Source organism: Pseudomonas sp. NPDC087626, assembly GCF_044743405.1.
Classification (GTDB): domain Bacteria; phylum Pseudomonadota; class Gammaproteobacteria; order Pseudomonadales; family Pseudomonadaceae; genus Aquipseudomonas.
In genome coordinates this window covers 4,085-60,340 of record NZ_JBIUWJ010000024.1, presented here as the reverse complement: position 1 = coordinate 60,340, position 56,256 = coordinate 4,085, and the positions used below count along the sequence as shown (strand labels likewise).

50 protein-coding genes and 2 tRNA genes are annotated in these 56,256 nt (G+C 62.2%); 26 read left to right on the top strand and 26 right to left on the bottom strand.

What is annotated here, in order from left to right; genetic code table 11:
• Positions 1-65 precede the first annotated feature (65 nt).
• The 9 genes from ACIOVD_RS19530 to ACIOVD_RS19490 all read left to right on the top strand — a co-directional run bounded on the left by ACIOVD_RS19530 (position 66) and on the right by ACIOVD_RS19490 (position 9,508).
• Complete coding sequence (locus ACIOVD_RS19530; RefSeq protein WP_095169614.1) at positions 66-683, top strand: NUDIX domain-containing protein; 618 nt, start codon at positions 66-68, stop codon at positions 681-683.
• A complete protein-coding gene (locus tag ACIOVD_RS19525) occupies positions 674-1,126 on the top strand; it encodes a DUF1249 domain-containing protein (RefSeq protein WP_159993402.1) in 453 nt (150 codons plus the stop codon). The genes ACIOVD_RS19530 and ACIOVD_RS19525 overlap by 10 nt, the downstream gene beginning before the upstream one ends.
• A gap of 106 nt (positions 1,127-1,232) precedes the next feature.
• Positions 1,233-2,048, top strand: a complete 816-nt coding sequence (gene cpdA, locus ACIOVD_RS19520; RefSeq protein WP_401129686.1) for a 3',5'-cyclic-AMP phosphodiesterase — start codon at positions 1,233-1,235, stop codon at positions 2,046-2,048.
• Positions 2,049-2,286: 238 nt separating this feature from the next.
• Positions 2,287-2,895, top strand: a complete 609-nt coding sequence (locus ACIOVD_RS19515; RefSeq protein WP_095169611.1) for a YqiA/YcfP family alpha/beta fold hydrolase — start codon at positions 2,287-2,289, stop codon at positions 2,893-2,895.
• 42 nt (positions 2,896-2,937) lie between these two features.
• Positions 2,938-4,842 (top strand): DNA topoisomerase IV subunit B, encoded by a 1,905-nt coding sequence (parE, locus tag ACIOVD_RS19510; RefSeq protein WP_095169610.1) that lies wholly within the window; start codon positions 2,938-2,940, stop codon positions 4,840-4,842.
• The gene (locus ACIOVD_RS19505) at positions 4,842-5,825 is read left to right on the top strand and encodes an esterase-like activity of phytase family protein (RefSeq protein WP_401129683.1); all 984 of its coding nucleotides are present in this window, start codon (positions 4,842-4,844) and stop codon (positions 5,823-5,825) included. The genes parE and ACIOVD_RS19505 overlap by 1 nt, the downstream gene beginning before the upstream one ends.
• The gene (locus ACIOVD_RS19500; RefSeq protein ID WP_401129681.1) at positions 5,822-6,343 is read left to right on the top strand and encodes a TIGR02281 family clan AA aspartic protease; all 522 of its coding nucleotides are present in this window, start codon (positions 5,822-5,824) and stop codon (positions 6,341-6,343) included. Before ACIOVD_RS19505 ends, ACIOVD_RS19500 begins: the two co-directional genes overlap by 4 nt.
• Before the next feature lie 10 nt (positions 6,344-6,353).
• Positions 6,354-8,618 (top strand): DNA topoisomerase IV subunit A, encoded by a 2,265-nt coding sequence (parC, locus tag ACIOVD_RS19495; RefSeq protein WP_401129679.1) that lies wholly within the window; start codon positions 6,354-6,356, stop codon positions 8,616-8,618.
• A 176-nt stretch (positions 8,619-8,794) separates the two neighbouring features.
• Positions 8,795-9,508 (top strand): membrane integrity-associated transporter subunit PqiC, encoded by a 714-nt coding sequence (locus tag ACIOVD_RS19490; RefSeq protein ID WP_095169606.1) that lies wholly within the window; start codon positions 8,795-8,797, stop codon positions 9,506-9,508.
• 269 nt (positions 9,509-9,777) lie between these two features.
• Here the strand turns inward: ACIOVD_RS19490 and ACIOVD_RS19485 are convergent, their stop codons facing one another.
• On the bottom strand, positions 9,778-11,313 hold the full coding sequence (locus ACIOVD_RS19485; protein ID WP_401129677.1) for an AhpA/YtjB family protein: 1,536 nt from the start codon (positions 11,311-11,313) through the stop codon (positions 9,778-9,780).
• A gap of 134 nt (positions 11,314-11,447) precedes the next feature.
• Here ACIOVD_RS19485 and serB point away from each other — a divergent pair, with 134 nt between their 5' ends.
• Positions 11,448-12,662 (top strand): phosphoserine phosphatase SerB, encoded by a 1,215-nt coding sequence (serB, locus tag ACIOVD_RS19480; protein ID WP_095169604.1) that lies wholly within the window; start codon positions 11,448-11,450, stop codon positions 12,660-12,662.
• Positions 12,663-12,783: 121 nt separating this feature from the next.
• Here serB and asd read toward each other — a convergent pair whose 3' ends face one another.
• The 16 genes from asd to ACIOVD_RS19400 form a co-directional block, all read right to left on the bottom strand.
• Positions 12,784-13,644 carry an archaetidylserine decarboxylase gene (gene asd, locus ACIOVD_RS19475; protein WP_320333500.1) on the bottom strand — a complete coding sequence of 287 codons (861 nt, stop codon included), beginning with the start codon at positions 13,642-13,644 and terminating at the stop codon, positions 12,784-12,786.
• Positions 13,645-13,662: 18 nt separating this feature from the next.
• The gene (gene rhdA / locus ACIOVD_RS19470) at positions 13,663-14,478 is read right to left on the bottom strand and encodes a thiosulfate sulfurtransferase (RefSeq protein ID WP_095169602.1); all 816 of its coding nucleotides are present in this window, start codon (positions 14,476-14,478) and stop codon (positions 13,663-13,665) included.
• A gap of 103 nt (positions 14,479-14,581) precedes the next feature.
• Positions 14,582-16,099, bottom strand: coding sequence for a GNVR domain-containing protein (locus ACIOVD_RS19465; RefSeq protein WP_159987314.1), 1,518 nt, complete (start codon positions 16,097-16,099; stop codon positions 14,582-14,584).
• 12 nt (positions 16,100-16,111) lie between these two features.
• Positions 16,112-17,254: a hypothetical protein gene (locus ACIOVD_RS19460; protein WP_159993414.1), complete on the bottom strand. Its 1,143-nt coding sequence runs from the start codon at positions 17,252-17,254 to the stop codon at positions 16,112-16,114.
• Positions 17,241-17,915: a polysaccharide biosynthesis/export family protein gene (locus tag ACIOVD_RS19455; RefSeq protein WP_159993416.1), complete on the bottom strand. Its 675-nt coding sequence runs from the start codon at positions 17,913-17,915 to the stop codon at positions 17,241-17,243. Before ACIOVD_RS19455 ends, ACIOVD_RS19460 begins: the two co-directional genes overlap by 14 nt.
• 148 nt (positions 17,916-18,063) lie before the next feature.
• On the bottom strand, positions 18,064-18,684 hold the full coding sequence (locus ACIOVD_RS19450; RefSeq protein ID WP_143501236.1) for a CpsD/CapB family tyrosine-protein kinase: 621 nt from the start codon (positions 18,682-18,684) through the stop codon (positions 18,064-18,066).
• Positions 18,685-18,705: 21 nt separating this feature from the next.
• A complete protein-coding gene (locus ACIOVD_RS19445; protein WP_159993420.1) occupies positions 18,706-19,827 on the bottom strand; it encodes an acyltransferase in 1,122 nt (373 codons plus the stop codon).
• Positions 19,824-21,059, bottom strand: coding sequence for a glycosyltransferase family 4 protein (locus tag ACIOVD_RS19440; RefSeq protein ID WP_401129673.1), 1,236 nt, complete (start codon positions 21,057-21,059; stop codon positions 19,824-19,826). Before ACIOVD_RS19440 ends, ACIOVD_RS19445 begins: the two co-directional genes overlap by 4 nt.
• On the bottom strand, positions 21,056-22,531 hold the full coding sequence (locus tag ACIOVD_RS19435) for an O-antigen ligase family protein (protein ID WP_401129671.1): 1,476 nt from the start codon (positions 22,529-22,531) through the stop codon (positions 21,056-21,058). Before ACIOVD_RS19435 ends, ACIOVD_RS19440 begins: the two co-directional genes overlap by 4 nt.
• Positions 22,521-23,480, bottom strand: a complete 960-nt coding sequence (locus ACIOVD_RS19430; protein WP_401129669.1) for a glycosyltransferase family 2 protein — start codon at positions 23,478-23,480, stop codon at positions 22,521-22,523. Before ACIOVD_RS19430 ends, ACIOVD_RS19435 begins: the two co-directional genes overlap by 11 nt.
• The gene (locus tag ACIOVD_RS19425; RefSeq protein ID WP_401129667.1) at positions 23,480-24,316 is read right to left on the bottom strand and encodes an NAD-dependent epimerase/dehydratase family protein; all 837 of its coding nucleotides are present in this window, start codon (positions 24,314-24,316) and stop codon (positions 23,480-23,482) included. The genes ACIOVD_RS19430 and ACIOVD_RS19425 overlap by 1 nt, the downstream gene beginning before the upstream one ends.
• Positions 24,313-25,284 (bottom strand): glycosyltransferase family 2 protein, encoded by a 972-nt coding sequence (locus tag ACIOVD_RS19420; RefSeq protein WP_401129665.1) that lies wholly within the window; start codon positions 25,282-25,284, stop codon positions 24,313-24,315. The genes ACIOVD_RS19425 and ACIOVD_RS19420 overlap by 4 nt, the downstream gene beginning before the upstream one ends.
• On the bottom strand, positions 25,274-26,737 hold the full coding sequence (locus ACIOVD_RS19415) for an exopolysaccharide biosynthesis polyprenyl glycosylphosphotransferase (protein ID WP_095169591.1): 1,464 nt from the start codon (positions 26,735-26,737) through the stop codon (positions 25,274-25,276). Before ACIOVD_RS19415 ends, ACIOVD_RS19420 begins: the two co-directional genes overlap by 11 nt.
• 43 nt (positions 26,738-26,780) lie before the next feature.
• Positions 26,781-27,836, bottom strand: coding sequence for a GDP-mannose 4,6-dehydratase (locus ACIOVD_RS19410; RefSeq protein ID WP_095169590.1), 1,056 nt, complete (start codon positions 27,834-27,836; stop codon positions 26,781-26,783).
• A gap of 171 nt (positions 27,837-28,007) precedes the next feature.
• The gene (locus ACIOVD_RS19405; RefSeq protein WP_320333507.1) at positions 28,008-29,294 is read right to left on the bottom strand and encodes a hypothetical protein; all 1,287 of its coding nucleotides are present in this window, start codon (positions 29,292-29,294) and stop codon (positions 28,008-28,010) included.
• Positions 29,295-29,445: 151 nt separating this feature from the next.
• A complete protein-coding gene (locus ACIOVD_RS19400; protein ID WP_401129662.1) occupies positions 29,446-30,975 on the bottom strand; it encodes an HDOD domain-containing protein in 1,530 nt (509 codons plus the stop codon).
• A 166-nt stretch (positions 30,976-31,141) separates the two neighbouring features.
• On the opposite strand from ACIOVD_RS19400, the gene motA reads away from it, so the two are divergent.
• Positions 31,142-31,993, top strand: coding sequence for a flagellar motor stator protein MotA (motA, locus tag ACIOVD_RS19395; protein ID WP_095169587.1), 852 nt, complete (start codon positions 31,142-31,144; stop codon positions 31,991-31,993).
• Between the two features lie 3 nt (positions 31,994-31,996).
• A complete protein-coding gene (motB, locus tag ACIOVD_RS19390; protein WP_401129660.1) occupies positions 31,997-33,025 on the top strand; it encodes a flagellar motor protein MotB in 1,029 nt (342 codons plus the stop codon).
• 51 nt (positions 33,026-33,076) lie between these two features.
• On the opposite strand, the gene ACIOVD_RS19385 is transcribed toward motB, so the two are convergent.
• From ACIOVD_RS19385 to rsgA, 4 genes are all read right to left on the bottom strand, one after another.
• Positions 33,077-33,568 carry a toll/interleukin-1 receptor domain-containing protein gene (locus tag ACIOVD_RS19385; protein WP_095169585.1) on the bottom strand — a complete coding sequence of 164 codons (492 nt, stop codon included), beginning with the start codon at positions 33,566-33,568 and terminating at the stop codon, positions 33,077-33,079.
• The gene (locus ACIOVD_RS19380; protein ID WP_095169584.1) at positions 33,568-34,527 is read right to left on the bottom strand and encodes a caspase family protein; all 960 of its coding nucleotides are present in this window, start codon (positions 34,525-34,527) and stop codon (positions 33,568-33,570) included. The genes ACIOVD_RS19385 and ACIOVD_RS19380 overlap by 1 nt, the downstream gene beginning before the upstream one ends.
• A gap of 2 nt (positions 34,528-34,529) precedes the next feature.
• Positions 34,530-34,937 (bottom strand): TIR domain-containing protein, encoded by a 408-nt coding sequence (locus ACIOVD_RS19375; protein ID WP_095169583.1) that lies wholly within the window; start codon positions 34,935-34,937, stop codon positions 34,530-34,532.
• Positions 34,938-35,148: 211 nt separating this feature from the next.
• A complete protein-coding gene (rsgA, locus tag ACIOVD_RS19370) occupies positions 35,149-36,180 on the bottom strand; it encodes a small ribosomal subunit biogenesis GTPase RsgA (protein WP_401129657.1) in 1,032 nt (343 codons plus the stop codon).
• Between the two features lie 107 nt (positions 36,181-36,287).
• On the opposite strand from rsgA, the gene orn reads away from it, so the two are divergent.
• Entirely contained in the window at positions 36,288-36,830 is a 543-nt protein-coding gene (gene orn, locus ACIOVD_RS19365) for an oligoribonuclease (RefSeq protein WP_095169581.1), read from the top strand.
• A gap of 89 nt (positions 36,831-36,919) precedes the next feature.
• Entirely contained in the window at positions 36,920-37,531 is a 612-nt protein-coding gene (locus tag ACIOVD_RS19360; protein WP_095169580.1) for a trimeric intracellular cation channel family protein, read from the top strand.
• Here the strand turns inward: ACIOVD_RS19360 and queG are convergent.
• Positions 37,513-38,583 carry a tRNA epoxyqueuosine(34) reductase QueG gene (gene queG / locus ACIOVD_RS19355; RefSeq protein ID WP_095169579.1) on the bottom strand — a complete coding sequence of 357 codons (1,071 nt, stop codon included), beginning with the start codon at positions 38,581-38,583 and terminating at the stop codon, positions 37,513-37,515. The genes ACIOVD_RS19360 and queG overlap by 19 nt on opposite strands.
• Positions 38,584-38,646: 63 nt before the next feature.
• Between queG and ACIOVD_RS19350 the strand changes: the two genes are divergently transcribed.
• From ACIOVD_RS19350 to ACIOVD_RS19295, 12 genes are all read left to right on the top strand, one after another.
• Positions 38,647-39,507 (top strand): NAD(P)H-hydrate dehydratase, encoded by an 861-nt coding sequence (locus ACIOVD_RS19350; protein ID WP_159993445.1) that lies wholly within the window; start codon positions 38,647-38,649, stop codon positions 39,505-39,507.
• On the top strand, positions 39,495-39,965 hold the full coding sequence (gene tsaE, locus ACIOVD_RS19345; protein ID WP_095169577.1) for a tRNA (adenosine(37)-N6)-threonylcarbamoyltransferase complex ATPase subunit type 1 TsaE: 471 nt from the start codon (positions 39,495-39,497) through the stop codon (positions 39,963-39,965). Before ACIOVD_RS19350 ends, tsaE begins: the two co-directional genes overlap by 13 nt.
• Before the next feature lie 3 nt (positions 39,966-39,968).
• Complete coding sequence (locus tag ACIOVD_RS19340; protein ID WP_202982087.1) at positions 39,969-41,405, top strand: N-acetylmuramoyl-L-alanine amidase; 1,437 nt, start codon at positions 39,969-39,971, stop codon at positions 41,403-41,405.
• On the top strand, positions 41,402-43,324 hold the full coding sequence (gene mutL / locus ACIOVD_RS19335) for a DNA mismatch repair endonuclease MutL (protein WP_159993449.1): 1,923 nt from the start codon (positions 41,402-41,404) through the stop codon (positions 43,322-43,324). Before ACIOVD_RS19340 ends, mutL begins: the two co-directional genes overlap by 4 nt.
• A complete protein-coding gene (gene miaA, locus ACIOVD_RS19330; protein WP_401129653.1) occupies positions 43,324-44,295 on the top strand; it encodes a tRNA (adenosine(37)-N6)-dimethylallyltransferase MiaA in 972 nt (323 codons plus the stop codon). The genes mutL and miaA overlap by 1 nt, the downstream gene beginning before the upstream one ends.
• Positions 44,296-44,391: 96 nt before the next feature.
• Positions 44,392-44,652, top strand: a complete 261-nt coding sequence (gene hfq, locus ACIOVD_RS19325) for an RNA chaperone Hfq (protein ID WP_010221594.1) — start codon at positions 44,392-44,394, stop codon at positions 44,650-44,652.
• A gap of 12 nt (positions 44,653-44,664) precedes the next feature.
• Entirely contained in the window at positions 44,665-45,966 is a 1,302-nt protein-coding gene (hflX, locus tag ACIOVD_RS19320) for a ribosome rescue GTPase HflX (protein ID WP_095169573.1), read from the top strand.
• A 96-nt stretch (positions 45,967-46,062) separates the two neighbouring features.
• A complete protein-coding gene (gene hflK, locus ACIOVD_RS19315) occupies positions 46,063-47,229 on the top strand; it encodes an FtsH protease activity modulator HflK (RefSeq protein ID WP_095169572.1) in 1,167 nt (388 codons plus the stop codon).
• The gene (gene hflC / locus ACIOVD_RS19310) at positions 47,229-48,098 is read left to right on the top strand and encodes a protease modulator HflC (RefSeq protein ID WP_095169571.1); all 870 of its coding nucleotides are present in this window, start codon (positions 47,229-47,231) and stop codon (positions 48,096-48,098) included. Before hflK ends, hflC begins: the two co-directional genes overlap by 1 nt.
• 306 nt (positions 48,099-48,404) lie before the next feature.
• The gene (locus tag ACIOVD_RS19305) at positions 48,405-49,592 is read left to right on the top strand and encodes an ATP phosphoribosyltransferase regulatory subunit (RefSeq protein ID WP_095169570.1); all 1,188 of its coding nucleotides are present in this window, start codon (positions 48,405-48,407) and stop codon (positions 49,590-49,592) included.
• Between the two features lie 54 nt (positions 49,593-49,646).
• Positions 49,647-50,936, top strand: a complete 1,290-nt coding sequence (locus ACIOVD_RS19300; protein WP_095169569.1) for an adenylosuccinate synthase — start codon at positions 49,647-49,649, stop codon at positions 50,934-50,936.
• A 138-nt stretch (positions 50,937-51,074) separates the two neighbouring features.
• Positions 51,075-53,009: a methyl-accepting chemotaxis protein gene (locus tag ACIOVD_RS19295; protein WP_095169568.1), complete on the top strand. Its 1,935-nt coding sequence runs from the start codon at positions 51,075-51,077 to the stop codon at positions 53,007-53,009.
• Positions 53,010-53,057: 48 nt separating this feature from the next.
• Here ACIOVD_RS19295 and ACIOVD_RS19290 read toward each other — a convergent pair whose 3' ends face one another.
• The 4 genes from ACIOVD_RS19290 to ACIOVD_RS19275 all read right to left on the bottom strand — a co-directional run bounded on the left by ACIOVD_RS19290 (position 53,058) and on the right by ACIOVD_RS19275 (position 56,248).
• The gene (locus ACIOVD_RS19290; RefSeq protein WP_401129648.1) at positions 53,058-54,623 is read right to left on the bottom strand and encodes an ABC transporter permease; all 1,566 of its coding nucleotides are present in this window, start codon (positions 54,621-54,623) and stop codon (positions 53,058-53,060) included.
• The gene (locus ACIOVD_RS19285; RefSeq protein WP_095169566.1) at positions 54,623-55,633 is read right to left on the bottom strand and encodes an extracellular solute-binding protein; all 1,011 of its coding nucleotides are present in this window, start codon (positions 55,631-55,633) and stop codon (positions 54,623-54,625) included. The genes ACIOVD_RS19290 and ACIOVD_RS19285 overlap by 1 nt, the downstream gene beginning before the upstream one ends.
• Positions 55,634-55,909: 276 nt before the next feature.
• Positions 55,910-55,996 (bottom strand) — tRNA-Leu (locus ACIOVD_RS19280).
• A 165-nt stretch (positions 55,997-56,161) separates the two neighbouring features.
• A tRNA-Leu gene (locus ACIOVD_RS19275) sits at positions 56,162-56,248 on the bottom strand.
• Positions 56,249-56,256 lie beyond the last annotated feature (8 nt).

Sequence of the window (56,256 nt, the reverse complement as noted above, 5' to 3'; positions counted from 1 at the left end):
GCGTTAGGATGGCGCGAAGTCGAGGTTGGAGCCTCGTAGCGGATCTGCAGTAGACGAGGATTGTGATGACTGACTTTACCAATGCCACCCCGACTGTCGTCGACGTCGTGCGCACCGAGAACTGCCACAAGGGCTTCTACCAGCTCGACCGGGTACACCTGCGCCATGAGCTGTTTGCCGGTGGCATGAGCCGGGAAATCAATCGCGAACTGTTCGTGCGCCACGATGCAGTCTGCGTCCTGCCCTACGATCCGCAGCACGACCGGGTGGTGTTGATCGAACAATTTCGCGTGGGGGCCCTGGGCAAGACCGACAACCCGTGGTTGATCGAGCTGGTCGCCGGTCTGATCGACAAGGACGAACAACCGGAAGAAGTTGCTCACCGTGAAGCGCAGGAGGAAGCTGGGCTTGAGTTCACGGCGTTGTGGCCGATGCTCAACTATTTTCCGTCGCCTGGCGGTAGCACTGAATACGTGCACCTGTACCTGGGGCGGTGTGACAGTACGGGGGCTGGCGGCCTGCATGGGTTGCTGGAGGAAGCAGAAGATATTCGCGTCACGGTCTGGGACTTTGAAGATGCCCTGCAGGCCGTGCGTGATGGGCGGATTTCCAACGCGGCGAGCATTATTGCCTTGCAATGGCTGGCTTTGAACCGCGTTGAAGTGAGGGGGCTATGGTCGTAAACAAACAGCGCGACCGCTATCGGGTCGACCTGGTGGGGCTGCAAAGCGCCTGCGAGGCCAACTATGCCCGCTTGCTGCGGCTGCTGCCGGACATGCGCAATACGCCGGCGGCGCGGCGCATCGCCATGACCCAGGGCGACCAGATGCTCGGGGTGCTGACCCTCGAGGTCCTGCTGACCTGTCCCTACACCACCACCCTGCGTGTGCGCCAGGAACACAGCCTGCCCTGGCTGCCGGTGCCGCAGCTGGAGGTGCAGGTCTATCACGATGCGCGCATGGCCGAAGTGGTCAGCGCCGAACATGCGCGGCGCTTTCGCGGCATCTATCCTTACCCCAATGCCTTCATGCACCAGCCTGACGAAAAGTCCCAGCTTAACGTCTTCCTCGGCGAATGGCTGAGCCATTGCCTGGCGTGCGGGCACGAATACGAAGTGGTGCGTTAAGCGGCAGATGTGAACTGTGTCCGGTTCACGGCTTTCCTCTTTTACCCATGCCCCAGCATAATTGCGCCACTTATCCACCTGCGTGATCGCGCCTTGGGAGAACACCTTGCCGAGCGTATCGACTCTGACCGCCAACGACCCGGTCCTGCTGGTGCAGCTTTCCGACAGCCATCTGTTCGCCGAGGCTGACCGCACGCTGCTGGGCATGAACACCCGCGACAGCCTGTCGACGGTGATCGAACTGGTGCGGTTGCAACAGCCCCGGGTGGACCTGGTGATTGCCACGGGCGACCTGTCCCAGGACGGCACCTTGGCCTCCTATCAGCTGTTTCGCCGCTTGAGCGAGCAGATCGACGCGCCTGCCCGCTGGATTCCGGGCAACCACGACGAGCCGCAGGTCATGGCCCAGGCGGCCGTGCAGAGTTCGCTGCTGGAACCGTTGCTGGACATCGGCAACTGGCGGATCACCTTGCTCGACTCCGCCGTGCCGGGTTCGGTGCCGGGCTACCTGCAGGACGATCAACTGCAATTGCTCGCCCGCGCCCTGAGCGAAGCGCCCGAACGTCATCACCTGGTGTGTTTCCATCATCACCCGGTGCCCATTGGCTGTCCGTGGATGGAGCCGATCGGCTTGCGTAACCCTGAAGCGCTGTTTGCCGTGCTCGACCGCTTTCCCCAGGTGCGCGCCGTGTTATGGGGACATGTGCATCAGGAAATCGACCAACTGCGCAACGGCGTGCGGTTGTTGGCGTCGCCTTCGACCTGTATCCAGTTCGAGCCCGGCAGCGAAGATTTCCGGGTCGATACCCTGGCGCCAGGCTACCGCTGGCTGCGCCTGTTGCCCGATGGGCGGCTGGAAACCGGAGTGGAGCGGGTCATCGGATTCGATTTCACGGTCGATTACGGTTCTGACGGTTACTGAGCAGAAACACCGCTTCACGGCGATCGCGAGCAGGGATTACACCGACCCTTGTAGGAGCGAGCTTGCTCGCGATGGTCGTCAACGTTGACGCGTGCATGCAGGATAAACGCGGTGTTCTCCAGTTTATCGCGAGCAGGCTCGCTCCCACACAGGAAACAAATGTGGCAGCGAGCCTGCTCGCGATATGCCCGACTCCCTGTAAACTGCGCTTTCTTTTGCCGACCGCCAGGGAGCTCAAATGTCCGGTTCGATCCTCTACATCCACGGCTTCAACAGCGCGCCTGCGTCGAAAAAGGCCAGCCAGCTGATCGGAGTGATGGAGCGTCTGGGGCTGGCTGACCAATTGCGCGTTCCGGCCCTGCATCATCACCCGCGTGAGGCCATCGGTCAGTTACAGCAGGCGATTGCCGAGCTGGGACGGCCACTGCTGGTCGGCAGCTCACTCGGCGGCTACTATGCCACTCACTTGGCCGAGCTCCATGGCCTCAAGGCCCTGCTGGTCAACCCTGCCGTCAGTCCGCACCGGATGTTCGACGGCTACCTGGGGACGCAGCAAAACCTGTATACCGAACAGACCTGGGAATTGACCCACGACCACATCACGGCCCTGGCCGAGCTGGAAGTGCCGGCGCCCCAGGACCCGCGGCGCTACCAGGTGTGGCTGCAGACCGGCGACGAAACGCTGGACTATCGCCTCGCCCAACAGTATTACCGAGCCTGTGCGTTGCGCATCCAGGCCGGCGGCGACCATAGTTTCCAGGGATTTGCCGGACAGATGCCGGCCCTGTTGAGTTTTGCCGGCATTGGCGCAGATGTGTACCAGGCGATCGATTTCACAGCACTGTGAACCCTTGCCCCTATTTTCATGAACGACTGACGACGAGACCCCATGGCCACTCCCAGCGCTAGCTCTTATAACGCAGACGCCATCGAAGTCCTCTCGGGCCTCGACCCGGTGCGTAAACGCCCCGGCATGTACACCGACACCAGTCGGCCGAACCACCTTGCCCAGGAAGTCATCGACAACAGTGTCGACGAAGCCTTGGCCGGGCACGCCAAATCGGTCCAGGTCATCCTCCACGCCGACCACTCGCTGGAAGTCAGCGATGATGGCCGCGGCATGCCGGTGGATATCCACCCGGAAGAGGGCGTCTCGGGCGTCGAGCTGATCCTCACCAAACTGCACGCCGGCGGTAAGTTCTCCAACAAGAACTACCAGTTCTCCGGTGGTTTGCACGGGGTCGGCATTTCGGTGGTCAACGCCCTGTCGACCGAGGTCCGGGTGCGGGTCAAGCGTGACGGCAACGAATACCAGATGACTTTCGCCGACGGTTACAAAAAAACCGAGCTGGAAGTGGTCGGCAGTGTCGGCAAGCGCAACACCGGTACCAGCGTGTTCTTTGCCCCGGATCCGAAGTATTTCGATTCGCCGAAATTCTCCATCAGCCGCCTCAAGCACGTGCTCAAGGCCAAAGCCGTGTTGTGCCCGGGGCTGTTGGTCAGTTTTGAAGACAAGGCCACCGGCGAAAAAGTCGAGTGGCACTACGAAGACGGCCTGCGTTCCTACCTGGTGGACGCGGTCAGTGAGTTCGAGCGCCTGCCGGACGAGCCGTTCTGCGGCAGCCTGGCTGGTAATAAGGAAGCGGTCGACTGGGCGCTGCTGTGGTTGCCCGAAGGCGGCGACAGCGTGCAGGAAAGCTACGTCAACCTGATCCCCACGGCGCAGGGCGGTACCCACGTCAACGGTCTGCGTCAGGGCCTGCTCGATGCGATGCGCGAGTTCTGCGAGTTCCGCAGCCTGTTGCCGCGTGGAGTGAAGCTGGCGCCGGAAGACGTCTGGGAGCGCATCGCGTTCGTCCTGTCGATGAAAATGCAGGAACCGCAGTTCTCCGGCCAGACCAAGGAACGCCTGTCGTCCCGCGAGGCGGCGGCGTTTGTGTCCGGGGTGGTCAAGGACGCGTTCAGCCTGTGGCTCAACGCCAACCCGGAAACCGGCATGCTCCTGGCGGAGCTGGCGATCAACAACGCCGGCCGTCGCCTCAAGGCCAGCAAGAAAGTCGAGCGTAAACGCATTACCTCGGGGCCGGCCCTGCCGGGCAAGCTCGCCGACTGCGCCGGGCAGGACCCGATGCGCTCCGAGCTGTTCCTGGTGGAAGGTGATTCCGCCGGCGGCTCGGCCAAGCAGGCGCGGGACAAAGAGTTCCAGGCGATCCTGCCGCTGCGCGGCAAGATCCTCAATACCTGGGAAGTGGACGGCAGCGAAGTGCTGGCCAGCCAGGAAGTGCACAACATCGCCGTCGCCATTGGTGTCGATCCGGGCGCGGCGGACATGAGCCAACTGCGCTACGGCAAGATCTGCATCCTCGCCGACGCCGACTCCGACGGTCTGCACATCGCCACCTTGCTCTGCGCCTTGTTCGTCCAGCATTTCCGCCCGCTGGTGGATGCCGGTCACGTCTACGTGGCGATGCCGCCGTTGTACCGGATCGACCTGGGCAAGGAAATCTACTACGCCCTCGACGAAGCCGAGCGCGATGGCATCCTCGACCGCCTGGTGGCCGAGAAGAAACGCGGCAAGCCCCAGGTCACCCGATTTAAAGGCCTGGGTGAAATGAACCCGCCGCAACTGCGCGAAACCACCATGGACCCGAACACCCGGCGCCTGGTGCAATTGACCCTGGATGATTTTGCCGCCACCTCGGAAATGATGGACATGCTGCTGGCGAAAAAACGTGCAGGTGATCGCAAGTCCTGGCTGGAGTCCAAGGGCAACCTGGCCGAGGTTCTGGCCTGATGCGGAGCGGTTTTGCCCTCCCGTGGTTGTTGCTGGCAGGGGCTGCGTTCGCGCAGCCGGCGCCTGAGCTGACGATGCTGTCCGAGCATGCCGTGCAAGGCATGCACGGCGGCAATCTGTCGGGCCTGGCGCAATGCGGCAATGAACTGTGGACGGTTTCCGATCGCGACGATGGGCAGATCTACCGTCTCGCCACCGGCGAGGGTGTCTGGCAGGCCGAAGCGGTGCCCGTCGACGTGCCGCCGGTGCCTGACAGCGGCTTGCCCTGGGGGCTGAAGTCGCGCACCTGGGCGTCGTCGATCGTGCGCGGTGGTAACTTCGATTTCGAGGGCATCAGCTGCGACAAGGCCGGCAATCGCTACATCGTCAGCGAGGCCCATGCGGCGGTGTTGCAGGTGCCGCCGACGGGCGCCGCGCAATGGCTGAAGATTTCCCCGATGCTGGTGCGCGAAGCGCGGGCCAGTGGCATGTTGCTGCACTTCAATGCGCTGTTTGAAGGCCTGGCTGTCGACCCTGAGGGCAACCTGCTGTGGCTGGCGGCCGAGCGTGAGCGACGTGGGCTGTTGCGGCTCAAGCGGCAACAAACCGTGTGGGACTGCGACGGTGCCTGCGTGCTGCTCAGCGAAGCCGGCACACAGATGCAACCGGCGCAGTTTCCCCATGCCCGGCCGGTGTCCCGGGACTTCGCCGACCTGGCGTGGTTCGACGGCAAGCTCTTTACCCTGGAGCGCAACGCCTATGAAATCTGCCGCCGTGACGCGGTGACGGCCAAGGTCGAGCGTTGCTGGTCGTATGCCGCCGATGCCTTGCAGGCGCCGCGGCGTTATCCACAAGCCTACGGCTTGGCCGAGGCGCTGGTGATCGACGCCTCAGGTGCCTGGATCGGCATCGACAACAACAACGGCGCCCGGGTTGACGGCGAAGTCCGTCCGATCGTCTGGCGCTTCGCTGCGCCGCAGGGTGGCTGGAGCGCCAAGTCATGAGTCAGCAGGCGCCGGGAAAACGCGCCGGTCGGGTGTTGCTAGTGCTCGCCTGGTGTGCCGGGCTGTTCCTGGCAACGCAGTTTTTCGGCGCCTGGGAACAGCGTCAGGAAAACCCCAACACCCAGGTCAGTTCGCAGCAGGGTGAGGGGTTTATCGAGGTGAAGCTGGTGGGTAATGGCCAGGGACACTTCGTTGCCGATGGCCAGATCAACGGTCAGCCGGTGAACTTCATGCTCGATACTGGGGCCACCGATGTGTCGATCCCGGCGGGCCTGGCCCAACGGCTGAGCCTGGAAAAAGGTGCCGCGGTCACCCTGAGCACGGCCAATGGCCGCAGCCAGGGCTACCGGACCCGACTGCAACAATTGAAACTGGGCGACATTGTCTTGCATGACGTGCGCGCCCTGGTGGCGCCAGGCTTGAGCGGCGATCAAGTGCTGCTGGGCATGAGTGCCCTGAAACAACTCGAATTTACCCAGCGCGGCGGCACCTTGCTGCTGCGCCAGACCACGAAATGATGAGGCCCGCATGAGCGACTCCCTGGATCTCAGCCTGGACGGCGTAGAACGCCGCTCACTGGCCGACTTCACCGAAAATGCCTACCTCAACTACTCCATGTACGTGATCATGGACCGGGCCCTGCCGCATATCGGCGACGGCCTGAAGCCGGTGCAGCGACGTATTGTCTACGCCATGAGCGAGTTGGGGCTGGACGCTGACTCCAAGCACAAGAAATCCGCGCGTACCGTCGGTGATGTGCTCGGCAAGTTCCACCCGCACGGCGATTCTGCCTGCTACGAAGCCATGGTGCTGATGGCCCAGCCGTTCAGCTACCGCTACACGCTGGTGGATGGCCAGGGTAACTGGGGTGCGCCGGATGATCCGAAATCCTTCGCCGCCATGCGTTACACGGAAGCGCGGCTGTCGCGTTACTCCGAAGTGCTGCTCAGCGAGCTGGGGCAGGGCACGGCCGACTGGGGGCCGAACTTCGACGGCACCCTCGATGAGCCGCTGGTGTTGCCGGCGCGCTTGCCGAACATCCTGCTCAACGGCACCACCGGCATCGCCGTGGGCATGGCCACCGACGTCCCGCCGCACAACCTGCGCGAAGTCGCCACGGCGTGCGTGCGCTTGCTCGATGAGCCCAAGGCTACGGTCGAGCAGCTGTGTGAGCACATCCAGGGCCCGGACTACCCGACCGAGGCGGAAATCATCACGCCGCGCGCCGACCTGCTGAAAATGTACGAGACCGGCAAGGGCTCGTTGCGCATGCGCGCCGTGTACCACGTCGAAGACGGCGACATCATCGTCACCGCGCTGCCGCACCAGGTTTCCGGGGCCAAGGTGCTGGAGCAGATTGCCGCGATGATGCAGGCCAAGCCGTCCAAGGCTCCGCAGATCGCCGACCTGCGTGATGAGTCCGACCATGAGAACCCGTGTCGGATCGTGATCATTCCGGTCAACACCCGGGTCGATCATGAAGCCCTGATGCAGCACCTGTTCGCCAGTACGGAGCTGGAGTCCACCTACCGCGTCAACATCAACATCATTGGCCTGGACGGCAAGCCGCAGCTGAAGAACCTTCGTGCGTTGCTGGTCGAGTGGCTGGAGTTCCGGGTGCGCACGGTGCGTCGCCGCCTGCAGTTCCGCCTGGACAAGGTCGAGCGTCGCCTGCACCTGTTGGACGGCTTGTTGATTGCCTACCTCAACCTGGATGAAGTGATCCACATCATCCGCACCGAGGAGCACCCCAAGGCCAAGCTGATCGAACGTTTTGCCCTGAGCGAAATCCAGGCCGACTACATCCTCGACACGCGCCTGCGTCAGTTGGCGCGCCTGGAAGAGATGAAGCTGCGCGACGAGCAGGACGAACTGCTCAAGGAACAGGCCAAGCTGCAAGCCCTGCTGGGCAGCGAAGCCAAGCTCAAGAAGCTGGTACGCACCGAGCTGCTCAAGGATGCCGAGACGTATGGCGACGACCGTCGCTCGCCGATTGTCGAGCGCACCGAAGCCAAGGCGCTGACCGAGCATGATCTGCTGCCGAACGAGAAAGTTACGGTGGTGCTGTCGGAAAAAGGCTGGGTACGCTCGGCCAAGGGCCACGATATCGATGCAACCGGCCTTTCCTACAAGGCCGGGGACGGTTTCAAGACTGCTGCTGCCGGTCGTTCCAACCAGTTTGCGGTGTTCATCGACTCCACCGGACGCAGTTACTCGGTGCCGGCCCACACCCTGCCGTCGGCCCGTGGCCAGGGCGAGCCGTTGACCGGCCGTCTGACTCCGCCACCGGGTGCGACCTTCGAGTGTGTCCTGATGCCAGAGGATGATGGCCTGTACGTGATCGCCTCCGACGCGGGTTACGGCTTCGTGGTCAAGGGCGAGGACCTGCAAGCCAAGAACAAGGCGGGCAAGGCGCTGTTGAGCCTGCCGAACAACGCCAAGGTGATCCTGCCGCGTCCGGTCGCAGACCGTGACGAGAACTGGCTGGCTTCGGTGACGACCGAAGGTCGCCTGCTGATCTTCAAAATCAGCGACCTGCCGCAGCTGGGCAAGGGTAAAGGCAACAAAATCATCGGTATCCCCGGCGAACGTGTAGCTAACCGCGAGGAATATGTCACGGATATCGCGGTGCTGCCGGAAGGCGCGACGCTGGTATTGCAGGCCGGTAAGCGCACACTGTCACTCAAGGCCGATGACCTGGAGCACTACAAGGGTGAGCGTGGACGCCGGGGCAATAAACTGCCGCGAGGCTTCCAGCGGGTCGATGCACTATTGGTAGAAACTCTCAATTAAGCGGTCTAGAGCGCTCGATCTACGATTTAACGCGTAGATCGATGCTTTCGCGCTGGAGTCGCAAGGCATATTCACGGATGATATGGCCTTTCAAGCGCCGGCGTGGTCGAGCGTTCTTCATATTTTTTGAGTATTTTCACAGTGGCTGGCCTTGTGGCCGTCACCTGGATGGGATGATGACTGTTCTGCGCTTTCCTCTAATTTTGTTGCTCGCTGGCGTTCTTGGCCTGGCGGGTTGCAGCGTTCACCAGCCGGTGTCGCTGTATCAGCTGGACAGCGGCACCCCGGCACAGCCTGCGCAAAGCTCAGGCATGGCGGTGTTGCTGGGTCCGGTGTTGATTGCCGATTACCTGCAGCGTGAAACCCTGTTGCAGCGTCAACCGGACGGCAGCCTGCAAGCGTCGACCGATGGTCGTTGGGCGGGCAGCCTGTCTTCGGACATCAATCAGTTGCTGCTGCGTCAGGTCGCGGGTCAGTTGGACAGCCAACGCGTGGTCCTGGCACCGGCGACCCTGGGGTTCACCCCTGATGTGCAGGTATTGCTGTCGATTACCCGCCTGGACTCCGGCGAATCGCAACCGGCGGTGCTCGACGCCCAGTGGCGCTTGATCGATCGTCGCGGCCAGGTCCGCGATAACCGCATCATTCACCTGCAGGAGCAACATGCCGGCGGCACCGCTGCACAGGTCCAAGCCCAGGGCGTGCTGTTGCAGCGCCTGGCCGAGCAGTTGTCGGTGGCCCTGAAGCCGCTGGCCAACCAGCCACCTGTTGCCGAAGCTCCACGCAAGCCTGCTGCGGCAAAACCCACGGCCCCTGCCGAACGTGAGAAACAGCCGAAGATTCCGATGGCCGCGCCTATTCGCACGGACATGGAAGTGTTCCGCTTCTAAGCTGCACGTCGCCCCCACAAAACCCGCCCCGTGCGGGTTTTGTTGTTTCTGCCGACCCCGAAACTGCTGCTTGTAGGAGCGAGCTTGCTCGCGATGGACGTTAACGATGACGTGCATTGTCTGAATCAGCGCGTTGTTCTTGGGTTCTTCGCGAGCAAGCTCGCTCCTACCTGGTCCAATGGAGCTGCCCCCCCTTGGCAACTGCGGGACGCAATAAAAAGCCCGCAGGCGATTACTCGGCTGCGGGCTTGGGTGGGGCGCGATCGGGCCTAGGCGCGGGTCTCGTGCATGCGCGCCAGTTGTCGTTCCAGCATCGAAGGGTAGGGCTCCATCAGGCGCTCGACGCAGCAGGCGCCTTCAGGGCTGGCGATCGGACGGATGCGGGCACGCTGGCGGATCAAGGCGTCGTCGCTGATCTTGCGCTCCACCAGCAGCAGGTTACGGCTGTGCTGGGAGAGGGCGAGAGCGTCCTGGGCGGTTTCAGTCAACAGCAGGTCGATCTGGCTCAGGCCGAAGAGTTCTTCGCCCAGGGTCAGGCCCAGTTGCAATTGCAGGGTGATGCCGCTGTCGGCGACTTCGATCTGCAACTGATGGCCGAGGGCGCGCAACAGCTCACCGCAGCAGATGGCGTTGGTCAGGTAGTCTTCGCCGCTGTCCTGGGTGTGGAACAGCATCAGGGTGCTGCCGTCGTTGAGCGTGTGCAGCTCGCTCTCGTACAGCGATGCAGCCTGGTCCAGGCAGTCGCGGTAGCGGTCCAGCAACTCGGTCAGGCGTGCCCGCGGCAGGCGCCGCAGTTGCTCCTGGGCGCCCAGTTGCACGGCGAGCACGGCGCTGAACTGCGGCTGGCTGGAGGCGACGACCTTGGGCTGTGGCTTGACGACTACCGCGCTGGTGGCGCTGTCGCGAACATCGGCGAACGGGTCTTCATCGTCGTTCGTTTCGTCTTCTTCGGCGCTGATCACATGCCGAGGTGCCGCTTTCAGGCTAGCCACCGGGGCGCTTTCATCGAAGCTCGGGTCCCGCAGGTTGCGCACTTCGAACGCTGGCTCGTCGTCCTCGACATCATCCAACTCATCGATTTCCGGCTCGTCAACCACCGCCGGCGCTACCGGCTCAGGGGCAAAGCTGGCGTGCAGCTGGCGTGCCAGGTCGCCGATCTCGTCCTGGCGCTGGGTGGCCGGGGTGTGTTCGTCGATGTCACGCAGCCACACCCGCAATTGCATGAGTGGCGTGGAGATGTTGCGCCCCAGGCGCAGGCTCAGGGCCAACGCCAGGGCCAGCAGGATGGCGCTGAGAATGCCCATGCTCTGCAGGCTGATGGTCATCGGCTGTTCGAACTGCTGCATGTCCAGGCTGATGCGCAATTGCCCGGCCGACACGTCCTGGAAGGTGATCTTGCTCTCGTACATGCCCTGGGTTTCGCCCAGCAGGCCCTGCTTGGGACGTTGCCCCGCCTCGGCCAGGATCCGGTTGTCCACGCTATAAATAGCGGCGTGGGCCACCAAGGGGTTCTTGGTCAGGTTGTTCAGCAGCACGTTGAGGCTGAGGATGTCGTTGGACACCAGCAGCTCGGTGGCCGAGGTTGCCGTCTGGGTGGTCAGGCTCTGACCCAGGGCATCGGCCTGTTCGTGCATTGCCTGTTTGAACTGCAGACCCATCACGCAGGCGTAGATCACCAGGGCCAATGCGACCAGGATCACGTTATGGCTGGCAATGCGCAATGCAATCGGTACACGGCGGTGGCGCAGTGCACGGAAGATCAGCAGGAAGAAGTTATCGGGTTTGACTGGCGTGGGCCGGTTCACTGAGCTCGGCTCTTTTGTCCGTGGAGTTGACGCGCAGTATAGCGATAGCCCCCAGACCGGCAAAGCGCTCGCTGTGCCCGATGGTCACTGAATGTGGGTAGAATGCGGTTTTTTTCCACTTGCGGGGGTGCGCCTTGCGCGAAATCGTCCTGATAAACATCACGGGAGTCGACCGTCCGGGTCTGACTGCGGCCATTACCGGTGTTCTGGCCCAGGGTGGTGTGAACATTCTCGACATCGGCCAGGCGGTGATCCACGACACCCTGTCGTTCGGCATCCTGGTTGAAATTCCCGACACCGAGCAAGGCAAGTCGGTGCTCAAGGACATCCTGTTCACGGCTTACAAGCTTGATCAGCAGGTGCGGTTCACTCCGGTTTCCGAAGAGGACTACCAGCAATGGGTCGGCAACCAGGGTAAAAAACGCCACATCGTGACCCTGCTGACGCGCAAAGTGACAGCCGAGCAATTGCAGAGCGTGAGCTCGATCACTGCCAAGTACGGCCTGAACATCGACCATATCGACCGCCTGTCCGGGCGCATGCCGCTGGACACTCCGGCCGACAAGGGCAAGGGCTGCATCGAGTTTTCGGTGCGCGGCGAGGCGGCTGATCCGCAAGCGCTGCGGGCCGAGTTCCTCAGCGTGGCCCAGGAGTTGAACGTCGATATCGCGTTCCAGGAAGACTCGCTGTTTCGCCGCAACCGTCGCCTGGCGGTGTTCGACATGGACTCGACGCTGATCGAGGCCGAGGTCATCGACGAACTGGCCAAGGCGGCCGGCGTCGGTGAGCAGGTGTCTGAAATCACCGAGCGGGCCATGGCTGGCGAGCTGGATTTCCGTGCCAGCTTCAAGGAGCGCCTGGCCTTGCTCAAGGGCCTGGACGTCGGCGTGCTGGATTCCATCGGCGCCTCGCTGCGCTTGACCGAAGGTGCCGAAACCCTGTTCGCCGAGCTCAAGCGCCTGGGTTACAAGACGGCGATCCTGTCTGGTGGCTTCACCTACTTTGCCAAGCAGCTGCAAGCCAAGCTGGGCATCGACTACGTGTTTGCCAACGAATTGGAAGTGGTCGACGGCAAAGTCACCGGGGTAGCGGTCGAGCCGATTGTCGACGCCCAGCGCAAGGCGGATCTGCTGCGCGAACTGGCGCACAAGGAAGGATTACGTCTGGAACAGACCATTGCAGTCGGTGACGGGGCCAACGATCTACCGATGCTGGCGATTGCCGGGTTGGGTGTGGCGTTTCGCGCCAAGCCGCTGGTCAAGCAGTCGGCCAAACAGGCGATTTCCACCCTCGGGCTGGATGGAGTCCTGTATCTGCTGGGGTTCCGCGATCGCGACGGTCAACTCTGATACACCACCTATAAATGTGGGAGCGGGCTTGCCCGCGAAGAGGCCGGTACATTCAACATCTATGTTGATTGTGCCGACGCTTTCGCGGGCAAGCCCGCTCCCACAAGGTACAGCGTGGACTTTAGGCTTTTGGTGAGCCGAGACCCTGGCCCATCACCACTGGCGAACCTGCTGCCAGTTCTTCAGCCCACTGGATCTGGTCCGGACCAAACAAGACGATAGCCGTCGAACCCAGCTTGAAGCGACCCAGCTCCGCACCTTTTTCCAGGTGAATCGGTGCGCGGGCGGCTTCGTCGTAGCGGAAGGTCTTCAGTTCGCGCTTGGGTGGCGTGACCAGCCCGGCCCAGACGGTCTCGATCGAGGCAACGATCATCGCACCCACCAGGACCACGGCCATCGGGCCACGCTCGGTGTCGAAAATACAGGCTACACGTTCGTTGCGGGCAAACAGCTCCGGTACGTTTTCGGCAGTAGTCTGGTTGACCGAGAAGATCCGCCCCGGGATGTAGACCATTTCGCGCAGGGTGCCAGCCAGCGGCATGTGCACGCGGTGGTAATCCTTGGGCGACAGGTAGATGGTGGCGAAGTCGCCGCCCATGAACGGCGCGGCATTCGCGGTGTCGCCACCCAGCAGTTCCAGCACGCTGAAGCTGTGGCCCTTGGCCTGGAACACACGGCCGTGCTCGATCGGGCCGAGTTGGCTGACCGCACCGTCGGCCGGGCTGAGGATCGCGCCCGGGGTCTGGTCCAGTGGCCGAGCACCGTCTTTCAAGGCGCGGGTGAAGAACGCGTTGAAGTGCTCGTAGGCGGTCAGGTCTTCGACCAGCGCCTGGGACATGTCTACCTGGTAGCGCTTGGCGAACCAGGCGGTGAAGGCATTCTTGAACCAGCGCACGCGGCATTCGGCAATGCAGCCGGCCAGACGCGAGAGCAGGTGGTGGGGCAGCAGGTACTGGCTGAGGATAAACAAACGCTTTTTCATTAACTGTCCTTAAAAACCTTAAATCTCAACGGGCGTATCGGGATGGTTGCCCCATTCGCCCCATGAACCGGCGTAGCCTTTGACCCGCGGATAACCGAGTGCCTTGGCCACCAGATAGGTGAAGCCAGAGCGGTGGTGGGTCTGGCAGTGGGTAATCACTTCTTTGTCAGGGGTAATGCCAAGCTGCTCGAGGATCTGCGGCATGTCGCTGCGGATGCGCAACTGACGCGCCTGATCCATGCCCGCGGTCCACTCGAAGTTGATCGCACCGGGAATATGCCCGCCCTTGGCCGCCAGGACTTTCTCCCCGGAATACTCCAGCGGGCCGCGTGCATCCCAGATCGCCAGGTCGGCGGCGCCGAGGCGGCTTTGCAGGTACTCGCGGGTGGCCGTGGGGCCCTCGTGCAAGGTCAGCCCGACTGGGCCGCCGACCGCCGCCGGAACCTCGCCAGACAGCGGCAAGTCTTCGGCCTGCCAGGCCAGCAACCCACCGTCGAGGTAGTGATAGCGGTGGTGACCGATGACATCCAGCAGCCAGATGAAGCGCCCGGCCCAACCGCCGCCTTCGTCGTCGTACACCACGTAGACCGCATCGGGGTTATGCCCCAGCTCGCCGAACAGGGCTTCGAGTGCCGCCTGTGAAGGCATCAGGCCCGGTGCTGGCGGCTGGCCCAGTTGGGTGCGCTTCGGGTCGACGAAGCGTGCGCCGGGGATATGCCCTTGCGCATAGCGGGCGCTGCTGGTCAGGTCCACCAGGATCAGTTCGCGGGCGTCGAGGCGGGCGCGCAGGTCGCCCGGCTCGATCACCAACGGCAAGCCAGAGAAGTCAGGCATGTGAGGTCTCCAGAGCACAAAGGGAGACGATTGTAGCGCAAGCACTAACAGAGGGCTTGTGATCAATGAGGGAGGGGGGGCGAGCAGGCTCGCCCCCCAGGGGTCATCCCAGGTTCGGCACCTTGGCGATCACCGGCAGGCCCAGGTAGCGGCGCACGTCCGAGTCGGACTTGAGGCTGTCGTCGAAGAACTCGATCACGAAGGCCAGGCCGATCCCGCCCAGCAAGCCACCGACCAGCACGCCAATCAACACCATCCACAGTTTCGGGCTGACCGGCTTGGTATTGACGGTTGCCCAGCTCACTACCGAGACGTTGCCGATTTGTGAGCTGGCCTGTTCGTTGAGGAAGCGGGTCTCCTCGAGTTTCTCCAGGTACAGCTTGCGGCTGTCGCGCAGTACCCCGAGTTTCTGCTCCAGTTCCTTGAACTGGGCTTCGACGTTGTTGATTTCGTTGAGCCGGGTGACATCCGCCGCCTCCTGCTCCTTGAGGGTGGCCAGGCCCTGGCGATAACCGGCCATGGCCGCCTCGCTTTTCATCAGGTCATCGCGCACGCGGGCGTTGAGCGGGTTGATCCCGCGCCGCGAGTTGGTGTCGCGCTGGCCGCGTTGTTCGGCGATCCCGCGTTCGACCACGGTGATTTGTTCACGCAGTGAGCTGACCTTCGGATCGCTCGGCGACAGCCGTGCGATGGTGTCGGCCTCCTGGCGCTTGAGGTCAGTCAGCTGCTTGTTCATCTCGCTCAGGGCGTAGCTGTTGGAGCCTTGCTGGCCGTCGAGTTCGGTCACCTGGGGCAAGCCGCTCAACTGACTGCGCAGCACACCGATCTGCTTGTCGGTCTGCTCGACCATCAATGAGGTGGTATCGATGTTCTTGCGCGCATCCTTGAGCTTTTCGATCTGCATGCTGCGTTGCAGGTCGACATCCATGATCTGCCGGTCATTGCGGAAGTGTTCCAGGGTGCCTTCGATGCCCTTGATCTGGCCGTCGAGCTCTTCCAGTTGGGTAGAGATAAAGCCGGTCTGCTCACGCTGGTAGACCCTGACCCGTTCGGTGAGGTAGTGCTTGACCAGCTCGTTGACCCCCAATGCGGCGGCCTGCGGCGATTTGCTCTTGAGCGTGACCTCGATGATGTTGGAGCTCTTGACCGGTTCTGCACTCAGGTCATTCTGCAAGCGCGAGATGGCTTTGCTGCGCAGGTCGCGGTTGCCTGATTGCGGGAAGAAGAAGCTCTCGAGACCGGCGTAGGCCTGGGTAGCCATCTGCAGCCAGCCCTTGGGCGAGTACCAGGGATGGTTAATGTCGATGCCGGGAAACAGCACTTGCGGTGTCAGCTTGTCCACCACCTGTTCGGACAGGCCTTCGCTGGTGATGATCTCGGCTTCGGAGTGCAGTTGTTCTTCGCGCACCACCGACATCATCGGCGTGCGGAACTGGCTGCTGCTCAGCACCGGCATGTAGATGTCTTCCTGGCCCAGGCGCACCAGGAGGCGGGCGGTGGCGTCGTAGGTTGCCGGGTACACCTTGAGCCCGACAAAACCACCGATCAACACCGCCAGGAAGAAGCAGATCGCGACATAACGCCGCTTGAAGAGAATATTAAGAACGTCGCGGATACTCATGTTCATCCCCTCTTATTGGGCGTATTGGCGATACACGGCGGCGGCGGGCCGCTCGGTACCGTCCGCACGAATCAGGCCGAAATTCCCCAGGCCATCGGGGGACTCGTAGTCCTCCAGTGAAAACCAGTAGACCCGCTCGACATCGGCCGGCAGGTCGCCACGCAAGCCCTTGCCGAAGCTTTTGCCGCTCAGGTGCTGGTTGATGTAGTCCAGGGTGGCCTTGGTCTTGGCGCTCTGCTGGGCTTCGGTCACGCCCAGGGGCGGCGCGGCGACCACATAGCCCAGCTCAGTGATCCAGATCGGCTTGCTCGACTGGCGCAGGTGCATGAACAGTTGCAGGTTGAAGAGTTTGCCCAGGTAGGTGTTGTCTTCCTTGCTGCCGACAAACCCCATCTTGGCCAGGCTGCTTTCGTCGGCGTCCATGTCCTGGGGGGCGTTGATGCCGCTGGCGTCCTTGTTGAACAGGTACGGGTGCACCGCCAGGATGTCGAAGTACTCGCCGTAGGAGGGGTCGATATCCCAGAGCATCCACAGGTAGGTGATGTCATTGCGCGAGATACCGGCGTGTACCAGTTTGATGCTCGGCCGTTGTTCCGCCACCGCGTGACTCACGGCTTTCATCATCTTGACGAAGTCCTTGGGCTTGGGCGACGGCCCCCAGAATTGCGGGGTGTTGGGTTCGTTCCAGATCTGCCAGTAGGTGATGCCGGCCTTGGTGGTGGGGCCGTAGCGTTCGATACAGGCTTTGATGAAGGCGGCAAAGTTGTCGTAGTAGTCGCTCGAAGGCGCCAGCTCGTAGGTGCCGCTGGATTTGAAGGCGAGCATTGGCAGGGCCCAGTTCGGCGCGTAGTGGACGATCGGCAACAGCTCGATATCCTGCTCGGCGGCGGCCTTGACCAGGTTGTCCATCGGGGTCCAGTCGTAGACGCCTTTCTGGCCTTCCACCAGGCGCCACTCCCAGTCGATACGCACCTGCTTGACGCCCAGCGAACGGGCCAGGGCAAAGCGTGCGACCAGCTCTTCGTAGCCGCCACCGCCCCACTTGGCGTTGATCCCGTATTTCATCTCGGCCTGCGCCACGGGCACCAGCAAACAGGCGAGCAACCCCAGCAGCAGGCTGCTCCAGAGCCTCACGCGTGGATTAGAAGGTGCCATCCGAACTGTCCCCGCTGTTGTAGTTGCGGTTGACCGAGAAGCCGAAGTTGATGCCTTTGAACAGCAGCAGGTCGGTGATGTATTGCGTCACCCACAGGTTGGCGTTGGCAATTGGCGAGCGCGGGACATAGATCACGTCGTAGGGTTGCAAAGCCACGGCCATGTCGTTCTTGCCCAGCTCGATGGCCTGGTCGCTCAGGTCCAGGTGGTAGCTCTTGGGCTCGCCACTTTCCTGCTTGCGGATCAGCACCACGGATTCCGGGTGCGCGGTGTAACGCAGGCCGCCGGCACGGTAGATCGCCTGCATCACCGTGATGCCACCTTCCATGGGGATGACCTGGGGCTTGGCCACTTCGCCGCCGATGTACGCGCGAAAGCCCTTGAAGGACTTGACCATCACCGACACGCTCGAATCACTGAGCTTGCCCGTGTAGGCCTTGCTGATGGCCGCGCTCAGTTCGTCGGGCGTCAACCCGGCGGCCTTGATGTCCGAGACCCGCTGCATACTGATGAAGCCATCGGGCCGCACCGGGATCGCCTCGTCGTAGTCCTTGGCGGTGTAGAACTTGATGTCCAGGTCATCGCCGGGACGGATCAGGTATTTTCCGCCGGGCACCACCCCATCCTTGCCTAGCAGCGGCAAAGTCTGCGACCCAGCCATCTGTTCGGTCTTGATCGTTGTACAACCACTCAGCAGGCCCCCCATCAGTACAGCGGTTAGCAGAAACTTCGCGCTCGCCCCACACCAGTCCATGATCGCCATGTCCGTTCTTATCCCCAGGTGAAATTCATGTTTTTCTTGGCCACGGTTACAACCAGCGATACAACCACTCCGGAATAAAGTTGAGGGTACGATTGAGCACCACGCCCAGAATGTTGCCGCCGCTGTCCTCGAGGCGGTCGCATACGTACTTGGCGGCATGGCGTCGGCTCTTGTTGGCCTGTGCGACCAGCACAATCGAATTCATGTGGCGAGCGGCAACGATCGACACGGGGGCGAACGTCGGCGACGGCATGTCCCAGAGCACCAGGTCAAAGTGCTCGCGCAGGCGCTCGGCCAGTTTCGCCGGCGATTCACCGCCGTGGCCCAGCAGCTTCAGGCAACTGTTGACCGACAGGCTGATGCGTACCACCGAATGGTTCGGCACCCGCAGGCGCTTGAGGTCGCCGGCGAGCATTTCGGTGTCGTCGACATTGGCGCTGACTTCGATCACCAGCACGCTGCCGAAGGCGGCCGCCAGGTGGCTGGCGGCCTGCTGCGCGACAAAGGTGGTGCCGACCTTGCGCGCCACACCGATGAACATCAGTTGCGTGAGTGCCTCGTCAGTGGCGTCGCGCAGGACCCTGGCCATGATTTCCTGCATCGGAAACCTCAGTCTTGCCTCGTCTACACCCGCAGAGGGCACGATGGGATGACTGATTGCATTCATGATTGATTCTTCCTTAGTTGCTTATGCAATGGCTCGGGTGATTCGTTTGCCAATCTCGATGACCGGCTTTTCCAGCAACACATGCACGGCATACCCCACCCCAATCGTAGTCAGGCCCGCCAGGATCACCACTCCGACCGCGCCGAAGGGGGTCACGCTGACCACCTTGAACAACCGGCCAAAACTGGCGAGCACGAACGGGTGTGTCAGGTAGATCGCGTAGGAGGCATCGCCGATCTGCACCATCCAGTCCCGGCGCGTGGGCACGTGGCCTTTGGTGCGGCTTTGCCATTCCAGGGTCAGCCCGGCCAACATGAAGGCGCCATAGGACAGGCCAAAGCTCAGGACTCGGATCGGTTGTTCGCGGTTGAGTTGCCCCGAGTCGGCGAAGATCGACGCCAGCAATAGCAGGACACAGCCCGCCACGAACGGCGGCCAGAAGCCCCAGGCCCGGGCCCGCTGATAGATCTTGAAGACCCCGACCCCGATGGTGAATTGGATGATGAACAGCGAAAACAGGTGGTAGTCCCAGAAGTCGATCCCGCCGTGGACCCGCAGTGCCCATTTGGCCAGGGCCAGCACCGAGAGGGTCAGCATCACCCACGGCAAGGCGTTGATCGTGCTGAAGCGCATGACCAGGAAGACGATGGTGTAGAACACTATTTCATGTTCCAGCGTCCAGCCCACGAACAGGATCGGCAGGCCGGCTTGCGGCAGCATCAGCATCGACTTCAGCGCGCTGACCCAGTCGTGGCTGCCCGAGCCCATGGTCATGCTCGGGCTGTACAGCCACATCAGCACCACCAGCCCGGTAAACAGCACGTACAGCGGCACGATGCGAAAGACCCGGCTCAGGACCCAGCGCTTGGGCTGGAACGCACTGCCTGCCGAGACGTAGGTCATGATGAAACCGCTGATCACGAAGAACAGGTCGGGGGCCGAATACCCCACGCGCATGGCGTAGGTGCTGTGAAAGTCGGCCATCACCGGCAGTTTGCGGCCGATGTCTTCGACGTGCACCACCAACACCATCAGCACCGCCAGCCCACGCAGGCGCTGGACGCTGAGCAGCTCACCCTTGGCCACGGCCCAGGGCGCGATCGCCTTGCTGTAGAACCCGGCAAACTGGCGCAATACGGTCATACCCGCGCACTCCCGTAGATCAGTCCCAGGGGTGGATGGGCCGGTAAGTTGTGGGTGCACTGCTCATACAACGCGCGCAAGGCGCGGATGTGACCGTCGCGGCTGTGGTTGGCCTTGACCCACTCACGAGCGGCCCGCCCGAGCACCGCCAGGCGTTCGGGTTCGTCCAGGGCGCGCTGCAGGCCGGCGGCCAGGCCCTTGACACTGACATCGGTGACCAGCAGGCCGGTGTGGCCATCGCGCACGTAGTCGGCAATGCCGCCGACCGCGAACGCCAGTACCGGCGTCTCGAAGGCCATCGCTTCAATCCCCACCAAGGGACCGGGGTCGTCCCACACCGAAGGCAATACGAACAAGTCGGCGCCCTGGTAGTGCCCGGCCAGTTCTTCGGAGGCCAACCAGTCGATGAAGGTAATGCGCGAGGTCAGTTGCAGTTTTTCCGCCAGCCCACGGGCCGAAGCCAGGCGCGGGCCGCTGCTGATGGCGACCAGGCGCCAGTCACCCTGGATCTCGGCCAGGGCCTTGACCAACACCTCCAGGCCCTTGCCCTTGACGGCCTGGCCGGCAAACAGCAACTGCAGGGGACGTCCTTGCAGGGCAGGTTTGCCAACGGCCTGCGGCTGCTGGGCCTGTTGGTCGAACCGGCTGAAGTAAGGCACCACATGGACCCGCTGCTCGCTGAAGCCATTGATCCGCAGTACCCGGCCCATATGCTGGCTGCCAACCACGGCCCCGCGAAAGCGCTGGTACATCCCGCGTTCGTTGAGTTTGCCCGCCAGGTCCATCAGTCGTGGCATACGGCCACCGGCTTTCGGCGGACCGATCAGGCAACCATTCAAGGCGCAGGACCAGTCCAGCGGGCGCTGGCAACGATCTCCCGGAAAACGTCGACGGCCGCGGCGCAGGCACATCGACGTGTAGTCATGGAACGAGCGCATCAGCGCCAGGCCGCTGTTGGTCAATGCCGCCAGCAGGTCGCTGTCGCTGCACAGGTGCACGTGCACCAGGTCCGGCTCCCAGGCCTGGATGCGCTCCAGGGCCTGGCCGGGCGAATCGGCATCCCCCAGGCCGAGCAATTGCACCCCGGTGCAATCCAGGTGCGCCGGGACCTGTTGCCCCTGGTGCGCCACCAGGGTCCGGTCGCCCTGGGCGTTCAGTGCCCGGGCCAGGTCCAGCACGTAGTTGGGCAGGCCACCGATGCCCAGTTCCTCGACCAGCAGCATGATCTTCATCCAGCAACCTCTTGAGTCTTGACGCCGGTCAGCCCCAGGGCGCGGGCGGTACTGTCGGTCAGCCCCAGGCTCAGCAGCAGCACCAGGGTGAAGTGCATGTTTTGCAGCAGCAGCATGTCGACCATGGCAAACACGCAGTACGCGGTCAGGGTGCCCACCGCGGCCAGGGTGAAGGTGTCGCCGGGGTCGCCAACGCTGCGCTTCCAGCGCCGGATCAATTGCCTAAAGACCATGACAATGAAGGCCAGGTAGCTGAGCAGCCCCAGGGCGCCGGTGTCGGCGAGCAGCTCCAGGTAGGTGTTGTGGGCATGCGTCGACTGGTAGCCGAGTTCGACGTTGAGGGTCACGCCGCGGGCGTAGAATTCATCGCGGAAATTGCCCAGCCCGACCCCGATCAACGGGTTGTCGAACCACACGTCACGCACCACGCCCCAGATGGTCAGGCGGTCAATCACCGCATCCGGGCGGCCCGGCACCAGGCCGCTGAGGGTGCCGTCCCAACTGGGCCACAGGCCCAGGCCGATGGGGGCGATCACGGCCACCGCGATCAACCCCAGCACCAGGAATTTCCACAGCTGCGGGCGCAGCATCAGGCAGATCGCCAACAGGCACGCCAGCCCCCCGAGCAGCCCGCCTCGGGATTGGGCGGCCATCATCCCGGCGATGCTGATGACGATCCCCAGGCCCGCCAGGACCCTCAGGCCACCGCTGCGCGAGTTCAGCAGATGCGCCAGGGAGATGCTGAGCAGCATCACCAGGTACATGGCCAGGCCCTGCGCCCCACCAAAGGAACTGCCCGCCCGGCCGGAGATATCGAAGGTGTGGTGGATCGCCGGTTCGTCACCGCTGGGGCCAGGCACCGGGATGCCCAGCATGCCGGTGAGCGTGTGGCCGTGGGTGGCATACTCCACCAGGCCATCGATGGCAAAGAAGACCGGAGTGCAGATCAGGGTGATCGCGGCGAAACGCCAGAAGTCCTGATCCGGGCGAAATACCATCAACAGCACCGGCAACAGTACGAACCATTCGACGACCCGCAATGACTGCTTGATGCTGGCGCCGGGGGCGATGGAGCCCAGTTGTGCGAGGAACACCGCGATCAGGAAGGGCGTGATGGCGATGATCAGGAACGGTACGCGCATCCGCCCCAGGTGCGGCGCTTGCGGGCGTTGCAGCATGAACAGCCAGAGCAGCGCCCAGAGCACGACAAGCGCATCGGCGGCGTTCAGTGGAATGCCACCGACGGTCTTCTGGATCGGGATGGCCAGGCTGATCACAAAACCCAGGAATAACCATTGCGGCCGGCGGGCCAGCAGCAGGACGCCGCCGAAGGCCAACGACAAGGCCATGCCCGCCAGGGGCATGTAGACCGTGGTGAACGCCACCACCAACCCCAGAACCCCGGCCAGCACCACGCCCCGGCGCTGAGTCCGGTCATCGAGGGGCTCGTAGGGTGAGGGCTCAAACGCCATGGTCAACCACCTCGATGCGCAGGGGGTTGATCGACATCACCCGGGCATTGGCCCGCAGCAATGCCCGGGCTTCCTCGCGCCGCGCCGGCTGCAGGACGGCGGCCAGCAGGGTCTTGGCACTGGCGGCCAGCATCACCAGGTCGGTCAGCAGTTTGAGCAGCAGCACTTCGGCCAGGCTGCGGTGCTTGCGGTACAGCCGATAGCGGCTGCGGCGCAGCTCATAGCGCATGCGCAGTGCGGTTTCACTCGGCGCCTGGCGACGCTGGCCAGCGGGCGCGCGTCCGGAGGAGCTGCCGCCGTGGTGCAGAATCCGCGCGTCGGGCACCAGCAGCAACTCCCAGCCGGCGTTGCGGGCCCGTACGCACCAGTCGACGTCTTCGTCGTACATGAAGAAACCTTCGTCAAACAGCCCGACGCTTTGCAGCAATTCGCCGCGGATCAGCATGCAGGCGCCATGCAGGCGCTCAAGGCTGATGGGGGCCGACTGGCCGTTGGCCGGGAACTGCGGGCCGGTCAGCATGCGCTTGACCATCTGCGTCAGGCTGGGGAAACGGCAGGGGAAATCCTGGTCGGCGCCATCGCTGGCATTGACGACTCGGCCACTGACCGCGCCCACCTGCGGTTGCAGTTCGAGGACTTCGATCAGCCGGTCGAGGGTGCCGGCCTCGACCTGGGCATCACTGTTGAGCAGCAGCACGTAGTCGCTGCGCAAGCCGCGCAGGATCAGATTATTGCCGCCGCCAAAACCCAGGTTGTTTGGCGAGGCGATCAGTTGAATGTCCGGGCACTGCTGGGCGATGACCGACACGCTGTCATCGCCCGAAGCGTTATCGACCACGGCAATGGCCAGCGTTGCCCGGCTGGGCGGGAAACGCTTGAGCGATGCCACGCACTCGACCACCAGTTGCGGTGTGCGGTAATTGACGATGGAAACCGTGAGCGTCTTCATCACGCATACCCCTGGAGCAATCGACTCTCATCATGCAGGCGGGCGCCGAGGGCTTGGCAATGCTGCCTGAGCGCCGTGGCAGTCAGGCCCGGGATGCCATAGGTGGCCCGGGCGGCGGCGATATCCAGGCGGAACCCGTCGAATTCGCGCAGGTTGGTCACCAGTAACTCACCGCTGCCAAAACCTTCGATTAACCACTGGGCAATACGCCCGGTGGGCGTGCCGATGCCTGAGCCAAGATTGAAGATGCCTGGCTGCGGGTCTTGGGCGATTCGTGCCAGCCAACTGGCGAGGACTTCCACGGGGAGGAAATCGCGTTCGACGAAGGGGCTCATGTCCAGCACGATGCGCTGCTGGCCAAGCAGGCTGCGCAAGGCGATGGCGAAGAAGTTGCGCCGGCTTTCCTCAAGTTCGTAGCCGAAGATATTGCTCATGCGCACGATGGTCAGGCGCTCGCCGAGCATCTGCGTGATCGCCCGTTCGGTGATCAGTTTGCCGATCCCGTAGGTCGCCACGGGCTGGGGTTCCTGGGATTCGTGCAAGGCCTGGTCATTGATCGCGGGGCCGTACACCAGGCGTGAACTGGCCATGATGTAGCGCACCTGCGGCAGCGGTTCGATGCGCCGGGCCAGGGCCAGCTCGAAGTCCAGGGCGTGTTCGTAGCCGTTGCGCAGGGCGGGGTTGTACGCCAGGTTCAGCACCTGGCTGGCACCGTCGAGCCAGGTGTCGCTCGCGAGGGCTTCGCGGTGGCCGATAAACCCCCAGCCAGCCGTCTGCTCGCACTGGCGCAAGGCCTGGGCGATCAGGCTGGTATCCCCGACGACGACAATGCTCATGGCTGGTTCCAGAACATTGAATGCATGCTCATCCGCCGGCGCCATGCCAGCGGTACCCGTTGGTAACGCTCACCGAGCCAGTAGCCCAGGTACTTGCCCGCCGTGCGCAGCAGGATGGAAAAAACTGCCAGGGGCTGGCCGCGCTTGAGTGCAGCCTGGATCTCGACCTTGACGAACCGCAAGCCTTCGCCGGACGTCGACAGGCGCGCCTTGCTCAGTTCGCTGTCCATGGCAATCAGGGTGCCGATGTCGAAGTAGCGCTTGAATTCCTGGCTGATGCTGTAGTCGTGGCTGTGCACGGCCTGGGCCGCGGGTTCGTAGACCCGGGCATAACCCTTGCCGAGCAGGCGGATGGCTGCGGCCATGTCTTCGCCCAGGGGCAACTGTGTGGGGAATCCGCCGACGGCCTCCAGTGCGTCGCGACGATAGGCGGCAAAGGAGTTGGAGCAGAACACCGCCTTGATTCCGATACGCGCGATGTCTGCCTGGGTCGTGCGTTCATGACGATCGGGGTAATTGAACTCGCGAGCAAAACGTTCGGTGTCGGTGGCCTCCCGGCGCGGTAGCTGCTGGCCGTAGACCAGGGCCACCTGTGGGTCGGCAAAGGGCTTGAGCAAGCGTTGCAGCCAATCATCGCCCTGGGGGCAGGCATCTTGAGTGAGGTACACCAGGAACTCGCTGCCGGCGCACAACTGCAGCGCCAGGTTGCGGGTCTTGCCGTGGCCGAACTCACTGCGCTGGATGGTCACCAGGCGATGCCCGGCGGTCTCGATCATCTGCGGCGTCAGGTCGGTGGACGAGGAGTCGATGAACACCACCTCCCGAGGCGCCTGTTTCAGGGCGACGAGGGCCGGCAGCAGGGCCTTGAGGTGCTCCTGGGCATTTAGGGTCAGCACGATGATGCTGCTGCGCATTCCCAGATTGGCTTCCTCGTTCGGGCTGGCGACGGGCATCGATTCAAAATGCATTCTTGCCTCCCAACCCACCAAAGATGGTCTTGATCACGATCCACAAATCCAGCTCTGGCGACCAGTTCTGGATGTACTGCACGTCAAAGATGAAGCGCTCGGTCAGTGACTCTTCAGTGAAGGTATTGCCCCGTGAGCCATTGACCTGGGCCCAGCCGGTAATGCCTGGGCGGACCTTGTAGCGCTCGACGAAATCCACCACCACGTTCTCGTAGGTGCGGTCGCCGGCCTTGACGCCCGGCGGGTGAGGGCGTGGACCGATCACCGACATATCCCCCAGCAGCACATTGATGAACTGCGGGAACTCATCGAGGCTGGTGCGTCGGATGAAGTTGCCGATCCGGGTTACGCGGGCATCCTGGCGCTGGTTCAGGCAGATTTCGCCGGGCGTAGGGTCGAACCGCATGCTGCGAAATTTGTAGATCTGGAACAGGCGGTTGCGCAGGCCGTAGCGACCTTGGGTGAACAGCGCCGGCCCAGGCGACTCCAGGCGGATCAGGGCGCCTAGTACCAGGCCAATGGGCAGGAACAGCAACAGCACGACCGCCGAGAAGCTGATGTCGAACACCCGCTTGATCAACCGTCCTTCGATAGGCAAGGGGTTCATGCCCAGCAGCAACATGTTGCCGGGTCCGCTGTGCGGGCGACTGAGGAAGGGATGGCCGAGCACCGGCTCCTCGGGGGCGAGGTAGACGTTGCCCATCTGCCCGCGCAGGCGGGTGGCCAGCGAGCTGACCCGGTCGCCTGCCTGGTTGGGCAGGGCGATGATCACTCCGTCGATGTCCGGTGGCAGTTGGTCCAGCTGCGCGGTCCCCCCGGCGAGCAGGGGGAACGGCAGGGTGGAGGTATCAATGCGCGAGCTGCGGTCGTCGATGAAACCGATCACCACGATTTCCGGTTCCCGGGCGGTCAGGTAGCGCGCAATCGCCACGCCTTGCTCGCCAGCGCCGACGATGACCAGGCGCAGCTTGCGGTCCCAGGAGCGGGTGTAGCGCGACACGTACTGACCGGCCACTTGCGCAAAAAGCACCAGCATGATGAACAGCGCGAGGTAGGACCAGGGAGCCAGCATCGGCATCTGGCCGATCTCCATGAATACCAGCACCAGCAGGGTCACCAGTGCGCCGTTGAGCACCGAGCTGACCCAGCGCAGGGCTTTGCGGTCCTGGCGCGAAAAGCCTTTGTAGACCCGCACGGGCATCACCGCCGAGGCACAGACCACCACGAAACCGACCGTCCAGGCATCGGCCCACCAGCGATCCGTGAGCCACCAGTAGTGGACGTTGAGCAGCACGGTCGCGAGCAATCCTCCCAGCACCCGGCCCAGCCGAGTCAGGAGGATTTCCAGGCCAGCCAAGGCCGGGGCATCAAAACGGCGGGCCCTTTTTTTAGCACGCGTACCCTGCACCTGTGCGTCCGGGGCAGCGCCCGGGAGCGTTTCGCTAACTGACATGGAATATCCTCGCCTCAACTGCGCAAGTGACAACAACTCTGAGTCAGGAACTAAGGCCTTTGGAGAGCCCGTTGGAGACTTCCTGTACCGGCAGCAGGCCGGCGACTTCGACCTCGACGGCAACGGTCGCGGGCAACTCGCCAAACAACTCCGGGTAGCGCGCGAAGTTGTCGCGGTACCAGTCGACTAACATGCTGATGTCGTCGCTCAGGTTGTTTTTGGGCTTCCAGCCCATGTGCATGAGCTTGTCCCAGGACACTGAGTAACGCCCGTCGTTGAACGGCCGGTCGGGGATATAGGTAATGACGTCGCGCGAGGGTTTGTCGAAGGCCTTGCTGATAAGTTCGGCCACTTGCAGGTTGGTATATTCCTCGGTGGTGCCGATATTGTAGACCTCGCCGACTTCACCTTTTTCAGCCACGAACACCACCGCTTCGGCGAAGTCTTGTGCACTGAGGTAGTGCCGGCGATTGGTGCCATTACCATGCAGGGTCAGTTTGCGTCCGGTCAGCATGTGGCAGATAAAACGCGGGATGATCTTTTCCGGAAACTGGCGGATGCCATAGAGGTTGTTGGCCCGGATGATCACGATGGGTTCGTGGTAGGACTGCAGGTAACCCTGCAGGATCATCTCGGCCGCGGCCTTGGAGGATGAGTAGGGGTTGGTGGGGCGCAAGACCTCGTTTTCACTGGCCGCGCCTTCCATGACCTGCCCGTAGACCTCGTCGGTGCTGACATGGACGATCTTCCTGACCTTCTCCTGGCGGCAGGCTTCCATCAACGCATGGGTGCCCAGCACATTGGTTCGGGTGAACTCCAGGGAGTTGCCGAAAGAGTTATCCACATGGCTTTCGGCTGCGGCATGGATCACCAGGTCAGCGTCCTTGACCACCCTGCGGCACATATCCAGGTCGGCAACATCGCCGACCAGCAACTGCACGCGATTGGGAAACAAGTGATGGGAAATATTGCGAACATCGCCGGCGTAAGTCATCTTATCGAAGACCACAACTTTGGCGTCAGAGAAATGCCGGCAAACTTCGTCGACAATATGCGAGCCCGCAAAGCCGGCGCCGCCAGTTACTACTATCTTGCGCATGACGTTAACTCCTTGGCCAAAAACCTGAGTCTGATAAAACGTCCAATCCATTCGCCGACCCCTACTGCGCGGATCAAGGGTCCATAAGTGTTTTTTGTTACAGATAGCTCCAACGACAACAGCGAACTTGTGGCGTTTTGATACTTAATAGCCATTAGGCGAAGTTTGACTTTAGTCACTCACCTGTATTTCACCAGTGCAGCGGTTAGTTTTTTTTGCCATTACTTGGAACATAATCGCTAGCATCAAAAGGCCAGCAACATTTGCGCCACAATAGAACTGGGCCAGCAGCTCAAGCGACAACCGGTCGTGCCAGATCAAGGCCAGTACCAGCAGCACTGTCAGGTTGGTGCCGTGGTAGAACAGGTTGCTCACCGGCGCCCGCAAGGCCAGGAGCCCGAGTTGTATCGGTGCGGCGGCTGCCACGGCCAGCAGGCCGAAGGCCAGGTACACCAGCGCCGGCCCGCCTTTGCTGAAATCGGGTCCGTACAGCACGCCCAGTAACGGCTCCCCAGCCAGCCACGCCAGCAGCACGAACCCCAGGGCCGGCAGCAGGAATGGCAGCGCCCGCAGCAGCATATAGCGGAGCAAACGGGCCGGGCCTGCCTCTTGATAGTGCGCAATGAAGCGTGGGCGGAAATGATTGGTCAGGGCGATCAGCAGCGGGTTGATCAGGTTGGTGACCGCGATGCACGCCGCATACAGGCCGGCCATCGCCTGGCCGCCCCCCAGCAGCGCTAGCCAGGGGTACAGTTGCACGCTGGCGACATGGCACAACCCGCCGGCCACCAGCCAGCCGCCATAGCCGAGGAAGGCACGCCATTGAGTCGCCAGTTGCCTGATCGGTGGCCAGAAGAATGACGCCTGGGCCTGCGGCAGGTTCAGCGCAAAGGACAGGGCGCAAACCCCGGCGATGGCAAAGAACACTGTTTCAGCGCTGAGCCATCCACCCCAGGCTAAGACCCCGAGGGCGAGCAACTGGCCGACGGCACTGGTCAGGTCGAGGATCAGGGCTTGCCTGGAGCGGTTGATCACGTAGAAATGCCGCCGCAGAAATTCGCGCATCACCAGGCCCATCACCGCCAGGGGCAGGGCAGGCCAGAGCTCGCTGGGCAATCCCGCCCCGAATTGGTGCAGCAGGGTCAAGACCAACGCCACCACCAGGCCGAGCCCGGCGCTGCCCCACAAGGCGCTGCTGAACAGGGCGTGCGGCTCCCCTTCGCCACTGGCGCGCAGATAGGTGTAGGGCGTCGCGATCAGCGTGTCGCCCAACGAGATGATCAGGAAGCAGAAGCTCAAGCCCAGGGCGTAGGCGCCCAGGGCTTCTTGCGAGACGCAGCGACCCAGCACCAGGCCTGTGAGGAAGCTGGTCAGGCTCTGCGCCGCCTGGCCGCCGATCACCCAGAAAACGCCAAATCCACGACTACCCAGTCGTGCCCAAGAATGACTGCCAGACATAATTCCTGTCCTTGGAGATGGACTGTTGACGTATCACTCCCCGTCGTTGCTCGGGGGAGGGGCTGCGCAGGATGATCGCTAGTGAGTAAGGATTAGTATCACTTCGCCAGATTGGCAAATCCGTCGACGGAAAAAGCGGATGAGCGAGGGATCAACGCGCGCTATAGGTATTGAGAGCCTTTTCGATGCACTGCGCGGTTTTGCCGAAGGCCTGGACGGCGATGTCGGCAAACGCGCCGCCACCCTGGTCGGCGACCAGCAGCATGATCACTTTGCCTTTGTTGGTCAGCGAGCGCAGCAGCAAGTGCTCGCCGTCGAACAGCGAGCGCAGGCTGTCCGGCAAGTGGGCGCAAAACTGCGCTTGGTTGGCGGGTGTCAGGCGTAACTGCGCCGGTTGCGCCAGCAAGCGCTGCAGCACGCTGCTCTGGCCGACCGCCAGTTGCAGGGTGGCGCTGTCCTTGGGCAAGCCCCAGGTCTGGTGGACACGCAGGTTGCTCTGGGTGCGGTCGGCCATCAGCAGCATGACCCGGCGCATGCCGCAGGCCGCCAAGGCATCCCGGGCGCAGGTGGTCAGGTGCAGGGCATTGCTGAAGGGGCTCGGCTCGGCCAGCAGTTGGGCACAGTGTTTGCGCCAGCGCTGCAGGTCCTCGGCCGAGGGCGCGGCGGGAGCCTGTTCGCCGCGACCCTGGCCATCTTCCCAGGGCCACAGCAGCGCCTCGGCCGGGTGCCAGAGGTCGGGCTGGCCGTGATTGCGTGCGCTTTGCGCGGCCTGTTGGTGCTGTTGCTGCTGCACCTCATCCATCGGCATTTGCAGGTAGAGGCTGGTCAGGTACTGCCAGCGCCGGGTGTGCGGGCCGACCCAGGATTGCTGGGCCGACAGCGCCAGGCCGTTGGCCAGCAGCACGCTGTTGGCGGGCTGGTTGAGCCAGCGGCGCAAGGTCGGATCGTCATCCAGGCGGTTTTGCTGGCGCAGTGGATGGTCGGCGTCACGGGCAATGTGCAGCACTTGCACCAGCTCGCGTTGCTCGGTGAGCAGCAGGCGATAGCCCTGGGCGACCCAGAAGGGCAAGCGCCAGAGCTCCACCAGCACCTGGCAGAGTTCCAGCAGGCGTACCCCGAACAGCTGTTTTTCGACCTTGTGCGCTGCCTCGCCCTGGTGGATCACCCGGCGCTCCCACTCCTGCAGCAACTGTGGGTGACTCAGGGCCAGCGGCCACAGGGGGGCCAGAAACAACAGGCTGCCCCAGTGGATGTCCTGCCACAGGCGCGCCAGGCGGCTGGCAAAAAAACCGTTGGCCTGTTGCGAGGCGTGCTGGCTGATCAGTTGCAGCTTGCGTAGTGCCGGCGGGATATCGCGCTCGGGCATGGCGGGCAGGCGTGCCAGGAGTTCGGCGGTGCGTTTGAGGCCCAGGCGAGTGAGCGCCACTTCCAGGTTTTCACAAGGCTCGCTGAGGCTGCCGTGGGCGTGGCGATTGGCCTCGCGGATCACGCTCAGGGCCAGGGCTGGACTGCCCTGAATCAAGTCGGCGATATCGCGCAGGGAGCTGCGACTGCTGTTGATGGCTTTGCACACGCGGTCATGGCTGGCCTGCGGTACGGGCAAGACCACAGCGTCGAGACGCTGGACCCAGTCCTGCAGGGTGGAGGGGCTTGCCGGTGGGACGTTCGTTTCATTAACCATGGTCGGGCGCGATCATCGTTGACTTCAAACACGCCCGGGGCGGGGCAAATTGGCTTTTCGCCATAACTGGCTATAGTCTGGCGCAGTTTTGCCGATAAGTAGAAGAAGAGATTGTTTAACTTCCGAATATGACCTTGAACCCGACTTAAGTAAGTACCTTCTACCTATGGCTAAAATTATCGGCATCATCGTCGTATTCGCGAGCGTGCTCGGCGGATACGTGCTTTCCCATGGCAAGATTGCCGCCCTGATCCAGCCCTTCGAGGTGTTGATCATCGGCGGCGCAGCCCTGGGTGCATTCCTCCAGGCCAACCCCGGCTACATGACCATGCACGTGCTCAAGAAGTCCCTGAGCATGTTCAGCACACGCTTCACCCACGCCTTCTACCTGGAGGTACTGGGCCTGATCTACGAGATCCTCAACAAGAGCCGCCGCGAAGGCATGATGGCGATTGAAGGGGATATCGAGGACGCCGCCGCCAGCCCGATTTTTGCCAAGTACCCGACGGTGCTCAAGGACGAGCGCATGACTGCGTTTATCTGCGACTACTTGCGCATCATGTCGTCCGGCAACATGGCGCCCCATGAGCTCGAAGGCCTGTTCGACATGGAGCTGTACAGTCTCAAGGAAGACCTGGAACACCCCTCCCATGCAGTCAACGGCATTGCCGATGCGATGCCCGGTTTTGGTATCGTCGCGGCGGTACTGGGGATCGTGGTCACCATGGCCTCGCTGGGTGAGGGCGACCAGAAGTCCATCGGCCTGCACGTCGGTGCGGCACTGGTGGGGACCTTCTTCGGTATTCTCGCCGCCTACGGTTTTTTTGGTCCGCTGGCCCATTCCCTGGCCCACGACGCCAAGGAAGAGCTGAACGTCTACGAAGCCATAAAGGCCTCGCTGGTGGCCTCGGCTTCCGGCATGCCGCCGTCGCTGGCGGTGGAATTCGGGCGCAAGGTGCTGTACCCGGCGCACCGTCCTAGCTTCGCCGAGCTGGAACAAGCAGTTCGCGGTCGCTGAGTCATGGAAAACAATCAGCCGATAATCATCAAGCGCGTCAAGCGCATCGCGGCCGGGCATCACGGGGGCGCCTGGAAAATCGCGTTCGCTGACTTCGCGACGGCGATGATGGCGTTTTTCCTGGTGCTGTGGCTGCTGTCCACGGCCACGCCGGAGCAGAAGATCGCCATTGCCGGCTACTTCAAGGACCCGATCGGCTTCACCGAGAGCGGTACGCCCTACGTCATCGACCTCGGCGGTTCGCCGGAGCTGGCGCCGGACAAGACCCTCAACCCTGAGGCCAAATTCCAGCCGCAGCCGGACAAGGTGACGGTCGATACCGAGCAGGCCGAAGGCGTGGCCGAACAGGTCGAGCAGGAACGCCTCGAGTTGCTGCTGCAGGAGTTGCAGAACAAGGTCGAGGAAAACCCGCAACTGCAGAAATTCAAGGACCAGATCCTGTTCGAGATCACCCCGGATGGCTTGCGCATCCAGATCATCGATTCGGAAAACCGGCCGATGTTCGACTCCGGCAGTGCACGCCTCAAGCCGTACTTCGAAGACATCCTGCTGGCCATGGCGGACACCATCAAGGCGGTGCCCAACAAGATCAGTATCAGCGGCCACACCGATGCCAAGCCTTATACCGGCAGTGGTGATTTCGGCAACTGGGAGCTGTCGTCCAACCGTGCCAACGCCGCGCGACGAGCGCTGGTGGCTGGCAGCTATCCGCAAACGCAGGTGGCGCGGGTGGTGGGCTACGCTTCGTCGGCCATGTTCGACCGCAAGAATCCGTTCAACCCGGTCAACCGCCGGATCGACATTGTGGTCCTGACCAAGAAGGCCCAGCGTGCCATCGAAGGTGAACAAGGCGCCGAGCCGGCGCCGGTGCCGACCCAAGGCCAAGGGGCCCCGGGCGAAGTGCCGGCAGTGCCAGTCGACCCGGATGCCTTGCCCGCAGACCAGCAACCGCTGCCAGCCCATGAGCTGCGCGAGCGCTTGAATCTGTTTGATGATCCGCTGCCCAAGCCATCTGAAACCCCCAAGCAGTGATCCATAAAAAAGCCGACAGCGATGTCGGCTTTTTCATGCTCGCCGTTCGCTTCAAAAGCCGCGGCGGACCCTGGCCTTGAGTTCGGTATGGAAGCGATCTGCATTAGTCCGGTTGTTCGAGCGTAGCGACTCGTTGCTGACGATCGAGTCCAGCGTCATTGCGCGTCTGCTTGTCTGCTCGTCGCGGTAGGCGTCGATAAAGAAATCGAGGTCGGCAATCCTCGACAGTTTTGGCCACTTGTCGAGGTACTCGGGCAGTTCTCCGGCGCCGGTCTTGAATGAGCAGATTCGCCGGTCACTGATGGTCGCCTCGCCAATTTCGAAGGGTACCCACCAGGAGTGCGCGGTTTTGTCCGACACCACTGCGAGCAAATGGCTGCACTCGGTAATGTTGCGGGTAATTACCCCGGTGATGTCGTCGGTGGTTTGCGATTCAGGATCCAGTACATCCAGATAGGTTTTTATCCCAGCCTGGCTCAGCCGTTCGTTGATGGTCATGGCGATGGGGCGGTCGGTGTGGCGGTAGCTGATAAACACAGGCATCAGAAGTGTCCCTTGATCGCGAGTTCGCGGTAATAGGCGCCGAGTGCAGTGAGCCGGCAACCGGTGGCGTTGATGGCGGCGTAGTACATGTGCTCGGCGTCAACTGGCTCGACCAGGCTGTGGCGATTGCACTTTTGCAGTTGGGCGAAAATGTCGCCGTTTTCCGGATCGAAGGCGGCGTCGGTGGGTTCGAAGCTGGGGTCCAGAGGGAAGACAAAACTTGGCTCGGTAAACCAGAGGGGCAGTTTTCGCAGTATGTCCTCGGCGATCAGTGGCGCGACTTCGCGCAAGGCAACGAATTGCGACACGTTGGTCTTGAAGACTGGACGCTGCTCCCACGCGCCCAGCGCGTTGTCGACAAACGAGTAGACGCTGCCGGGCGTGACTTTGCCCAGTACGTTGGCCGCGCCGCCATGCAATGCCTGCAGTAGCAGGCCGGTAAAAACGCCGTGGCCGGCCCTCTCCATCGCTGGCTGCTCTTTCTTGCACGCGGTGAGGATGGTCAAGCCCTCACCGATCATGCTGCTGCCGCCCCTTAAGCCGCGGACATCGGCGGCTGCGCCGGCTTCACAGCAGTCGAGAATGATGATTTTGTTTTTGATCTGGGTGGCATTGCCGGCCCAGAGGAGAATGTCGCTGATGCGGATGCCGTCACCGCTGCCTTGGAAATCCTGGGGGATCAGCAACCCCTCATCAATGTTCGTATCAAATTGTCCGTGGCCGGCGAAGTACAACAGGGCGACATCACAATCCCCGGAGAACAACTCTTGAATGCTCTGCTTCAATAGCCGGCCGGTCAGGACTTCTTCGGCCGAGGTCATGATCTTGTTGCTGAAATTGGGTCGGCCGCTGGCATGGCGCTCCAGCAGGGATGCCATGGCCATGGCGTCGTTGTTGCAGCCGCTCAGTTGGGTGACGTGGCTGTAGTGGTTGATCCCGATGAACAATCCCTTGCGCATGGTTACACCGCCGTGTGCTGGCGGATCGCGTTGACAATGCTGTTGGTGTTCCACGCACATTCGGCGTGCGCCGCGTCACGCACCACCGTCGACGTGCGCTCGGCGGCGAAAGGCCTGATCGCGATGATCACCTTGCCAAGGCGTTTGGCAATCTCGATTTCCTTGTTGATCCACTTGCTGTACGTCGAATACACGCCCGCCATGATCAACACCGCAGAGCAGGGGCGGATCTTGTTTTCGATCGCCAGCTCCAGTTGCATGTCGTTCAAGGCGCCGACGATCGGATTCTGCGGCGGCACCGAGAAGTTCTTGAAGGAAAAGCTCGGGTGTGCGCTGAGCAACTCCACCAGCCGGTCGTGTTTGTCGGCGTGGTTCCACGAGTGGCTGATGAACAGATGATAGGTTTGCATGGGTTTCCCTCGGTATCGCCTGAATGCGAGAGAGACTGAATGTATGCACTTGAATGGGCGTCGCAAGACCGGCAGAGAGAAAGAGAATCGCCCTACAAGCAGGCGTGCGCGGGCCTTACAGAAAATTCCGATGTTTAAAAGGTGCAGGGATTTGTCGGGCGACATGAACCACCCGCCGCTCCATCAGTGCTGGAGCGGCGAGCGCGTCTGTTTAGTAGCTGGTTTCAGGCAGGCTGGCGATGATCGAGCGGTAGCTGTTCATCCGCTGCTGCTGCACGCGGCCGTCTTCCAGGGCCTTGAGCAGGGCGCAGCCAGGTTCGCGGTCGTGTTTGCAGTCGCGGAAGCGGCAGGTGCCGATCAAGTCGTTGAACTCGATGAAGCCGGCTTCGACGTCGGCGCGGCTGACGTGGCCCAGGCCGAATTCACGAATGCCCGGGGAGTCGATCAGATCACCGCCACCTGGGAAGTGGAACAACCGCGCGGTGGTGGTGGTGTGGGTGCCCTGGCCCGACAGCTCGGACAGCGGCCCGACGCGGGTTTCGACTTCCGGTAGCAGGCTGTTGACCAGCGACGACTTGCCGACGCCGGACTGGCCGACAAACACACTGATGCGTCCGTCCAGCTGCTGTTGCAGGGTTTCCATGCCATTGCCGTGGTGCGCCGAGACTTCCAGGACCGGGTAGCCGAGGGTGCGGTACACCGCCAGCAGGGCGTTGAGCGCCGGGGCGTTGTGCTCGTCGATCAGGTCGAATTTGTTGAGCAGCAACAGCGGGCGGATGCCGGCGTGTTCGGCAGCTACCAGGTAGCGGTCGATCAGGTTGGCGTGGGGCTCGGGCAGCGGGGCGAAGACGATGACGATCATGTCGACGTTGGCCGCGACCGGCTTCAGTTGGCCGCGACTGTCCGGACGGCACAGCTCGGTGTTGCGTGGCAGTTGCGCGACGATCACGCCGATGCCCTGGTTGCCGGCACGCCAGACGACCTGGTCGCCGGTTACCAGTGCGGGCAGGTTGGCGCGCAAGTGGCAGCGGAACACCTGGCCGGCCAGTTCGCCTTCGCAAGCCTCGACCTCGACCTGGACGCCGAAGTGGGCGATGACCAGGCCGGTTTGCTCGGGACCAAGGTCGCCACCCTCCAGCGCTTGCACGGCGCTGGATTCGCGTTTGGCGGCGCGGGCAGCGCGCTCGCCTTGAATTTTTTCGATGCGCCAGTTTTGACGACGATTGAGTTGGCGTTTGGCCATGGGTGTTCCGTGTTGATAATGCAGCGATTAGGTAAAGCGGCCGCGAGTTTAGCACGCCCAGGGGGTTGCCTAGGCTAAACTGCGCAACACTGCTTAGGAGCCGACACATGCAAAACCCACAGAATCTGATCTGGATCGATCTGGAAATGACCGGTCTGAACCCTGACACCGACGTCATCATCGAGATGGCAACGATTGTCACCGACAGCAATCTCAACACCCTGGCTGAAGGCCCGGTGATCGCGATTCACCACAGCGACGAGATCCTGGCCGGCATGGACGAGTGGAACACCCGTCAACACGGCGGTTCCGGGTTGACCCAGCGGGTGCGCGACAGCCGCATCAGCATGGCCGAAGCCGAAGCCCAGACGATCGCGTTTCTGGAACAGTGGGTACCCAAGGGCAAGTCGCCGATCTGCGGCAACAGCATCTGCCAGGACCGACGCTTCCTTTATACCCACATGAAATCCCTGGAAAGCTATTTCCACTACCGCAATCTCGACGTTTCGACTCTCAAAGAGTTGGCTGCCCGCTGGGCACCGGACGTGCGCGACAGCTTCAAGAAGGGCAGCACCCACCTGGCCCTGGACGACATCCGCGAATCCATCGCCGAGCTGCAGCACTACCGCCAGCATTTCATCAAGGCCTGACCCGGTAAAGCAGGCTGATCAGCATATGCCCTCTTCTGGTGCGGATCCGAAATGGCTAGACTGCGCGCCTTCCTGCAAGGACCGCCACCATGTTGCTGATGCTCTACCTGATTGCCATTACCGCTGAAGCCATGACTGGCGCGTTGTCTGCCGGCCGTCGGGGCATGGATTGGTTCGGTGTGGTGCTGATCGCCTGCGTCACCGCCCTGGGCGGCGGTTCGGTGCGTGATGTGCTGCTGGGGCATTACCCGCTGACCTGGGTCAAGCACCCGGAGTACCTGGTGCTGACGTCGGTGGCGGCGATGTTCACGGTGTTCACCGCGCGTTGGATGCGCCACCTGCGCTCGCTGTTCCTGGTGCTAGACGCCGTGGGGCTGGTGGCCTTTACCCTGATCGGCTGCATGACCGCCCTGGAAATGGGCCACGGCATGCTGGTGGCGTCTGTCAGCGGGGTGATCACCGGGGTATTCGGCGGCATCCTGCGCGACATCTTCTGCAACGACATCCCGCTGATCTTCCGTCGCGAACTTTACGCTAGCGTCTCGTTTGCGGCTGCCTGGTGCTACATGTTCTGCCTGTACCTGGAGCTGCCGGGTGAGCAGGCGATCCTGATCACCCTGTTCGGCGGATTCCTGCTGCGTTTGCTGGCGATCCGTTTTCATTGGGAAATGCCCAAGTTCGTCTATAACGACGAAGCCTGATGTTGCTCAAGGGCCCATTGCACGTGCTCGCGCACCAGTTCTGAAGGGTGCTCGGCCCGGGCCTTCAAGGCTTCCAGCACCGGAATACTCGACGGCGCGTTACCCAGGCCCACGGCCAGGTTGCGCAGCCAGCGTTCATAACCGGCACGGCGCAGGGGCGAGCCTTCGGTGCTGCTGAGGAATTTGTCTTCATCCCACAGGAACAGCTCGGCCAGGCCGGCATTGTCCAGGTTGTGGCGGGGCTTGAAGTCACTTTCGCCACTGGGGCGGGCGAAGCGGTTCCAGGGACAGACGATCTGGCAATCGTCGCAGCCGAACACCCGGTTACCGATCAACGGACGCAATTCTTCGGGAATCGGGCCTTTCAGTTCGATGGTCAGGTAGGAAATACAGCGTCGCGCATCCAGTACGTAGGGGCCGACAAAGGCGTTGGTCGGGCAGATGTCCAGGCAGGCGGTGCAGCGCCCGCAATGTTCCGTGCTGTGGGGCGGGTCCACGGGCAGCGGCAGGTCGACGAACAGTTCGCTCAAAAAGAAGTAGCTGCCGGCCTTGCGGTTTAGCACCAGGGTGTTTTTCCCGATCCAGCCCAGGCCGGCCTGCTCGGCGATGGCTTTTTCCAACACCGGTGCACTGTCGACGAAGGCGCGATAGCCGAACGGGCCGATCAGCGCCTGGATCTTTTCTGCCAGTTGCTGCACGCGCTTGCGGATCAGCTTGTGGTAGTCGCGGCCCAGGGCGTAGCGCGAGACGTAGGCTTTTTCCGGTTGGGCCAGTAGCTGCGCCATGTTGGTATCGCCTGGCAGGTAGTCCATGCGCAGCGAGACCACACGCAAGGTGCCCGGCACCAGCTCCTCGGGATGTGAGCGTTTGCTGCCGTGGGCGCCCATGTATTCCATTTCGCCGTGATAGCCAGCGGCAAGCCAGCGCTCCAGGTGCTGCTCATGCTCAGCCAGGTCCAGACCGCTGATGCCGACTTGTTGAAAGCCCAGTTCGCGGCCCCAGTCCTTGATCGATTGGGCGAGCGCGGGGAGGTCTGTAGTAATTGCAGGCATGAGACAAGAGAAACCGGAGCTGAGGTGCGTATAATTCTGCCAGACATCGGAGCCCGAAGACGCATGCCGCAGACAAATCACCCTTTACCCGACGTTCAGTCATTGGATCCCGGCCATTTGCCGAGACTTGCCGCACGTTCGGCGAACGCCCATAAAGGCCAGTTTGGCCATGTGTTGTTGATCGGCGGCGACCGCGGTTTTGGCGGCGCCATCCTGCTCAGTGCCCAGAGTGCCTTGCGCAGCGGGGCCGGGCTGGTCTCGCTGGCCACCCGCAGCGAACATGTGCCGGCGGCACTGGCCCGGTTGCCCGAAGCCATGGTGCTTGGCACCTCGTCGGCGAACCAGTTGATGGGGCTGCTGGAGCAGGCATCGGTGCTGGTGGTCGGTCCTGGACTGGGGCAGGGCGCCTGGGGGCGCAGCCTGTTGTCGGCAGCGGCCAACGCAGCGCTGCCCCAGGTCTGGGATGCCGATGCGTTGAATCTGTTGGCCCGTGGTGGGGTCAGTCTGCCCAAGGACTGCGTGATCACCCCGCATCCAGGCGAGGCGGCACGACTATTGGGGATTTCGACAGCCGAGGTTCAGGCTGACCGCCTTAGCGTAGCGCGCGCGTTGAGCCAACGATTTGATGCAGTCACCGTATTGAAGGGCGCGGGCACTCTGATCGCCAGTCCCGATGGTCGTGTCTATCGTTGCGAGCGTGGTCATCCGGCCATGGCCACCGCAGGCCTGGGCGATGTCCTGGCCGGTTTGCTGGGGGCGTTGCTGGCCCAGGGGATGGCCGCGTTCGAGGCCGCTGCGCTGGCCGTATGGCTGCATGCCACGGCGGGCGAGCGTGAAGGTAAGTTGGGCCGAGGGCTGGCGGCCAGTGATCTGATTCCCGCCATTCGTCAGTTGCTGGAGGAGCAAGCACCGTGTCTGAAGTAACCCTGTATCTGGCCGATGAAGACGCCATGGTGGCGCTGGGCACCCGTATTGCCCAAGTGACCCAGGGGCATGGCATCGTATTTCTGGACGGCGACCTGGGGGCGGGTAAAACCACCCTGTCCCGGGGCATCATTCGCGGCCTGGGCCATGTAGGATCAGTAAAAAGCCCTACGTTCACATTGGTCGAACCCTACGAAATCGGTGAGATTCGTGCCTTCCACTTCGACCTGTACCGGCTGGTCGACCCGGAAGAGCTGGAGTACCTGGGTATTCGTGATTACCTCGAAGACGATGCGTTGTGCCTGATCGAATGGCCCCAGAAAGGTGCAGGCTTTTTGCCAAAGCCCGACCTGACCATTACCATTAGCCCGCATGACAGCGGACGTTCGCTGAGTTTGTTGCCCCAGAGCCCGCGTGGCGAGACCTGGTGTGCCGCTTTGGCATTGGAATTCAAATAAATGATGGGGTTAGGTATGCGCTTTCGCGCGTTGGTTGCTGTCGTAGGAATGCTGCTTACGGCACTGGCCGTTGACGCTGTGGCCGCGACCAAGGTCAACAGTGTTCGCCTGTGGCGGGCACCGGACAACACGCGACTGGTGTTTGACCTGTCTGGCACTGTCCAGCACAGCGTCTTTACCCTGACGGCCCCGGATCGCCTGGTGATCGACATCAACGGTGCCGTGCTCGGCGCGCCGCTGAACGTCGCCACCGCAAATACCCCGATTACCTCCATGCGTTCGGCCCAACGTACGCCGACCGACCTGCGGGTGGTCATCGACCTGAAAAAGGCTGTGACCCCGAAAAGCTTCGTGCTACCGCCCAATGCGCAGTACGGCAACCGCCTGGTGGTCGATCTGTTCGACAACCCGGCCGACGCCGCACCGCCGCCGGCCCCGACGCCCAGCGTTGCGACCATTCCGGCGGTGCCGGTGACGCCGACGGCGCCGGCAATCAAGCTGCCACCCGCACCACCTGCGCCCCCCGGCAAGCGTGACATCATTGTGGTGATCGACGCCGGTCACGGCGGTGAAGACCCAGGCGCCTCGGGTTCACGCGGCCAGCGTGAGAAAGACGTGGTGTTGGCCATCGCCCGTGAACTGCAGCGTCAGGTCAACGGCATCAAGGGCTTTCGCGCTGAACTGACCCGCACCGGCGACTATTTCATTCCGTTGCGTGGGCGTACCGAAATCGCCCGCAAGAAAGGCGCCGACCTGTTTGTCTCGATCCACGCCGACGCCGCGCCGTCGAAAGCGGCCTTCGGCGCTTCGGTATTCGCCCTGTCCGACCGTGGTGCGACTTCCGAGACCGCGCGCTGGTTGGCTGACAGCGAAAACCGTTCCGACTTGATCGGCGGTGCCGGCAACGTCAGCCTCGACGACAAGGACCGGATGCTCGCCGGGGTCCTGCTCGACCTGTCGATGACCGCGTCGCTGACCTCCAGTCTCAACGTTGGCCAGAAGGTCTTGAGCAACATCGGCCGGGTCACGCCGTTGCACAAGCAACGGGTCGAGCAGGCCGGGTTCATGGTGCTGAAATCCCCGGATATTCCGTCGATCCTGGTGGAAACCGGGTTTATCTCCAATGCCAACGAAGCCTCGAAACTGGCCGCCCCGAGCCACCAACAGGCACTTGCCCGCTCCATCAGCAGTGGCGTTCGGCAGTTCTTCCAGCAAAACCCGCCACCGGGCACCTACATTGCCTGGCTGCGCGATTCCGGGAAAATCGCCCAGGGCCCACGGGACCATACCGTGCGCCCGGGCGAGACCCTGGCGATGATCGCCGTGCGCTACCAGGTGTCTGCGGCCAGCTTGCGCAGCACCAACAACCTGCCATCCGATGAGCTGAAGATCGGCCAGCACCTGAACATTCCCGGCACCGAACTGGCGGCCAAGGAATGAACGACTCGGTGAACAGCGGCGCGCGCATCGAACTGCTCAGCCCGCGCCTGGCGAACCAGATCGCCGCTGGTGAAGTAGTCGAGCGCCCCGCCTCGGTAATCAAGGAGTTGCTGGAGAACAGCCTCGACTCCGGCGCCCGGCGCATTGATGTCGATGTCGAACAGGGTGGGGTCAAGCTGCTGCGGGTTCGCGACGATGGTCGGGGGATCCCGGCCGATGACCTGCCCCTGGCTCTGGCCCGTCACGCCACCAGCAAGATCCGCAACCTGGAAGACCTCGAGCAGGTGATGAGCCTGGGGTTTCGCGGTGAGGCCCTGGCCTCCATCAGTTCCGTGGCGCGCCTGACCTTGACGTCACGCACCCGGGATGCCGATCAGGCTTGGCAGGTCGAGACCGAAGGCCGTGACATGGCGCCCCGGGTCCAACCGGCGGCCCACCCGGTGGGCACCTCGGTGGAAGTGCGCGACCTGTTTTTCAACACCCCGGCGCGGCGCAAGTTTCTCAAGACTGAAAAGACCGAATTCGATCACCTGCAAGAAGTGATCAAGCGCCTGGCACTGGCGCGCTTTGATGTGGCCTTCCACCTGCGGCACAACGGCAAGACCATCCTCAGCCTGCACGAGGCCCATGATGATGCGGCCCGTGCGCGGCGGGTGGCAGCCATCTGCGGCTCGGGTTTCCTGGAGCAGGCATTGCCGATCGAAATCGAGCGCAATGGCTTGCATCTGTGGGGCTGGGTCGGGTTGCCGACCTTCAACCGCAGCCAGGCGGACATGCAGTATTTCTTCGTCAACGGCCGTGCGGTGCGCGACAAGCTGGTGGCCCATGCGGTGCGCCAGGCGTATCGCGACGTGCTGTTCAACGGACGCCATCCGACTTTCGCGCTGTTTTTCGAAGTCGACCCGGCGGCGGTCGACGTCAACGTGCACCCGACCAAACACGAAGTGCGCTTTCGCGATGGGCGCATGGTTCACGACTTCCTGTATGGCACTCTGCACCGCGCCCTCGGCGATGTGCGTCCGGAAGACCAGTTGGCCGCGCCAGCGCCGGTTGCCGGCATGGTTCGTCCCACCGGGATCGAGGCCGGGGAGTTCGGTCCGCAAGGGGAAATGCGCCTGGCGGCCAATGCGCTGCTTGAGCAACCCCAGGGCCAGCCGACATTCAATACCGGCGCTGCGCCGGGCTCGGGTGCCGGTGCCGGTTATCAGTACCAATACACGCCACGGCCCCAAGGTGCCGGCGTGCCGGTGGCTGAGGCCCAGGCGGCCTATCGCGAGTTTTTTGCACCCTTGCCCGAGGCGAATGCCGCGGCGTTGCCGGAGGGTCAGGACGACATTCCACCCTTGGGCTACGCCCTGGCGCAGCTCAAGGGCATCTACATTCTTGCGGAAAACGCCCAAGGCCTGGTCCTGGTGGACATGCACGCCGCCCACGAACGGATCATGTACGAGCGCCTGAAGGTGGCAATGGCCAGCGAAGGCCTGAGCGGCCAGCCGCTGCTGGTGCCCGAATCCCTGGCAGTCAGCCAGCGCGAAGCCGACTGTGCGGAAGAGCACGTCAGCTGGTTCCAGCGCCTGGGCTTCGAGCTGCAGCGCCTGGGCCCGGAAACCCTGGGTATCCGGCAGATCCCGGCGCTGCTCAAGCAGGCCGAGGCCAATCGCCTGGTGCAGGACGTTTTGGCGGACTTGATGGAGTACGGCACCAGCGACCGTATCCAGGCGCACCTCAACGAGTTGCTCGGGACCATGGCCTGCCACGGCGCGATCCGCGCCAACCGGCGCCTGGCCCTGCCGGAAATGAACGGTCTGCTGCGTGACATGGAAAACACCGAGCGCAGCGGTCAATGCAACCATGGCCGACCGACCTGGACCCAATTGGGCCTGGACGATCTGGACAAACTGTTCTTGCGCGGTCGTTGATGAGCCAGCTCCCTCCAGCGATTTTCCTGATGGGCCCGACCGCTGCGGGCAAGACCGATTTGGCCATCGAGCTGACCAAGGTACTGCCCTGTGAGCTGATCAGCGTCGATTCGGCGCTGGTCTACCGGGGCATGGATATCGGCACGGCCAAGCCCTCAAAGGCCTTGCTGGCGGAGTTTCCCCACCGCCTGATCGATATTCTCGACCCGGCCGACGCCTATTCGGCCGCGGATTTCCGTCGCGATGCTCTCGAGGCCATGGCCGAGATCACCGCGCGCGGCAAGATCCCGCTGCTGGTGGGCGGCACCATGCTTTATTACAAGGCGTTGATCGACGGCCTGGCCGAGATGCCCGCTGCCGACCCGCAGATTCGTGCCGAGATCGAGGCAGAGGCGGCCCGCCTTGGCTGGCAGGCCCTGCACGATCAATTGGCGCTGATTGACCCGGTTTCCGCGGCCCGCATTCACCCCAACGATCCGCAGCGCCTGAGCCGGGCGCTGGAAGTCTATCGGGCCAGCGGCCAGAGCATGACCGAGCTGCGCGCACGACAATCTGCGCAAAGTACTGAAGCAGGCGCTTCGGGACGCCCACAATTGCCCTATACTGTCGCAAACTTGGCCATTGCCCCGGCAAATCGCCAGGTGCTGCATGAGCGAATTAAACAAAGATTCACACAAATGTTGGAACAGGGGTTCATTGACGAGGTCGTAGCCCTGCGTAAAAGAAGTGACCTGCATTCGGGGTTGCCGTCTATACGCGCTGTAGGCTACCGACAAGTCTGGGATTACCTGGATGGCAAGCTGACGTCAGCCGAGATGCAGGAGCGTGGAATCATTGCCACGCGCCAATTGGCGAAGCGCCAGTTCACCTGGCTGCGCAGTTGGGCTGATTTGCACTGGCTGGACAGCCTCGATTGCGACAATCTGCCACGCGCCTTGAAATACTTGGGATCGGTCTCCATATTGAGCTGAGTCCTTGCAATTGCCGTCTATCCTTGGGGGTGTGACGGCTGAAAGCTTTCTGCTTACCTATTTTTTTATTATTAAATCCTTAAAGGAGTGCGGCACATGTCAAAAGGGCATTCGCTACAAGACCCTTACTTGAATACTTTACGTAAAGAGAAAGTTGGGGTTTCCATCTACCTGGTCAACGGGATCAAACTGCAAGGCACGATCGAGTCGTTCGACCAGTTCGTCATCCTGCTGAAGAACACCGTCAGCCAGATGGTCTACAAGCACGCTATCTCTACAGTGGTACCGGTTCGTCCAATTCGTCTGCCTAGCGCAACCGAATCCGAACAGGGTGACGCTGAGCCAGGTAACGCCTGATAGGAGTCTCCTTTGTTCTTTGAGCGCCACGGTGGTGGTGAACGAGTGATCCTTGTTCACTTGGATGGACAGGACCCTGAGGCGCGCGAAGATCCGCAGGAGTTTCAGGAACTGGCTAATTCGGCGGGCGCCGAGACCGTTGCGTTTTTTAACGTGCCGCGTCATCGGCCAACCGCCAAATTCCTGATTGGCAGCGGCAAGGTCGAGGAACTACGCGACCTGGTCCATGCCGAAAAGGCCGATCTGGTAATTTTCAATCACATCCTCACGCCCAGTCAGGAACGTAACCTCGAACGTGTTTTCGAGTGTCGCGTGATCGACCGTACCGGTCTGATTCTCGATATTTTCGCCCAGCGCGCCCGTACCCATGAAGGCAAGCTCCAGGTCGAACTGGCCCAGCTTGACCACATGAGCACCCGCCTGGTTCGTGGCTGGACTCACCTTGAGCGTCAGGGTGGCGGTATCGGCATGCGTGGCCCGGGTGAAACCCAGTTGGAAACCGACCGCCGCCTGCTGCGGGTTCGCCTGCGACAGATCAAGGGGCGGCTGGAAAAAGTGCGCAGCCAGCGCGAGCAATCGCGACGGGGTCGATCGCGTGCAGATATTCCTACCGTGTCTCTGGTGGGGTATACCAACGCCGGTAAATCCACGCTCTTCAACAACGTCACTAAATCCGACGTGTACGCGGCTGACCAGTTGTTTGCCACGCTGGACCCGACCTTGCGCCGTCTGGAACTGGACGACCTGGGGCCGATTGTCCTGGCGGACACTGTGGGTTTCATCCGCCACTTGCCGCACAAGCTGGTCGAGGCATTTCGGTCTACGCTCGAAGAGTCGAGCAACTCCGACTTGCTGTTGCACGTGATCGATGCGGCCGAACCGGATCGCATGTTGCAGATCGAACAGGTGATGGTGGTGCTGGGCGAGATTGGGGCTCAGGACTTGCCGATCCTCGAGGTCTATAACAAACTCGATTTGCTTGAAGGCGTTGAGCCACAAATCCAGCGCGATGCCGATGGCAAGCCGCAACGGGTCTGGCTCTCGGCGCGTGATGGCAGTGGTCTGGAATTACTTGAGCAAGCGATTGCCGAGTTGCTGGGCAGTGAGTTGTTTGTGGGTACATTGCGTTTGCCGCAACGATTCGCTCGACTGCGTGCACAGTTCTTCGAGCTGGGCGCAGTACAGAAAGAAGAATACGACGAAGAAGGCATCAGTTTGCTGGACGTTCGTTTGCCACGGGTCGAACTCAATCGACTGGTGAGCCGCGAGGGAATGCAGCCGCTGGAATTCATCGAGCAACACACTTTGCAATAAAAGCCTGAAAAAGCGGTTGTGCCGCTATGACGGGCATTCTGTAGCATTGGTCGGCGCGCCGTGGGTGCGTCTTTGCTTTATCAGATGGAGAGCGCTATGGCTTGGAATGAGCCGGGTGGCAACTCGAATAATCAGGATCCTTGGGGTGGTAAGCGCCGCAATAATGGCGACCGCAAGGGGCCACCAGATCTCGACGAGGCCTTCCGAAAGCTGCAGGAAAGCCTGAATGGGTTGTTCGGTGGTGGTAAGAAACGTGGTGACGATGGCGGTAGTTCGAGCAAGGGCGGCGGTTATGGCCTGCTCGGCATCGGCCTCGTCGTGCTGGCGGCCGTGTGGCTGTACAGCGCGGTTTATGTGGTCGACGAGCAGGAGCAAGCCGTAGTGCTGCGCTTCGGCAAGTACTACGAGACCGTTGGCCCGGGCCTGAACATCTACCTCCCGCCGATCGACAAGAAGTACATGGAAAACGTCACGCGTGAGCGTGCCTATACCAAGCAGGGTCAAATGCTGACTGAAGACGAGAACATCGTCGAAGTGCCGCTGACCGTGCAGTACAAGATCAGCAACCTGCAGGACTTCGTGCTGAACGTCGATCAGCCGGAAATCAGCCTCCAGCACGCAACCGACAGTGCCCTGCGCCACGTGGTGGGTTCTACCGCCATGGACCAGGTGCTGACTGAAGGTCGTGAATTGATGGCCAGCGAAATCAAGGAGCGTCTGCAACGCTTCCTCGATACCTATCGCACCGGTATCACCGTGACCCAGGTCAACGTACAGAACGCAGCGGCACCGCGTGAAGTGCAGGAAGCCTTCGATGACGTGATCCGTGCCCGTGAAGACGAGCAGCGTTCGCGCAACCAGGCTGAAACCTATGCCAACGGCGTCGTGCCGGAAGCGCGTGGTCAGGCCCAACGCATCATCGAAGACGCCAACGGTTACCGTGACGAAACAGTCTCGCGCGCCAAGGGTGAGGCCGACCGCTTCACCAAGCTGGTGGCCGAGTACCGCAAGGCTCCGGAAGTCACTCGTGAGCGTCTGTACCTGGACACCATGCAGGAAGTCTTCAGCAACACCAGCAAGGTTCTCGTGACCGGCAACAAGAATGGCCAGAGCAATCTGCTGTACTTGCCGCTGGACAAGATGATCGACAGTGGCCGTCCTGCCAGCGCTCCGGCGACCGGTGCCGCGGCCAGCAGCAATGAAGCGAATGCGCGTGCGGCAGCAGATCTGCAGCAACAGGCACGTACCAGGGAGAGTCGCTGATGAGCAATAAATCGCTGATCGCCCTTATTGTCGGCGTTGTCGTGGCGATCGCTGCCTGGAACTGCTTCTACATCGTGGCTCAGACCGAGCGTGCGGTGTTGCTGCAGTTTGGCCGCGTGGTCCAGGCTGATGTCCAGCCAGGCCTGCATGTGAAAGTGCCCTACGTTAACCAGGTGCGTAAATTTGACGCACGCCTGATGACCCTGGATGCACCGACACAGCGTTTCCTGACGCTGGAAAAGAAAGCCGTGATGGTCGATGCCTACGCCAAGTGGCGAGTCAAGGATGCCGAGCGCTTCTACACCGCGACATCCGGCCTCAAGCAGATTGCCGACGAGCGTTTGTCCCGCCGTCTGGAATCGGGCCTGCGTGACCAGTTTGGTAAGCGCACCCTGCACGAGGTGGTGTCTGGTGAGCGTGATGCGCTGATGGCGGATATCACTGCTTCGTTGAACAAGATGGCGGAACAAGAGCTGGGCATCGAAGTTGTCGATGTTCGGGTCAAGACCATCGACCTGCCGAAGGAAGTGAACCGCAGCGTGTTCGAGCGTATGAGCACCGAGCGTGAGCGTGAAGCCCGTGAGCACCGTGCCAAGGGTAACGAGCTGGCAGAAGGCATCCGTGCCGACGCCGATCGTCAGCGCCGCGTACTGTTGGCTGAAGCCTATCGTGAATCCGAAGAGGTTCGCGGTGACGGTGATGCCCAGGCCGCTTCGATCTACTCCAAGGCCTACGGCCAGGACCAGGAGTTCTACGCGTTCTACCGTAGCCTGCGCGCCTACCGTGAAAGCTTCGCGAACAAATCCGACGTCATGGTCCTGGATCCAAGCAGCGACTTCTTCCGTTACCTGGAAAAAGCCAAGCCTTGATCCGACACTGATCCAAAAGGAACCCCGCCGGGCGGCTAAAGCCTCTCGCGGGGTGATCCTTTGGGAAAACGTGTGTATGATGCGGCAGCCGGGAAATTCCCGGCTTTTTTGCGTCTGCACGTTTGATTGCGTGCAGTCGGGTTGAACAACTCGACAGGTTTTTCGAGGAAAGTGTTTGGCGAGGCCGGATTCAGGCCGATCGCCACGTCGTCCATGCGCGTGAAATTCTGTGCATGGGCCAGACATTTTCTGCTTCACTCAAGGCCGGCCGAGGGTTGGCCGCCCGGATCAAAGGGGAATGGCGTAATGGCAACGGTAGACCGCTGGCTGCTGCCAGATGGCATCGAAGAAGTACTGCCACCAGAGGCGGCGCGCATTGAAGTGGCGCGCCGTCAGGTGTTGGATCTGTTCCAGAGCTGGGGTTACGAGTTTGTCGTGACTCCCCATATCGAGTACCTGGAATCCCTGCTGACCGGTGCGGGCCAGGACCTGGATTTGCGCACCTTCAAGGTCATCGACCCGCAGTCGGGCCGGCAGATGGGTTTTCGTGCCGACATCACGCCGCAAGTGGCGCGCATCGATGCGCACACCCTGCGCCGCGAAGGCCCGAGCCGCCTGTGCTACGCCGGCAGTGTGCTGCATGCGCAGCCCCGTGCCTTGTCGACTTCGCGCAGCCCGATCCAGCTGGGCGCCGAGTTGTACGGCGACGCCAGCCCGAGTAGCGACGTCGAAGTCATCAGCCTGATGCTGGCCATGCTGCAACTGGCCGATGTGCCGGATGTGCATATGGACCTGGGCCACGTCGGTATCTACCGCGGCCTGGCCCGTGCGGCCGGTTTGTCCGGTGAGGTCGAGCAACAGCTGTTCGACGCCTTGCAACGCAAGGCTATCGACGAGGTCATTACCTTGACCGAAGGCCTGCCTGCCGACCTGGCGGGCATGCTGCGGGCGCTGGTCGACCTGTGTGGCGGCCGTGAAGTGCTGGCTGCTGCCCGTGAGCGCCTGGCCCAGGCGCCGGCGCCGGTGCTGGCAGCGCTGGACGACTTGCTGGCGATTGCCGAGCGGCTGTCCGTGCGTTTCCCGCAGTTGCCGCTGTACTTCGACCTGGGTGAGCTGCGTGGCTACCACTACCACACCGGTGTGGTGTTCGCGGTATTCGTGCCGGGTGTTGGCCAGTCCATTGCCCAGGGCGGTCGTTACGACGACATCGGCGCCGACTTCGGTCGCGCTCGTCCGGCCACCGGCTTCTCCACCGATTTGAAAACCCTGGTGACCCTGGGGCGTGCTGAGATCGAGCTACCGTCTGGCGGTATCTGGATGCCTGACAGTACGGATGCGGCACTCTGGCAGCAGGTTTGCCAGTTGCGCAGTGAGGGTCAGCGTGTCGTCCAGGCATTGCCTGGGCAACCATTGGCCGCCGCCCGTGACGCGGACTGCGACCGGCAATTGATTCAGCAGAACGGGCTTTGGCAAGTATTGCCGCTGGCTTCTTGAGTTTTCCTGCCGGCCGCTGCCGGCACCAAGTTTGCGCGAATGAGGACAAGTGTTATGGGTAAGAATGTCGTAGTCCTGGGCACCCAATGGGGTGATGAGGGCAAAGGCAAGATCGTTGATCTGCTGACCGAACATGCTGCCGCCGTAGTGCGCTACCAAGGTGGCCACAACGCTGGCCACACGCTGGTGATCGATGGCGAAAAAACTGTCTTGCACCTGATCCCTTCGGGCGTACTGCGCGAAGGCGTGCAGTGCCTGATCGGCAACGGCGTGGTGGTTGCACCAGACGCCCTGCTGCGCGAGATCACCAAGCTGGAAGAGAAAGGCGTACCGGTGCGCGAGCGCCTGCGTGTCAGCCCTTCCTGCCCGCTGATCCTGTCGTATCACGTAGCGCTGGACCAGGCTCGTGAAAAGGCCCGTGGCGAGCTGAAGATCGGTACTACCGGTCGCGGTATCGGCCCGGCCTACGAAGACAAGGTTGCGCGTCGTGGCCTGCGTGTGGGCGACCTGCTCAACATGCCGCGCTTTGCAGACAAACTGCGTGAACTGGTGGATTACCACAACTTCATGCTGGTGGGTTACTACAAAGAGCCAGCCATCGACTTCGAAAAGACCCTGGCCGAGTGCAAGGAATACGCCGAGCTGCTCACCCCGCTGATGCTGGATGTGACTGCCGAGCTGCACGACCTGCGTCGCGCTGGCAAAGACATCATGTTCGAAGGCGCCCAGGGTTCGTTGCTGGACATCGACCACGGCACCTACCCGTACGTGACCAGCTCCAACACCACCGCTGGCGGCGTTGCTACCGGTTCGGGTGTTGGCCCGATGTTCCTGGACTACATCCTGGGCATCACCAAGGCCTACACCACGCGCGTGGGTTCGGGTCCATTCCCGACTGAGCTGTTCGACGAAGTCGGTGCGCACCTGGCCAAGCAAGGTCACGAGTTCGGCGCGACTACCGGTCGTGCTCGTCGTTGTGGCTGGTTCGACGCCGTTATCCTGCGTCGTGCTATCGATGTGAACAGCATCTCGGGTATCTGCCTGACCAAGCTGGACGTACTCGACGGTCTGGAGACCATCAATATCTGCGTCGGCTACAAAGATGCAGAAGGCAACGACATTGCTCCGACCGACGCCGACAGCTACCTGGGCTTGCAGCCTGTGTACGAAGAAGTGCCAGGTTGGACCGAGTCGACCGTGGGTGCCAAAACCCTGGAAGAGCTGCCAGCCAATGCCCGTGCTTACATCAAGCGCGTTGAACAGCTGATCGGCGCGCCGATCGACATTATTTCGACCGGTCCGGACCGCAACGAAACTATCGTTCTGCGTCACCCGTTCGCTTAATAAGCTGTTGATGTAAAACACAAAGGGCCCCTGATGGGGCCCTTTGTCGTTTGTGCCTGCCGGGCGGCATGACCTTTGCTGTGAATTTCCCTTCGAGCGTGCTATCAGTTTAATAGCATCCAAGTAGAGGGATTTTCTGTGTCGGCCGTTCTCTCACTGTTACAAAGCCGTTTGTTGCGGCCCGTATTCGTTACCCTTGGTATCGCCCTTTTGGTGCAGGTGCTGGTGGCGGTTGCCCTGACGCGGAGCACCGTGACCGCCCTGGAGGCGGATCTGGGCGCGCGTCTGGGCGCCGATAGCCAGAAGCTTTCGGGTGAACTGGAGCAGGCCGGACGCGAGGTCACTTCCAGTCTGGATAACCTCTCCACCAGTACCCGTCAGCGCCTGACGGCCGGTTTGTCTTCGCGACTCGAGGATGAGCAGGCACAACTGCGCGCCACCCTGGAAAAGGACCTCAAGGACTCGGCCAATGACATGGCCCAGCTCCTGGCATCGGTCGCACCGCGCGCCATGTGGGACAGCGATGTTCCGACCCTGTCCGAGTTCGCCCGGCGCGCCCAGCGCAATCCCAATGTGTTGTTTGTGGTGTACGACGATGCCACCGGCCAGCACCTGACCCGCTACCTGAACCGGGAAAACCCGATCAACAAGGCCCTTTTGGAGAAAGGCCAAGGCGAACGCGCCTTGGATAAAGTGCTGGATGCGGCGAAAAACGATCCGTCGGTGTTCTACGTCGAGGCATCGATCAACCCTAATGGCGTGGAAATCGGCAAGGTACTCATGGGGGTTTCCACGGCCTCGGTCGAGGCGGACCTGGCTGCACTCGACAAGCGCTTCTCGGCGCTGATCGCCAGCAGCGATCAGCTGGTCGGTGACAGCCTCAAGGGCGCCGCGGCTGACAGCGCTACAGCCATGCGCGCGCGCCTGCAGTCGGCGCAGGCCACTGCCAGCGAGATGCAGGCCAATACCACCGCTACCGTACAGGAAGCCGCGGCGACTCTGCGCTGGCGGATCGGCATGGCGTTGGCCCTGGTCGGCTGCGGTGTGTTGCTGCTGCTCGCGGTGGTGCTCGGGCGGCGAGTCGTCAATCGCCTGAAGTTACTGATTGCCGCGATGGATGACCTGGCGGCGGGCGAGGGCGACCTGACCAAGCGCGTGCAGATCAACAGCCAGGACGAAATCGGCGACATGGCGTCGGCGGTCAATCGGTTTGTGGATAAGTTGCAGCCGATCGTTCGCGAGGCCGGTGATGTGGCCCAGCGCACAGGCGTGGAAATCGGCGCCATGAGCCAACGTAACGCCGGGGCCGATGCCGCGGCGAAATCCCAGCGCGATGAAGTGGCAGAGAGCCTGCGGGCGCTGTCACAGATGGCGGACGAGGCGCAGGCTGAAAGTCATGCCATGCAGGCAGCCTTGCAGCAGGTGGTGGATATTCGCCAGGCGACCGATGAAAACACCCGTACTTCGGCTCAGGTCGGCAGCTTGATCGAAGCACTGGCCGGGCAGGTGGATACGGGCGCCAAGGTGATCGAGCGGCTGGCCCAGCAAAGCGAGCAGATCGAGGTGGTCCTGGAGGTGATCCACGGGATCGCCGAGCAGACCAATCTGCTGGCCCTTAATGCCGCGATCGAAGCGGCGCGGGCCGGTGAGACCGGGCGCGGTTTCGCGGTTGTGGCGGACGAAGTGCGGGCGCTGGCGAGCAAGACACAAAGCTCCACCGGCGACATCCAGGCGCACATCGGTGCCCTGCAGCAGGGCGCGCGTGAAGCGGTTGCGGCGATCGGCCAGGCAGGGCGCCAGGCCAACGAAGGGTTGCTGGTGTTGCGCGACAATGCGCGGCTGCAGCAGTCGGTGCAGGCCTCCGTCGAACAAGTGCATGCGGCCATCGGCCTGGCGACCCAGGCGGCGGCGCATCAGGCCAAGGGCGCGCAAGCGGTGCGCGGACGGGTCCAGACCATCCATGCCCAGGCCGAGAAGGCGGCCCAGGCGGTGGTTGAAACCACGGCCAGCGGCAAAGTGCTGGATGGCTTGGCGGCGCAGTTGAAGGCCAGCCTGGGGCAGTTCCGGGCTTGATGCGGGGTATCGGCTGTCGCTATCGCGAGCAGACTCGCGATGGCGATCTCAGCGACTCAAATACATCCGGGTAGTCAACAGATACACCGGCAGCCCCGACACCAGAATCAGCAGCGCCGCATAGGGTGCTGCTGCCGCAAACTCGACATTCGCAGTGTGAGCCCAGACCTCGGTGGCCAGGGTGTTGAGCCCGGTCGGACTGAGCAGCAGGGTCGCCGTCAGCTCTTTCATCGCATCGAGGAACACCAGGGCAAAGGCTGCGCCCAGCGCCGGAAAGATGATCGGCAGCGTCACTCGCACAAAGGCGCTGAACGAGGACGCGCCGAGGGTGCGGGCGGCCTCTTCGAGTTGCGGAGCAGCCTTGTTCAGGGCCGTGCGAATCGGTGCCTGGGCCAGCGGCAGGAATAGCAAGGCGTAGGCGATCAGCAGCAACCCCGAGGTCTGGTACAGCGCCGGCACATAGTGCAAGGCGAAGTAGACCAGCGTCAGGGCGATCACCAGGCCAGGCAGCGCGTGCAGTAAATACGGCAGGCGTTCAGCCCAGAGCGCCAGGCGGCCCTTGTAGCGCACCACCAGCAAGCCCACGGGCACCGCCAGTACCAGGCACAGCGCTGCGCCGCCCAGGGACAAGGCCAGCGATGACAGCAGCGCTTCGCCGATTGCCGCCATCGGGAAAGCTGCCGATGAGCCTACCGCGAGCCAGTACCCGAGCATGCCCAGGGGAATCCCGCTGCCGACAATCGCCAGCAACAGGCAGTAAAGCTGGCCTAGCGGTGCCAGGGCGCCCAGGCGAACCTGCTCGGCATGCCGCGCGGCACCCTGGCCAATCCGCACATGGCGGCCCTTGCCGCGCACCCGCAGCTCCAGCCACAACAGCACCAGGCACAGCGCCAGCAGGACGGCGGAGAGCATTGCCGCATTGGCGTTGCTGAACTCCAGTTCAAACTGTTGATAGATCGCCGTGGTGAAAGTTTGCAGGCCGATGATCGACAGGGCGCCGAATTCCACCAGCATGTGCAGGGCAATCAGCAGCGAGCCAGCCAGCAGCGAGGGCCAGAGCAGAGGCAGGGTGATCTTGAAGAACACGCCCCAGCGGTTCAGGCCCAGGGTGCGGGCCGACTCCTCCAGGGCGGGGTCGAGATTGCGCAGGGTCGCCGCCACCGGGAGGAAAATCAGCGGGTACTTGGACAGGCTCATCACCAGGATCGCCCCGCCCAGGCCTTCGAAACTGGCACTCAGGGAGACCCAGGTAAAACTGCTGACGAAAGCCGGGACGGCAAACGGCAGGCACAGAATCACTCCCCACACACGCCGCCCCGCCAGGTTGCTGCGCTCCAGCAACCAGGCCAGCGACAGGCCGACCAAGGCGCAGGCCAGCGTGACGCCGATCATCAGCAGCAGGGTGTTGCGCAGCAGGCCGAACACATAGGGTCGCCATAGCAGATGCACCGCCTGCGCCCAGCCGGCCTGCCAGGCTTTGAGGCCGACATACAGCAGTGGCAGCAGGCTCAGGCAGACCAGTAGCAGCACCGGTAGCAGCAACCAGATCGAAGGCCGCTTGCGCCGCGGTACATAGGCTGCGCGCGAGGCGGAGGCGGGCAGGGAGGCGCTCATCAGTTCAAGCCAACTTCACGTTCCAGTTCCAGGGCTTCCTCGGCATTGCCCAGGTCGGCCGGGGTGACTTTCGGCGCTTGCAGTTCGTTGAACGGCTTGAGTCCGCGATCCGACTCCATGCCTTTATGCAGCGGATACTCGGCGGTGGTCTGGGTAATCACACGCTGGCCCTCTTCGCTGGCCATATAGGCGAGTAGTTGCTGGGCTTCTTGCGGGTGCTTGCTGGACTTGAGCACGGCGGCGCTGGAAACGGTGATCAGGCCGCCGACGTCGCCGTCGCTGAAGTAATACAGCTTCGAGTCGAGCTGGCCTTTTTCCCGTTGCAGGGCGAACCAGTAGTAGTTGTTCACCAGCACCGTGGCTACTTCACCGTTTTCCACGGCCTTGAGGGCGACCATGTTGTTGCTGTAGGTCTTGCCGAACGCCCGCAGGCCGGTCAGCCATTCTTCGGCCGCATCCATGCCGTGCACTTTGATGATCGCCACGGCCTGTTCCTGGAACGCGCCACTGGTGGGTACGAACCCGACCTTGCCTTGCCATTTCGGATCGGAGAACTCCATCACCGATTTTGGCAGGTCTTTTTCGTCGATCAGTTTCGGGTTGTAGGCCACCACGCGGACCCGGGCGGTGACGCCGATCCAGGTGCCATTGCTGGCCACGTAATCCTTGGGCAGCACTGCCAGAGTGGCATCGTCGGTCTTGGCCAGCAGGCCTTGTTCGCCCAGCTTGTTCAGTGGCGGCGACTCTTCGGTGTAGATCACGTCGGCGGGTGAGCGCTCGCCTTCCTCCACGACCTGGCTGGCAAGCTGGTTGCTGCTGCCTTTGCGTACGTTGACGTGAATCCCAGTCTTGGCTTCGAAGGCTTTGGCGACGGCATCGCCGACTTCCTTGTGCTGGCCGTTATAAAGCGTCAGGGAAACCGGATCGGCCGCCTGGGTGAGTGGGCAGGCCAGGGCCAGCCCTAGCAGCGTGAAGGTCAGGCCGCGGCGCAGGGTATTTCGAAACATCATTCGCAGGGTTCCTCACTGTCGCATTGCAAAAACTTGAAACAATGATAAACGATATTATTTCTCAAGTGCGGACGCTGATTCCTGTAGGAGCGAGCTTGCTCGCGATGGGCGTGAACGATGGCGCGTTCTGTCTGAGAACAAGTGCTGGTCTCGAGTGCATCGCGAGCAAGCTCGCTCCTACAGAAGAGGGTGGGGTGTTTTTCGGAGGCCGGAAACGCAAAAACCCGCTTTCGCGGGTTTTTGTGAGATTCAAGATCATCGACCTTGAATTTGAATTGGTGCCCAGAAGAAGACTCGAACTTCCACGACCTTGCGGTCACCAGCACCTGAAGCTGGCGTGTCTACCAATTTCACCATCTGGGCAGTATCGACAACGTTGCCGCTGTTGATGTGGCGCACTATACGGAGCGCTATTTGATCTGTAAACCCCTGATTTAATAAAATTAAATCAAACCGCTAAAATGCAAAAACCCGCTTTCGCGGGTTTTTGTGTGAGCCTTGAAATTGAACTAATCTCAAGCTCGTAATTGGTGCCCAGAAGAAGACTCGAACTTCCACGACCTTGCGGTCACCAGCACCTGAAGCTGGCGTGTCTACCAATTTCACCATCTGGGCAGTATCGG

What these genes read in the sequence shown, in the direction of transcription:
- ACIOVD_RS19530 (WP_095169614.1), top strand. Translation starts at nt 66, where the DNA reads ATGACTGACTTTACCAATGCCACCCCGACTGTCGTCGACGTCGTGCGC.
- ACIOVD_RS19525 (WP_159993402.1), top strand. Translation starts at nt 674, where the DNA reads ATGGTCGTAAACAAACAGCGCGACCGCTATCGGGTCGACCTGGTGGGG.
- ACIOVD_RS19515 (WP_095169611.1), top strand. Translation starts at nt 2,287, where the DNA reads ATGTCCGGTTCGATCCTCTACATCCACGGCTTCAACAGCGCGCCTGCG.
- parE (WP_095169610.1), top strand. Translation starts at nt 2,938, where the DNA reads ATGGCCACTCCCAGCGCTAGCTCTTATAACGCAGACGCCATCGAAGTC.
- ACIOVD_RS19505 (WP_401129683.1), top strand. Translation starts at nt 4,842, where the DNA reads ATGCGGAGCGGTTTTGCCCTCCCGTGGTTGTTGCTGGCAGGGGCTGCG.
- ACIOVD_RS19500 (WP_401129681.1), top strand. Translation starts at nt 5,822, where the DNA reads ATGAGTCAGCAGGCGCCGGGAAAACGCGCCGGTCGGGTGTTGCTAGTG.
- parC (WP_401129679.1), top strand. Translation starts at nt 6,354, where the DNA reads ATGAGCGACTCCCTGGATCTCAGCCTGGACGGCGTAGAACGCCGCTCA.
- ACIOVD_RS19490 (WP_095169606.1), top strand. Translation starts at nt 8,795, where the DNA reads ATGACTGTTCTGCGCTTTCCTCTAATTTTGTTGCTCGCTGGCGTTCTT.
- asd (WP_320333500.1), bottom strand. Translation starts at nt 13,644, where the DNA reads ATGAAAAAGCGTTTGTTTATCCTCAGCCAGTACCTGCTGCCCCACCAC.
- rhdA (WP_095169602.1), bottom strand. Translation starts at nt 14,478, where the DNA reads ATGCCTGACTTCTCTGGCTTGCCGTTGGTGATCGAGCCGGGCGACCTG.
- ACIOVD_RS19465 (WP_159987314.1), bottom strand. Translation starts at nt 16,099, where the DNA reads ATGAGTATCCGCGACGTTCTTAATATTCTCTTCAAGCGGCGTTATGTC.
- ACIOVD_RS19460 (WP_159993414.1), bottom strand. Translation starts at nt 17,254, where the DNA reads ATGGCACCTTCTAATCCACGCGTGAGGCTCTGGAGCAGCCTGCTGCTG.
- ACIOVD_RS19455 (WP_159993416.1), bottom strand. Translation starts at nt 17,915, where the DNA reads ATGGCTGGGTCGCAGACTTTGCCGCTGCTAGGCAAGGATGGGGTGGTG.
- ACIOVD_RS19450 (WP_143501236.1), bottom strand. Translation starts at nt 18,684, where the DNA reads ATGAATGCAATCAGTCATCCCATCGTGCCCTCTGCGGGTGTAGACGAG.
- ACIOVD_RS19445 (WP_159993420.1), bottom strand. Translation starts at nt 19,827, where the DNA reads ATGACCGTATTGCGCCAGTTTGCCGGGTTCTACAGCAAGGCGATCGCG.
- ACIOVD_RS19440 (WP_401129673.1), bottom strand. Translation starts at nt 21,059, where the DNA reads ATGAAGATCATGCTGCTGGTCGAGGAACTGGGCATCGGTGGCCTGCCC.
- ACIOVD_RS19435 (WP_401129671.1), bottom strand. Translation starts at nt 22,531, where the DNA reads ATGGCGTTTGAGCCCTCACCCTACGAGCCCCTCGATGACCGGACTCAG.
- ACIOVD_RS19430 (WP_401129669.1), bottom strand. Translation starts at nt 23,480, where the DNA reads ATGAAGACGCTCACGGTTTCCATCGTCAATTACCGCACACCGCAACTG.
- ACIOVD_RS19425 (WP_401129667.1), bottom strand. Translation starts at nt 24,316, where the DNA reads ATGAGCATTGTCGTCGTCGGGGATACCAGCCTGATCGCCCAGGCCTTG.
- ACIOVD_RS19420 (WP_401129665.1), bottom strand. Translation starts at nt 25,284, where the DNA reads ATGCATTTTGAATCGATGCCCGTCGCCAGCCCGAACGAGGAAGCCAAT.
- ACIOVD_RS19415 (WP_095169591.1), bottom strand. Translation starts at nt 26,737, where the DNA reads ATGTCAGTTAGCGAAACGCTCCCGGGCGCTGCCCCGGACGCACAGGTG.
- ACIOVD_RS19410 (WP_095169590.1), bottom strand. Translation starts at nt 27,836, where the DNA reads ATGCGCAAGATAGTAGTAACTGGCGGCGCCGGCTTTGCGGGCTCGCAT.
- ACIOVD_RS19405 (WP_320333507.1), bottom strand. Translation starts at nt 29,294, where the DNA reads ATGTCTGGCAGTCATTCTTGGGCACGACTGGGTAGTCGTGGATTTGGC.
- ACIOVD_RS19400 (WP_401129662.1), bottom strand. Translation starts at nt 30,975, where the DNA reads ATGGTTAATGAAACGAACGTCCCACCGGCAAGCCCCTCCACCCTGCAG.
- motA (WP_095169587.1), top strand. Translation starts at nt 31,142, where the DNA reads ATGGCTAAAATTATCGGCATCATCGTCGTATTCGCGAGCGTGCTCGGC.
- motB (WP_401129660.1), top strand. Translation starts at nt 31,997, where the DNA reads ATGGAAAACAATCAGCCGATAATCATCAAGCGCGTCAAGCGCATCGCG.
- ACIOVD_RS19385 (WP_095169585.1), bottom strand. Translation starts at nt 33,568, where the DNA reads ATGCCTGTGTTTATCAGCTACCGCCACACCGACCGCCCCATCGCCATG.
- ACIOVD_RS19380 (WP_095169584.1), bottom strand. Translation starts at nt 34,527, where the DNA reads ATGCGCAAGGGATTGTTCATCGGGATCAACCACTACAGCCACGTCACC.
- ACIOVD_RS19375 (WP_095169583.1), bottom strand. Translation starts at nt 34,937, where the DNA reads ATGCAAACCTATCATCTGTTCATCAGCCACTCGTGGAACCACGCCGAC.
- rsgA (WP_401129657.1), bottom strand. Translation starts at nt 36,180, where the DNA reads ATGGCCAAACGCCAACTCAATCGTCGTCAAAACTGGCGCATCGAAAAA.
- orn (WP_095169581.1), top strand. Translation starts at nt 36,288, where the DNA reads ATGCAAAACCCACAGAATCTGATCTGGATCGATCTGGAAATGACCGGT.
- ACIOVD_RS19360 (WP_095169580.1), top strand. Translation starts at nt 36,920, where the DNA reads ATGTTGCTGATGCTCTACCTGATTGCCATTACCGCTGAAGCCATGACT.
- queG (WP_095169579.1), bottom strand. Translation starts at nt 38,583, where the DNA reads ATGCCTGCAATTACTACAGACCTCCCCGCGCTCGCCCAATCGATCAAG.
- ACIOVD_RS19350 (WP_159993445.1), top strand. Translation starts at nt 38,647, where the DNA reads ATGCCGCAGACAAATCACCCTTTACCCGACGTTCAGTCATTGGATCCC.
- ACIOVD_RS19340 (WP_202982087.1), top strand. Translation starts at nt 39,969, where the DNA reads ATGGGGTTAGGTATGCGCTTTCGCGCGTTGGTTGCTGTCGTAGGAATG.
- mutL (WP_159993449.1), top strand. Translation starts at nt 41,402, where the DNA reads ATGAACGACTCGGTGAACAGCGGCGCGCGCATCGAACTGCTCAGCCCG.
- miaA (WP_401129653.1), top strand. Translation starts at nt 43,324, where the DNA reads ATGAGCCAGCTCCCTCCAGCGATTTTCCTGATGGGCCCGACCGCTGCG.
- hfq (WP_010221594.1), top strand. Translation starts at nt 44,392, where the DNA reads ATGTCAAAAGGGCATTCGCTACAAGACCCTTACTTGAATACTTTACGT.
- hflK (WP_095169572.1), top strand. Translation starts at nt 46,063, where the DNA reads ATGGCTTGGAATGAGCCGGGTGGCAACTCGAATAATCAGGATCCTTGG.
- hflC (WP_095169571.1), top strand. Translation starts at nt 47,229, where the DNA reads ATGAGCAATAAATCGCTGATCGCCCTTATTGTCGGCGTTGTCGTGGCG.
- ACIOVD_RS19305 (WP_095169570.1), top strand. Translation starts at nt 48,405, where the DNA reads ATGGCAACGGTAGACCGCTGGCTGCTGCCAGATGGCATCGAAGAAGTA.
- ACIOVD_RS19300 (WP_095169569.1), top strand. Translation starts at nt 49,647, where the DNA reads ATGGGTAAGAATGTCGTAGTCCTGGGCACCCAATGGGGTGATGAGGGC.
- ACIOVD_RS19290 (WP_401129648.1), bottom strand. Translation starts at nt 54,623, where the DNA reads ATGAGCGCCTCCCTGCCCGCCTCCGCCTCGCGCGCAGCCTATGTACCG.
- ACIOVD_RS19285 (WP_095169566.1), bottom strand. Translation starts at nt 55,633, where the DNA reads ATGATGTTTCGAAATACCCTGCGCCGCGGCCTGACCTTCACGCTGCTA.